This window comes from Faecalitalea cylindroides (genome assembly GCF_028321995.1).
Taxonomy (GTDB): domain Bacteria; phylum Bacillota_I; class Bacilli_A; order Erysipelotrichales; family Erysipelotrichaceae; genus Faecalitalea; species Faecalitalea cylindroides.
The window spans coordinates 1-56,822 of the sequence record NZ_JAQLXG010000001.1 but is presented as its reverse complement, the minus strand read 5'-3'; the positions used below and the strand labels follow the sequence as shown (position 1 = coordinate 56,822).

The window sequence follows — 56,822 nt, the reverse complement described above, 5'->3', positions numbered from 1 at the left end:
CTTATATTTTGTATAATCGATCATTATTCGTAAATGATCCCTTCAGCTTCATCAATTTTTACATTTGTATTATAGAAAGCTGTCAAAGATTCAACTGCATACCCTGTATCTTTGATACCAGCTGTTTCATAACATGAATGCATAGCCAACTGAGGAAGACCAAAGTCAACAGCATGCACACTTACCTGTGTATTTGACAAGTTGCCAAGAGTAGATCCACCCACTACATCTGAGCGGTTTGCAAATGTCTGTACCGGCACACCTGCTTTATTACAGATACCTGTGAACAAGGCACGGCTGAAAGCATCTGTTGTATATTTCTGGTTTGCACTTTCTTTGATGACGATACCCTTATTCATATATGAGCAGTTTACCTGGTCTGTCTTTTCTGGATGGTTTGGATGAACAGCATGTGCATTATCGCAGCTTACCAGGAATGATCTTGCGACTGCCTGATAATATTCATCCGCTGTTTTTCCTAGACAACCATTTACTCTTTGAAGAACATCATACAAGAATGTAGACATTGCACCTTGTTTTGTATTTGAACCAACTTCTTCATTATCGAAACAAGCATATACATTAACGGCATGATCATTATTTGAATCTAAGAAAGCTTTCAAAGATACGAATGCACACTGCAAGTCATCTAATTTAGGTGTTGATACAAATTCATCCTTCAATCCCCAGATAACTGGTTTTTGACGGTTTACCAAGAATAGGTCTTTTGCAAGGATCTGAGATACTTCTACCCCTAACTCATCAGCAACCATTTGATCAAAAGCACCTTTTTTCAATTCACCTGTAGAGAATAATGGGCAAAGATCAATCTGGCGATTATAAGAATAACCATTGTTGATTTCACGATTGAAGTGAATTGCGACATTTGGAATGATCAAGATATCTTTATCAATATAAAGAAGTTTACTTTCAACTTTATTTCCTGTCTGCACCAATACACGACCTGCTACAGTCAATGGGCGATCAAACCATGTTGAATCGATCATGCCACCGTAAGCTTCTACATCTAAACGTAGATATTCACCCTGTCCTGTTAATTCAGGAACGCTTTTTACTTTATATGTAGGTGAATCAGAATGTGATGCAGTCATCTGGAAATGATAATCATCCAATTCTTTTCCTACTTTAAAAGCAACAACACTTGAATGATTGCGGATCGTATAATACTTTCCACCTTTTTCAACTGTCCATGTTTTTCCTTCTGGTAAATAAGTAAATCCATCCTTATCTAAATATGTACGAATTGTTTTGATTGAATGAAACATACTTGGGCTGTCTTGAATAAATGACAGTAATTCTTTTGTAATTTCAATATTGTTCATTTTGTGAATCCTCCCTTTTTCAAGAATACCATTATTCTTCATAAAAGAAAAGAAACCAGCTCAAAAACCGGTTTCTTTTTATCGATGATCTTAAGCTTCTTTTGCGTCCTGAGCTTTACGAATAGCTGGCAAGATCAATCCTAATGCTGTTAACACGAATGGAGTAACAACGTTAAGGATCATTGTGAACATATCATCAGAATACATACCTAAGATACAGCAAGCCAATGTTACGATAAAACACCAAGCACCGAATACCATACCTACAGTTCTATTCTTAACAAACTTATATTCACGTTTAAATTTTTCTCCAGCTTTAACAAGCATAAAGTACGCGAAGAATGTCCATAAGTAACGAAGAGGCATACATACAGAGTTCAATTTATTCAACTGAGCCAATACTTCTGCAGCACCTGAACCCATCATTTGAACTACGATGATTGCTCCTGAAAGAATAACTACCATCCAAATACCATTGATATAAGCACCAACATCGTTCTGTTTCAATAATTGTTTTGGAACATACTGACGAGTATTTGGATCATCAAGCAACATACGTAATGGAGCATCGATACTTACTACCAATGTAGAGAACTGTCCGATAGCATTACATGCAGCATAAATAATCATTAACAAGTTACCAACACCATAGTATTCTCCAAGTTTTTCAAATGCCCAATATGCACCATTAGCGATATAAGCAGTTTGAGATTCTGCAGATGCGAATACAACTTCAGGATCAAACATCATACCCATAGCAATAGTACCGAAAATTGCACAAATGATAACCATGATAGCAGCGAAGATCATACTCTTAGGGAACTGTTTACCAGGGTTCCCTTCAACTTTATTGATATAAGGAGAAATCTTTTCGATACCACCAACAGCAAATACCAAGATAGATAAGTTTGTAAAATAGCTTACATCGAATGTTGGAATCAAGTTATCCAAGCTGAAGTCCATATTAACAAATCCACCATTAGGGTTGATAACTGGAGCAGCAAACATCAATAAGATGTAAAGAATACTCATAACAAACATACTAGAACCTGCTAAAGTAGCAAGTTTTTTCAATGGGTTCAAACCACGGCTTGCAACCCAGCAGAAGAACAAGAATACTGCCAAAGTAGCTAACTGTACGTACAATGTAGGGAATGTATCGTAAGTTTCTGCATTTTGGAATACCATCCAGCTCAACGCTTTCAAACCACCAGAACCTTTTGATGCGATATAAGTTACATGGCATGCCCAATAAGTCCATCCTGCATAATACGCAACTTTTGAACCAGTAGTTTCACGGACCCAAGAAGTAACACCACCACCTAGATCTTTAAATGCTGAACCTAACTCACCAACCATTAACGCATTTGGCACGAAGTAAAGAGCAAACATCAAGATCCAAGAGAAGATTACCTGGATTCCATTGAAGTACATAAATCCATTTACGACATTTCCAAATCCCCATAGAGTTGAGAAACACATAAATGAAAGCATGTACCATTTGATTTTCTTTTGAGAATTATCCATTATATAGTTCTCTCCTTTCAATACGTACACATATAATCACATATTATTGATAAAATGTCAAAGAAACGTTGAAAAAAAGTTAAAGATATTTGCACAAATGTTAAATATCCTTGAACTTTTTGACAATTTTTTATGTTTTTTTCAATGATTTACTTTTTCTAAACCCTCATTTTCATTTTCAAGATATGCCAACCCTATTTCAATATCTGTTGAAAAATCAATAGGAAGACATTTTACCTTTCCTTGCCAGACTTTTGCGGTCAAGCTATGCTCAACACTAATCCCCAATCCGGCTTCTACCATCGTATATGTAACAAACACATCTTTTGTTGCCAGCCTGGTGTTTGGAACTATGTGATATTTTTTAAAGATTCTAGCATAATCTGTATCCTCACCAACATGGGTTGCGATAAAAGGCTTTTTTTTAACTGTTCAATCGAAATTGAATTCTTTTTTGCAAGTTTATGATTTTCGGATACCCATGCAACAAGCTCATCCTTATATAAAGGAATCCACTTATGATTACCTTCTCGTTTAGAAATAATACAAGCATCTATTTCATGATTTTCAACAGATTTTAATAGATTTGAACTATAATCGTGAATCAACTCTATTTCAATTTTAGAATAAACTTTTTGAAATTCTTTTGTAATATCTCCTAACCAACTAAGATACGCATGGTGTGCACATCCTATCTTAATTCTTCCTTGTGGTTGTTCTGATATCGTTTCTACTAATTTATCACACATCTCATTTTGTTCTACCAATTGACGAATCGAAGGAAGGATATCAAGACATTTTTTTGTAGGAATTACTCCTCCCCGATTTCGATATAATAACTCAAAACCTATTTCATGTTCAAAAGTTGACATCATTTTGCTGATTCCTGAAGTTGTGATATTTAGCTTTCCCGCTGCGGCGGAAAGACTTCCAGTATCTATCGCATAAATCAATGCCCTACACCTATCGATATCCATATCTGATCCTCCTGACTAAGAAATACTACCTAAAAATGAGAAAAAGAAGGAACGTTCCTTCTTCTATCTCTTACATTTTGCATAAGCCTCTTCCAAGAATCTAGTGTCAAGATCATTATCTCGAAATCCTTGTTCAACTCTTCTATAATACGATTCAGATGGAGTTGAAATCTCATATGACGGATCCATTTCATAAAAGAAAGCTTGTTTAATGCTTCCATCATCCATGAAAACATCACATTTACTACGTCCATACAATTTGGGATATTCTTCATATTCATCTAAAGATTTTAAATCATTTTCCGAAATTTTAAACAAACATACGTTTACTTTTTTTGCAGAGTTAGGTCGAACATTCAAATATGCTCTTCCTGCTTCACCACAAAATAAAAGTTCATATCCTTCAATGGTTCCTGTTCCTTCATGCTTAGCATCAGGACAACGTTTTTTCATTTCTTCTAAATTCATATTACTGCCATATGCAGCATAATAAAGATCTAAATACTTTATATTACTCATCATCTACACCTTATCTTTCTGTATCGGCTTTATGCAAAACCAAAGTTCCATAACCATTTTTGTCGCCTTTCGAAAACGCCTCTTACGATAATGATACACTTCCAGATCTTGCCATGCATCATCTTGATCAAAGTCCTGATATGGAAGCCAATCTTGATAAAACTTCTTTCTTAATTCTGCGACTTTAGCTGGCAACAAGGCTTGAGTATGATATTTGACTGGAACTTTTACAATCCACTGCCCTTTTTCAATTTTTAAAGAAGCCATCTGTTTGTTTGCTTTTTCAGTCATATCTCCCATAAATAACTTTTTGCTTGATGTCGCAACCACTGTATAAACAGGTTTTTTCAAATGTTTGATTTGAGGTTTGATTTTTGCATATTTTTTACTGATAGTTTTTAAATCTTCAAACAATGTATCTGAATTTGTTTCCATCATTACCCCTGAAAGATAGATAGTCTCATCCAATTGTTGAGGATCAAACATTAATGCGTTGTTCCTCCTTGTGCCATGATATCTGTTGGATTTTCTATAATGGCTTCAATACTTAACTCTATACCTCTAGCAATATCATTTAGATTCATGCCTGGTGTTCCAGCTGGCTGATTGACAGTTTGACTTGTAGCATATGGTACATGCATAAAACCACCTTTTATATTTGGATATTTTGTATTTAAGGCATGCAGTACACAATACAACATGGCATTACATACATAGGTACCAGCTGTATAACTAACGGATGCAGGAATACCATTTTCTTTCATTTTTTCAACCATAGCATATACTGGTAATTGAGTAAAATATGCTGCAGGTCCACCCTCAACTAAAGGTTGATTGAAAGGCTGATCTCCATCATTATCTGGTATTCTTGCCTGTGCGTAATTGATTCCTACAAATTCTGGAGTTATTTGTGAGCGCCCTCCAGCTTGACCGATACAGAATACATAATCTGGATGATATTTTTCAATCGCATCAATTGTTGCCTGAGGCCCTTTCTTAAATACTGTAGGAACTTCTAGTTTAATAATTTCGGCTCCTTCAATACAATCTGGAATTAATTTTACTGCTTCAAAAGCAGGGTTTATTTTTTCTCCTCCAAATGGATCGAAACCTGTAACTAATATCTTCATGTCAAACCTCCTAAGATAAAACGATCATCATAACAGTTTGGATAACCAGCATGATTACTGCAATCAAAATCTGATTCTTAATAACTCCGTTATTATCCTTCATCTCCAACACCGCGACTGGAACCATATTAAAGTTAGCAGCCATCGGTGTACATAAAGTACCACAATAACCACAAGTTAGAGCTAGAGAGCCTACAATTACCGGGTCAGCGCCATAAGCTAGTACAAAAGGCGCACCAATTCCAACGGTCATGACCGTGATAGCTGCAAATGCATTTCCCATAATCATTGTAAATAAAGCCATACCAACACAATAAACGATCATACCAATAACGATATTACCTTCTGGAATTACGTTAGCAACCAAACCTGAAAGAACATCGCCTACTCCAGCAGCAGTAAATACCGATCCTAAAGCAGCCAGCAATGTAGGTAACATGCTCAATGGGCCAACAATATCCATCATCCTGCGACAATCATGCATGATAATAGACGGTGTATTGTCTTTAGAATAAGCCAATAGCATAATAAAGGCTACTAATACACCAACACCCATACCTACTAAAGGAGAAATTGGAGTTACCAAAGCAAAGGCTAGAGCACATACACCTATTGATAATGCAGGTATAAAAATTTTCATACCAATTTTTTTGTAATTTTTCTCTGTTTCCTCGTTAGATGGTGCCGGTTCAGAACCTACCCCAACTTGTTTTAATATTGGACTCAATACCATCAAAACCATTAATATACCCGTATACAAAGGTGGAATCCATGGTCCAATCACAAACATTAATCCAAGCAAAAACCAGAAAATAAACGAACCATATCGTTTCTTATTCTCTTTATCCTGTAAATTTCTAAAAGCTACATATAAAGTAACTAAACCTATCACAAAATATAATACTTCAAGAAGCTTATCTGACATTGTGATATCTACACTCATAAAATATTCAATAGGATTTGTCATGACTAGGCTCCTTTCTTATATTGTTTCATTAATCGTTTATCTTTTATATAGTAGTAAACAATTGCACAACCAACTGCCATTATAGCTACTGGGATCTGAACAGAAGCTAGATCAATTAATTCCACCTCATATCCAAGATCTGCTAAAGTAGACTGTACAAGTAACATACCACTCGTACCAACAAACAACACCTGTCCAAAGAACCAGGCAACATTATCCATACCAGCAGACATTCCTTTTAACTGTTCTAGATGGTCTTCATTGATCTCATAACCTTCTTTTTCAACAGCCGCTTCAGCCATTGGCATTACAATTGGTCGAATAAATCCAGCCGATCCACCAAAACTGATATTAAACGCTGCAAAAATAAGACGGAAAACGCCATAAATGCCTACCACCATACCAGCTGAAGCCCCTTTAAACTTTTTCATCAATGCTGCAGCAGCTTGTTTCAAGCCATTTCTCTCTAATGTACCTGTAACTACCAATACAATAATAAAAGTACACATACTTCGATTCGAAACAAAACTAGAACCTAGTGTTTCCAAAAAAGTTACCAAGTCCATTCCACCAACTAGGGCCGTAACAACTGCAGCAACCATTATGATCAAGATTGAATCCATTTTTAATACGAACCCTATGATTACAATTAAAATTCCTAATAGTTTAAGTAATTCCATATTCAGCATCCTTTCTGCACTGAATTATATAAAAAATGTAATTTTTTTCAATGTAATGTGATTTATTTTCATTATTTTTCCATAAATTTATTGCATTTTAATCAAGAAAAAAAAGAGAGTCAACGCTCTCTTAAAGATATTGTGATATCTATTAAGTATTTGACTCTCTTAAACTAACTTAAAATAAATTAAGCAATGATTTCGATAACGTTTCCGGCACCAACTGTACGTCCACCTTCACGGATAGAGAATTTAGTACCGTTTTCGATAGCGATTGGGTGAATCAATTCAACATTCATTTCAATGTTGTCACCAGGCATAACCATGTCAGTTCCTTCTGGTAATGTGATTACACCAGTTACGTCAGTTGTACGGAAATAGAACTGAGGACGGTAGTTAGATACGAATGGAGTGTGACGTCCACCTTCTTCTTTAGTTAATACGTAAACCTGAGCTTTGAAAGTTGTGTGTGGGTGTACACTTCCAGGTTTAGCAAGAACCTGTCCACGCTGAATATCAGTACGAGCAACACCACGTAACAATGCACCGATGTTGTCACCAGCCTGAGCTTCATCCAACTGTTTGTGGAACATTTCAAGTCCTGTCAATACTGATTTAGAAGTTTCACGGATACCAACGATTTCAACTTCATCACCTAAGTGAGCAGTACCACGTTCAACACGTCCAGTAGCAACTGTACCACGTCCAGAAATTGTCATAACATCTTCAATTGCCATCAAGAATGGTTTGTCGATATCACGTTCTGGATCTGGAATCCAGCTATCTACAGCATCCATCAATTCATCGATAGCTGCTTCGTATTTAGGATCGCCTTCAAGAGCTTTCAATGCAGATCCACGAATGATTGGAGTTTCATCTCCATCGAATCCATATTCGTTAAGAAGTTCACGAACTTCCATTTCTACAAGGTCGATCAATTCTTCGTCATCAACCATATCACATTTGTTCAAGAATACAACGATGTAAGGTACACCTACCTGACGAGCAAGCAAGATGTGTTCACGAGTCTGAGGCATAGGACCATCAGATGCAGCAACTACAAGGATAGCACCATCCATCTGTGCAGCACCAGTGATCATGTTTTTTACGTAGTCAGCATGACCTGGGCAGTCTACGTGTGCATAGTGACGTTTTTCAGTCTCGTATTCAACGTGAGCAGTGTTAATTGTGATTCCACGTTCTTTTTCTTCTGGAGCACCATCGATTTCATCGTATGCTTCTGCTTTAGCCATACCTTTCTTAGCTAATACGCTAGTAATAGCAGCTGTTAATGTTGTTTTACCGTGGTCAACGTGACCGATAGTACCAATATTAACATGGGTTTTACTTCTGTCAAATTTTTCCTTAGCCATTTAAATTTCCTCCTAAATATGCTATACATGCAAAATTATTGTAATTCAATAATCCTTTAAAAGCAACTAGTTTTCTTTTGAATTCTCTTTAATGATCTTTTCTGCAATGCTCTTTGGCACTTCTGCATAATGATCAAACTTCATAGAGTAAGTTCCACGTCCCTGAGTGAAGCTACGCAAGTCAGTTACATAACCAAACATTTCTGACAATGGAACGTGTGCACGTACGATAACGGCATTTCCACGTTCTTCCTGTTCAGTGATCTGTCCACGACGACTTGATACGTCACCCATAACGCTACCTAAGTATTCATTAGGTGCAGTTACTTCAACAAACATGATTGGTTCCAAGATAACTGGTTTACATTTTTTAGCAGCTTCACGTAAAGCCATGCTAGCAGCAATCTTGTATGCCATTTCACTTGAATCGACATCATGGTAAGAACCATCAAATAATGTAGCTTTGATATCGATTACTGGATAACCAGCGATGATACCATTTTCAAGTGCAGCTTCCAAACCTTCCATTGTAGGTTTGATATATTCTCTTGGCACTGTACCACCAACGATTGCATCAACGAATTCAAATCCTTTACCTTCTTCATTAGGTTCAAATTTGATCCATACGTGACCATACTGTCCACGACCACCTGACTGACGGATATATTTACCTTCACATTCAGCAGCCTGACGAATTGTTTCACGATAAGCAACCTGTGGTTTACCAATGTTTGCTTCTACTTTAAACTCACGACGAAGACGATCAACGATGATATCAAGGTGAAGTTCACCTACACCAGCGATAATTGTCTGTCCTGTTTCTTCATTTGTATATGTTTTGAAAGTAGGGTCTTCTTCTGCCAATTTAGCCAAAGCCAATCCCATCTTATCCTGGTCAGCTTTTGTTTTTGGTTCCAAAGACAATTCGATAACTGGTTCAGGGAATTCCATAGATTCAAGGATGATTGGATCCTTTTCATCACATAAAGTATCACCTGTAGTAGTTACCTTTAGACCAACAGCAGCAGCGATATCCCCTGCCCATACCTGGTCAATTTCTTTACGGCTGTTAGCATGCATCTGCACGATACGACCGAAACGTTCTTTTTTACCTTTTGAAGAGTTCAATACATAGCTTCCTGCTGTAGCTGTACCTGAGTACACACGGAAGAATGAAAGCTTACCAACAAATGGGTCTGTCATGATCTTGAACGCAAGAGCTGAGAAAGGTTCTTCATCACTAGAATGACGAACAGCATCTTCCCCATCCAATGTTGTACCTTTGATTGATGGTACATCTGTTGGAGCTGGCAAGTAATCAACAACAGCATCCAATACTAACTGAACACCTTTGTTCTTGTAAGCAGATCCACAAAGTACTGGGAAGAAATCACCAGCACAAACGGCAATACGTAAAACACGTTTGATTTCGTCAATTGATGGTTCTTCGCCTTCCAATACCTGCATCATGAAATCTTCATCATAATCAGCAAGATATTCTAATAATTTAGTACGATATTCTTCTACCTGATCAACCATATCTTCAGGGACTTCACTAGTCGTAATATTACGTCCATAGTCTCCACTGAAATGGTATGTTTTTCTTTCAATAATATCGATAATTGCTTCAAAATCGCTTTCAGCACCGATTGGCAACTGAATTGGGCATGATTTTGCACCTAAACGATCAATGATCGTGTTGCAAGACATAATGAAGTCAGCACCCGTAGCATCCATTTTGTTAACGAAAACAATACGAGGAACTCCATAAGTCGTAGCCTGACGCCAAACTGTTTCAGTCTGAGGTTCAACACCTGCTTTAGCATCAAGTACTGTAACCGCACCATCCAATACACGCAAAGAACGTTCTACTTCGACAGTGAAGTCTACGTGGCCCGGTGTATCGATGATATTGATACGGCATTCTTCACCTGTACCATCTAGTTTTTTCCAATGGCAAGTTGTAGCAGCTGAAGTGATTGTAATACCACGTTCTTGTTCCTGCTCCATCCAGTCCATTGTACTAGCACCATCGTGTGTTTCACCGATTTTGTGATTTACACCTGAATAATAAAGGATACGTTCAGTTGTTGTAGTTTTTCCAGCATCGATGTGCGCCATGATACCGATGTTACGAGTATTCTGTAAACTATATTCTCTAGGCATTCAACTGACTCTCCTTTCTTACCAACGGTAATGAGCAAATGCTTTATTTGCTTCTGCCATTTTATGTGTATCCTCACGTTTTTTAACACTAGCACCTGTTCCGTTAGATGCATCGATGATTTCAGCAGCTAAACGCTGTTCCATCGTCTTTTCATTACGTAAACGTGCATAATTTACGATCCAACGAAGACCTAAAGTTAAACGACGTTCATCGCTTACTTCAACTGGTACCTGATAGTTAGCACCACCTACACGTCTAACTTTTAATTCAAGCTGAGGCATAACATTTTCCAATGCTTGTTCGAAAACTTCCATTGGCTGTTTACCTGTTTTTACTTCTACAATTTCAAACGCGTTGTACAAAATAGTTTGTGCAACCCCTTTTTTACCATCAATCATGATTTTGTTGATCAAACGAGTAACCAACTTGGAGTTATACATTGGGTCTACTAATACGTCACGTTTGGCAATGTGTCCTTTTCTAGGCATTTAATTTCCTCCTTTCACGATTGATTTATTTCTTAGGTTTTTTAGTTCCATATAAAGAACGAGATTGTTTACGGTCGTTTACACCTGCACAGTCAAGTGTACCACGTACGATATGGTAACGAACACCTGGCAAGTCTTTAACACGTCCACCACGAATCAAAACAACACTATGCTCCTGTAAGTTGTGTCCGATTCCTGGAATATAAGCAGTAACTTCCATTCCATTGCTCAAACGAACACGGGCATATTTACGAAGTGCTGAGTTCGGTTTCTTTGGTGTCATTGTACCAACACGAGTACAAACTCCACGTTTCTGAGGGCTTGACAAGTTTGTTGGCTTAGACTGCAATGAGTTGTAACCACGATTCAAAGCTGGTGACTTTGAAACGTTTTGACTGGCCTTACGACCTTTACGAATCAACTGGTTGATTGTAGGCATAAGATCCTCCTTTCAAAATCTTCTAAACACACGCTTCCAGGTGTGTCTTTTTCATCCGTTTAATAAAGGCTCTTAAAAAGAACCTAATTTACGCATGCACGTTAAGATTACACTTTTGATACTTAAATGTCAAATCTTTTTTTATTTTTTTTTTGCACAAAAAGAGCATAGTTAAAAAACTATGCTTTATAAACCTATTAACCTGCAAAACGCACATCAATATTTCCATTTGATGATTCTAAACTTAATTTTTTATTTGCTCCATGATTGCCTTCTGTTTCTATCGAATGTGAAGTAGAAATATCACCAACATTTGTAGTTCCATTCTCATTTTCTAACTCATATCTATAGTCTTCAAATTTGCCACTTAGCTCTGCATCAATATTACCGTTAGAACTATCTAAAGAAACTATATTGAAGTTTATTGTTTTGGCTTCGATATTACCATTTTCACAACTTACTTCTATATTGTTACCGACCATATTTTCTACAGTAACATTTCCTGAATCACATTCAATATCGAAATTTGCATTTTCATCTGCTACTTCAATAATAACCTTTTTATTCGTCTCATCACGAGTCGAATTTACTTTAACCTCAACCTTATTCCCATTATTGTTGACATTTACTTCCCTATCATACAATTCGTTAAACATGATTTTGTTTGAATTTCCTTGTCGTATCAACACAGAACAATTTGTTTCTAACTCTATATTATTAATTTGAGGGAATGTATAGTCTGCCGCCAGCATTTCTTCACTTGAAGTTTTCGATATTTCATTTGATACATTTTTCATTTGATACTTAAACTCTGGTGGCGTTATTTTTTGTTTAAGCGATTCATCACTTTTTAATTGTTCGGCGAATTCTTCTGGAGTACCTAACTCTTTTATAATTTGTTCAACATCTTTATCTTGAGCATCTTCAAAATATTCTCGGCAATACGCAAGTGCTTCTTCTTTTTCCTTTGGATCCATGCCCTCGAGAAGTTTTTCTAGTCTTTCTAAATATGTTTCTTTTGTCATTTTAATTCCCCTTTCCGCAACAATGAATCTACATTCTGACTAAAATGTGTCCATTCCTTTATATTATCCAAGTGTTTTAGCTTTCCTTTAGCACTTAAATGATAATACCGACGATTTCTTCCCATGTATTCTTGATCATATGTTTCAAGATATCCTTCCTTCATCAAACGTCTTAATACGGGATATAAAGTTGATTCACTAACACTCATCACATTACGAACTTCTTGTGTAAGCTTATAGCCATAGGTATCTTCATCTGCCAAGACACCTAATACACAAGCTTCTAAAAGTCCTGCTCCTAATTGAAATGCCATAATATCACCTCTTTAATAATATTATATTTCATATAGTATTATATTTCAATCATATTGCTAATATAAAAGACACAAAATGTATTTTATTTTGTATAATAGTATCAAGTAAGAAAAGAGGTTTTAAGATGAAACATAAAATTGCTTTTTTTGATATGGACGGGACACTTTATCAAACTGAAAATGATATTATCCAGGATTCTGCTCTAGAAGCTATCGATATGCTTCGAAAAGAAGGCTATACCGTATGTGCTGCAACCGGAAGACCTTTAAATCAAATGAAACTTATATTAGAAAGAGTTCATTTTGATTATTATGTACTTATCAATGGCAGCTATATCCTTGATAAAGATTTTAATGAGATTTCTGCTTATCCGATTAAAAAAGAAAACGTTGAAAAACTCGTTAAACTTTGTGCAGATGAAAAATATGGATTAATGTTCCATTTTGGAGATGCTACATATATTTATAATGATTTCTACCCTATGTATTATTTCTGTAAATACTGTAATGTGTTAGATTCATTGTTCTATGATCCAAATCAAGCATTCCACAAACGCCATCGTGTATTTAATGCCGTAGTATTGACCAAAGATGATCAAAAACTAAAACATTTTATGGAAGATCATCCTGAGCTTAGAAAAGATTTAATCAATGTAAAGACCGATGGTTTCTGTTACGATATTTTCAATGCTGACAATGATAAAGCTAAAGGAATCGAAGCTATTCTGGAAAAAGAAGGTCTAACATGGAAAGATACTATTTGTTTTGGTGACAGCACCAATGATATTCATATGTTAGAAAAAGCTGACATTGGCGTTGCCATGGGAAATGCTAGTGATTATGTTAAGAGCTTTGCTAACTTCTCGACAACTACGACCTATGATAATGGTATCTATAATGCAGTAAAGAAAATCTTAGAAGAAGAAAAAGACTAAATTATGTTTCTTTTTCCTTGGATTTTTAAAGAAAATAAATTAAAATATATCTCGTATTAGGCAATAGCCTTGATCCACGTTTGTTAGGGAAAATCATTTCTCCTGCCAAACGTGTTTTTTTGTGAAATTGGAGGAAGAATTATGTCAGTATTAAAATCAATTATTCCTGTCGTGATAGGAAACATCATTTACGCCTTGGTCGTAAAGCTTTTTATTCTACCAACAAATTTAATGAGTTCAGGTACTACCGGTATCGCCTTATTGGCAAATCACTTTTTAGGAATTCCTGTCTCATTTTTTATCTTAATATTTAATGTCTGCATGTTGATCCTTGGATTAATCGTCTTGGGAAAGAAATTTGCAATGACAACAATTGTCAGTACTTTAATGTATCCAATTGCTCTTGAATTCTTTAATCAGACATTGGGAGAATTTGTAATTACGAACAATGAACTATTGAACACGATCTTTGCCGGACTAGGCATTGGTCTAGCTTTAGGCATTGTATTAAGAAGTGGAGCCAGCACCGGCGGTATGGATATTCCTCCACTTGTGTTAAATCATTTTTTCAGAATTCCAGTATCCGTAAGCCTATATGTCTTTGACTTTATCATCCTTTCAAGTCAGTCTTTATACAACCCGCTTGAAAGATTGTTGTATGGTATTATCTTGATCCTGCTTACATCCATTGTATTAGATAAAGTCTTATTAATGGGTACAACAAAAACCGAAGTAAAGATCATTAGCCCTAAATTTGAAAAAATTGCTGAAGAGATCTTATCCGAAATGGATCGTGGTGTTACGCTATTAAACGCCAGAGGTGGATATCTAAAAAATGAACATAGCGTTGTCTTAAGTGTTGTATCCAATCGTGAACTTCCAAAAATCGAAAAACTAGTTAGAGCCTTAGATCCAGATGCATTCATGATCGTTAGTCGTGTCAGTGAAGTTTGGGGACGTGGTTTTTCTACTAAGAAAAAATATCAATAAAAAAAGATCAAACATCTTAAAGATATTTGACCATAATTAAGCCTTTATCGACCTAAGATAGAGGCTTATTTATTAAATATTGAATCTTATCAAGATATTTTTGACAACGATCATAATCCTTTTGACTTGGATTTTTGATACGGGTAATATCTGAATTGTGCTTCATATCCGCCAACTTAACCTTTTTGGCAATAGGATTTTTTATCACTCGATCAATATAAACATCGTAAGACTCGTTTTTTTGTTTAGTCAAGGCTTTTAGAGCTTCTATGATTTGATTAGGAAACCCATATTCTTTTAAATCATCAAAGCTAATCTTAGTATCTTCTACAACATCATGCAAATAGGCCACTGCTTTTTCTATATCTGTATCCATCATAGAAGCTACCGCTTTAGGATGTTCAATATAGTCGTTTCCACCTTTATCTTTTTGGCCTAGATGTGCTTTTTTCGCTAATGCATATGCTCTTTGTGCATACATAACTTACCTATAGATATGAAATTACTAGAGCCACAAGCCCGCACGCAACCATGACTTTAATCGGCCCTGTTTTATATTTTCTCAATACTATAAAAGCTCCAATAAATAAAATCAGGCTTTCTATATTAAGAGCACTCAACGAAACAGCACCTTCTGGCCAAAAACATGCTATGATCATTGATACTCCGCTAGCCGCAATTAGAGCTGTAACCGCAGGACGAAGACCTTTTAAGATTGCTTTAACACTTCTTAATTGTCGATACTTATAATAAAACCAAGCCAGAAACAAAACAATCACAAAACTAGGCAATACTGTTCCTAATGTACTTACAATTGCTCCTGGCACTCCAGCAATTTTCGTCCCTACAAAAGTTGCAGCATTAATTGCTATGGGTCCCGGTGTCATTTGTGAAATCGTTACAATATCTCCAAACTCTCGTACTGTAAGCCAATGATTTAAATCTACAACTTGATTTTGAATGATAGGTAAAGCCGCATACCCTCCACCAATACTTAATAATCCGACTTGAAGGAAGCTTAACAATAATTGTATCAATATCATTTTACTTCCCCTCTTTTCTTTTCAAATATATATCCTGCAATGCCACATCCAAGTATGATCAATAATAAATGTACATTAAAGACAACACTTAACAAGAAAGCAACAAGCATCAATACAATATATATCGCCTCGCCTTGTGAGACGATATCTTTTGCCATTTTATAAACCACATCACAGATTACAGCACAGACTCCAGCTTGCATTCCAAATAAGATTGTTTGAATCGCTTCAACTTGAATAAACCAGTCGTAGCATAAAGTAATAATAGAAATCACTAAAAAAGGTGGAAGAACAGTCCCAAACACCGAGACGATTGCCCCAACAACTCCTTGTATGCGATATCCAATTATGATTGAAGCATTGATTGCAATTGCTCCTGGAGATGATTGCGCTATAGCCACAAGATCCATCATTTCATATTTATCGATCCATTCATACTCTTCCACAAACTTCTTCTGCATCAAAGGAACGATCACATATCCTCCACCAAAAGTAAATGCACTTAATGAAAATGTGGATCGAAATAGTTGAAATAACACTTTATAATCTATCTTCATAATCCTATTCCTTCCTAAAAGAAAATACAAAAATAAAAATGGCCCAAATGTATTTTCTTTTTCCGTACATAGTATACCTAATGTTATCTTAAGATAAAAGAAAGATTTATTTAATATAACATCACACAAAAGAAAAAAGCCTTCATCATACGATAAAGGCTTAAAAAATCTTTAAAATCGATTTTACTTAACTTCTACAGAAGCACCAGCATCCATCAATTTCTTTTTGATTTCTTCTGCTTCTTCTGGAGAGATGTTTTCTTTGATTGCAGCAGGAGCACCGTCTACTAATTTCTTAGCATCAACTAGTCCTAAACCTGTGATTTCACGTACTGCTTTGATTACAGCAACTTTTGTTCCACCAACATCAGTTAATGTAACAGTTACTTCTGTAGGTCCTGCAGCTTCTTCAGCAGCACCTGCAGCAGGAGCAGCAACAGCAGCAGCTGCAACTACACCGAATTTTTCTTCGATTGCGCTTACCAAGTCGTTTAGTTCAAGAATTGTAGCTTCTTCTAAGTAAGCAAGAATATCTTCATGAGTTAATTTAGCCATTTTTCTTTTCCTCCTATAAATTATTCAGCAGCTGCCTCAACAGCTGGTTCAGCAGTTTCTTCTGCCGGTTTTACTTCTTCAGCCTTTACAGTTCCATTTTCTTTAGCTTCAGCTAATGCCTTAATAGTCATAGCGAACTTAATTACTGGAGCATTCAAGCAAGAAGCGAATTTAGCCAACATACCTTCTTTGTTCGGTAATGATGACAATTTTTTAATTGTATCAGTGTCAACCATTGACCCATCAACAATACCAGTTTTTAACACCAAGTTTTCGTGGTTTTTAGCAAATTTAGCTAATACACGAGCTGGAGCAACTGGATCCTTACCAAACGCTAATGCGTTAGGACCAACCAATCCTTCGCTGAAATCGTTGTATCCAAGTTTTTCACTTGCGCGGCGAGCGATTGCATTTTTGTATACCTTAAGTTCAACATCTTCTTCACGTAATGCGCGACGAAGTTCTGTTACTTCAGCAACAGTCAAACCACGGTATTCAACAAGTACAACTGAACTTGCTGCTTCCATTTTTTCAGCTAAGGCGTTAACGTCAGCTTCCTTTTTTGCAAGGATATCTTTGTTCATTCGTTCCACCTCTTCTTTCTTTTATTGCAACAATATTCGAAAGAAAAGCCCATACCAAAGTACGGGCTTTACAATGCAAAAACAATACTTACTGCATCAACCCTCGGTAACATGATTAAGCTTTCGCCGTTACTGTCTTTGGAATATTGATAACAATCAAATTCTAAATGTTCTTTACTGCTTTGTCAAACTATTTTTCAATAGTGACTTTAATTCCAGGACCCATTGTAGTAGAAAGAACTAAATTTTTCATATAAGCTCCTTTTACTGTAGTTGGGCGTGCTTTTGCAATCGTGTTGTAGATTGCACGGAAGTTTTCAACAAGCTTGTCTTCTTCAAAGCTCACTTTACCGATCATAACATTGATGTTTCCTTCTTTGTCAACACGGTAAGTAACTTTACCTTTCTTGATTTCATCAACAGCTTTTGCAACATCCATTGTTACAGTTCCTGTTTTAGGGTTTGGCATTAAACCTTTAGGTCCTAAAACACGTCCTAATTTACCTAACTGACCCATCATATCTGGAGTAGCTACCAATACATCAAAATCGAACCAACCTTTTTGGATTTTTTCGATGATGTCAGCTCCACCTACAAAGTCAGCACCTGCTTCTTTAGCAGCTTTTTCTTTGTCACCTTGAGCGACTACACATACACGCTGTGTTTTACCAGTTCCATTTGGCAATACCATTGCACCACGAATCTGCTGATCAGCATGACGTGGGTCAACATTTAAACGGAAACTTACTTCAACACTTGCGTCAAATTTAACTGTACTTGATTTTTTTGCTAATGCTACTGCTTCTTCGATTGAATAAGTTTTTTCAGAATCAACCAATTTAGCAGCTTCAGCATATCTCTTACTTACTTTTGCCATTTCGATTCCTCCTATTCAAATCCTTCAATTTTAATACCCATGTTACGAGCAGTACCAGCTACGATCTTCATAGCTGCTTCAATGTCATTAGCATTCAAATCTGGCATCTTGTATTCAGCGATTTCTTTTAACTGATCTACTGTGATAGTACCAGCGATTTGTTTCTGGTCTCCACTAGCCTTCTGAATGTTTGCTGCTTTCTTTAACAAGTTTGCAGCTGGAGTCGTTTTCAATACGAAATCAAAGCTTTTGTCTTCGTAAGCTGTAATGATTACAGGAACGATATCTCCTTTACGATCTTTTGTTGCGTCGTTAAATGCTGTACAGAACTGTGGCATATTGATACCAGCACTTGCCAATGCAGGACCTGGTTTAGCTCCGCCAGCCATAAATTGCAACTTACAAACTTTTGCAACTTTCTTTTTAGCCATAAGACACACCTCCTATTTTGGTCTTATGCAGTGGTCTTAACGAGTGGGTTGCGCACTCTGCCACGCATGCCAATATATAATACAAAATTAAATAACCGATTTCAAGGCTTTTTTTGTAAATATAAGCATAAAATTAAAACATTTATCATTTTATCCTTTTCATCACGCTTAATATATTCTATACTTGTCTTGTAGCAGAGTAAAAATATGAGCGTTAAGTGTTCTAAACACGGGGAGTTGGTTTAGAAACGAAAAGATTTTCTTGCGGTTCATATTTTGCATCCCGCTGTTGTGATGAAAAAAAGAACCTCCTTTTTTCCATTCACAATATGGAAAAGGAGGTATTTTTATATGAAACAATACTTTGTTATGTTAAACGAGAATGCACGCTCAATTAAAAATGTGCACGTGATCGTTGGTGTCAGCTTATTTTTCGCATTAAACGTTATCATGAACCTGTTTGTATCGGTATATATTACACCGGAAATCAAAGTTGGTTTTGCCAGCATTGCCACAGCTGCAAGTTGTTATTTCTATGGACCAATTCCAAATCTAATCGTTGCCCCACTTTTAGACTTTGTTAACTTCATTGTTAAACCAAGTGGAACTTACTTTCCAATCTTTATGATCAGCACTTTTGCTACGGCAGCTATTTTCTCTTTCTTCTTTTATGGACAAGACAAAGTTTCTTTAAAGCGAGTAATATTGGCACGACTTAGCTATGACATCATCGTTAGTTTATTCTTAAACTCACTCTTTACTTCAATGCTTTGGGGAACTCCATTCTGGGCAATTGTTTCACCAAAGATTGTAAAAAATCTTATCTGTCTGCCAATTCAAGTAGTCGTTCTATACCTAACAATGAAAACTTGTACGCAGCTAAAGCCTAGACTTAAAGCTTAATTTTTAAGACATCTCCTACAAAATAAAGAGATCCACACAAAAGAATATTTTCTTTTGTGTTTTTTATTATTGTTTCCAGTTCATCAAATTCAATAATAGGCAATCCAAGATGCTCTAATGGATAAAGTCGATCTGTATCGAAACGAACCAATACGATATCTTTTGTAAGCTTTTTTAATTCTTCGATCATATCCGATGCATCTTTTTCTTTTAATACAGAAAAATAAATCGTCCCATCAAATGATTGAAGTTCATTTACCAAAGCTTTGATACCTGGAACATTGTGCGCTCCATCCACTAAAACATATGGATCCTCTCTTAGCACACTAAATCGTCCTAACCAGTTAAAATTATCCAGCACTTCCTGAATATGCTTGCTGCTAATGGAGTAACCTAGCACAAATAAAGTTTCCAAGGCTAAAATCATATTGTCAATTTGATATGTTGGAATATTCGCAAAATAATCAACACCGTTGTATACGATCTTATATCCATCTTTTGCCTTGGAGATATCAGACAAAGACACAAATCCTAACATGACATTTAAATAATCGGCAACAAGTTCCATTACTTTCTGGCAATTTGGATTTTTCTCTGTCGTTAATGCAATCGCATTAGGTTTAAAAATGCCGGATTTTTCATAAGCTATTTGTTCTAAGGTATCCCCTAAGAACTCTTGATGATCTAAACCTACATTCGTAATCAAAGTGGCCATATAGTCTAGTGAAGTTGTCGCATCAAGCCTTCCACCAAGCCCAACTTCTATGATGGCAACATCTACATTTTGTTCAATAAAGTATACTAAAGCCATCCATAAATCCATCTCAAACATCGTTAACTGTTTTTCTTCAAAGAATGTATCCCAAGTATCATAAATCCTTTCCCAATCCTCTAATGAGATATCCTTTGAATCAATTTGTATCCTCTCCGTATGCGAGATTAAATGAGGTGAAGTAAACATACCCGTTTTATAGTCTTCGCTTTGTAAAAACATAGAAAGCCACTTACAAGTGCTTCCTTTCCCATTTGTCCCTGCAACTTGAATCTTTTTTAAACTTTTGTGTTCCGGTAGATATTCATCCAGCCATTTTCTAAAAAGAACCAAATCGTGATTCTTCCCTTTTTTGTTTTCCATTTTTTTAATTTTATCTTGTACATTCATAGTGGTATTATATCATTAGTCAAACAGAAATGAGGAATAATTATGATCATGAATAACGATTGGGACGCTCTATTTGATCAGGAGATCCAAAAAGAATATCTATTGAACCTTCGATATTTCTTAGCTCGTGAATATAAGACAAAACAAATCTTCCCGGCAAAAGAAAATATCTTTGCGGCATTTAAGACAACTTCTCTAAAAGACACAAAAGTTGTCATTTTAGGACAAGATCCCTATCACAATGTTGGACAGGCACAAGGATATGCCTTCTCTGTGCCATCCGATTTTCCTTTACCACCATCATTAAAAAATATTTATAAAGAATTGGAAAACGAATATCATGTACCGGTTCATAGAAGCGGTGATCTTACCGACTGGGCAAGACAAGGCGTGCTATTGATGAATACAGTATTGACCGTTGAAGCTCATAAAGCTTTTTCTCATAGTAAGATGGGATGGCAAAACTTTACAAACGAAGCTTTGCGATGGATCAATAAAAAAGATGGACCTGTAGTCTTCATGCTATGGGGAAACAGCGCGATCAATGCTAAAAAGTTTCTAGACAACCCAAAACATCTTGTACTAACATGTGCCCATCCATCTCCATTAAGCGCTTCAAGAGGATTCTTTGGTTGTAACCACTTTAGATTGGCCAACGAATACTTAAAAAGTTATGGAGAAACCCCAATCAAATGGATCTAAACCAACTTTAATCAATATTTTTATAAAACAGATTATTTATCACAAACAAGAACCCAAACACAAGATTGATCAAACCATATCCCATCCATGACCATTGCTGTTTGGAAAATCTGGAGGCATATGTCAACATCGGATTGGTATCTTGTAAATAACCAATATATTGGATCAATCCAAATAACATTAATGCACTTACAAAGATCAGGATTAGTTTTAAGATCATTTCTACGACCTGCATATTCATCATTATATTGAACCTGGCCATAGACGCTCATTTTACCAATCGTATCTAACATCTGATGATCATACAACATATTCTCATTTTCTTTTGTCACATCATAAACAGATGCATACCAGGAACCATAGAGATCTTCATTATGTTCTTTTTTGGTTTCAAACACCCTTATCTGCATGAACAATGAAAAAAGGATCAACATCAAAGATGAAAACAACACAACACTAAAACGTATAAACAGCTTTCTATTTTTGGCATAGTATGCAAACTTATGATGTTTCATATCGCTTCACCTGCCCATCTTCCATATAGATCAAGGCATCGGCTCTTTTTGCTAGATCGATATCATGAGTAACCATGATAATCGTTTGTGAATACATGGCCTGGCATTCCTTTAACAGATTCATGACCTGCTTCGTGTTTTCTCTATCTAGATTGCCGGTTGGCTCATCTGCCAGGATAATATCCGGTTTACGAATCACAGCTCTTGCGATCGATACTCTTTGCTGCTCTCCACCAGATAATTCAAAAGGAAATTTATCCACCAATTTATTTAGATCAAGATACTGGATCACTTCATTGACAAATGCTTGATCCACTCTTTCACCATTTAAATCAAATGGCAACATCAGATTTTCCATAACGGTCTGTTCCTGTAAAAGATTAAAGAATTGAAAAATAAAACCAATATGTTCTCTTCGAAAACGAGAAAGTTCTCTTTGATCAAGTTTGGTCAATTCATGATCTTTGACAAGAATGGATCCAGAATCTACCGAAATCAATCCTCCAATCGCATTCAATAAGGTTGACTTTCCGCAACCGCTCTTTCCAATGATACAACTAAAAGTAGATGGCATAATTTTTAAAGAGCAATTCTGCAGTGCTTTTGTTGGCGTACTAAGACCATGATACGTCTTATTTACTTCAGTTAATGTTACGATAGGTTTCATGATATCCCTTCTTTCCATCTACATTGTATGCATTAAAAATTACAAAAAGATTACAATCCTATCTTTCGCTTTAATTATATAAGACTTTTATTTAAGAATATATGAATCGACCATAAAAAAATGCTGTCATGATGACAGCACTATTTATGTACAAAATATTCCAACACTTTATATCCGTGTTCTTCTAAAGCTTCACAAATCTCTTTTGGATCCAAAGTATCACAGCGAATCACTAGATTTGCCACTCCGTTTTCAAAAGAATAAACACCGATATGGGAAATATTGATACCTTTTTCCACGAAAATAGCGGAAAGTTTACCAATCGCTCCTACTTCATCTTTGACAGAAACAGTAATACGTGCACCAACTTCATCCCAGCCCAAGACATTCAAGAAACAACTAAACACATCGTTTTGAGTAAGAATTCCTACAACATCCCCTGTCTGATCCACAACTGGCAAACATCCAATATCACTTTTCAACATTTTAGATGTTGCATATTCCATTAATTCATCTTGATCAACCGATACCACATTTTTGATCATGACTGTTTCCACTGTTGTTTTAGATAAAAGATAATTTAATTCATAAATGCTAAGGCTTGTTGCCTGACTAGTTCCTGAGTTTGAGATCATCCCTTCTGTGATCAATCCTACAAGCTTGCCATTTTCTGTAACTGGAACACGATGAATCTTATTTTGATTCATTAAATCAATAATTTCTGAAATCGTTGTATCCTTTTCTGTACAAATGACATCTTTGGTCATAAAATCTTTAACTTTAAACATTATCTTATCCTCCTAAATAGGCTTTTTGAATCTCTGGTGAATTGATCAATTCTTCACCGGTACCGCTTAATACGATTTTTCCTGTTTCAAGAACATACGCACGATGGGCAATCGATAAAGCCATCTTCGCATTTTGTTCAACCAGTAAAACCGTTGTTCCCTGAGCATTGATTTCTTTAATAATTGAAAAAATTTCTTTTACTAGAATTGGGGCTAAACCCATACTTGGTTCATCCAGTAACATTAACTTTGGCTTGGCCATTAAAGCCCTTCCCATGGCTAACATCTGCTGTTCACCACCAGATAAAGTTGAAGCATCCTGATTGATACGCTGCTCCAAAATAGGGAACTGCTTATACACTTTTTGAAGATCTTCTTCGATGCCTTTTTTATCTTTTCTTAGAAAAGCACCCATCATTAAATTTTCATAAACACTTAATCCAGTAAAGATTCGCCTTCCTTCAGGAACTTGAGTCAAACCAGCTGCTACAATATTTTTAGGATTGGTTTTATAGATAGATTGACCTAGGAATTCAACATCTCCGGAGCTTTTCTTGACGATTCCACTGATCGCCTGCAACATCGTTGTCTTTCCGGCACCATTTGCACCGATCAATGAAACAATTTCTCCTTCGTTGACATCAATGCTAACACCTTTTAAAGCTTCGATTACACCATAGTGTACATGGAGATCTTTAACTGATAACATTGCCATAATTAAATTTCCTCCCCTAAGTACGCCTTGATTACAAATTCATTGTTCTTGATTTCTTCTGGAGATCCATTGGCGATCATCTTTCCATAATCAAGTACATAAATTCTTTCACAAATGTTCATGACCAAAGACATATCGTGTTCAATCAAGATAACAGTTAATTTATATTTTTCACGAATATGATGAATTAGCTTTGTTAAATCGGCTGTTTCCTGTGGGTTCATACCAGCAGCCGGCTCATCCAAGAATAAGATTTTTGGCTGAATTGCCAGAGCACGGGCAATTTCAAGTCGCCTTTGTTCACCATAAGGTAAATTGGTTGCCATCTCATTGCGTTTTGAATACAAGCCAACTTCCTTTAACAATTCACAGGCTTTTTCTTCGACCCATTTTTCTTCTGAGTAATAAGAAGGAAGTCTTAAGATTGCCGCAATTGTTCCATATCGAACATTTTTGTGCATCGCAACTTTAACGTTTTCTAATACCGTCATTGCCTTGAACAAACGAATGTTCTGGAATGTACGAGAAATCCCATAGCTTGTGATCTTATATGGTTTTAAACCACCAAGCTGGATTTTCTGTCCATCTTCATTTAATTCAATCAAGCCACTACTTGGTTCATATACACCTGTTAAAAGGTTAAACAATGTTGTTTTTCCTGCACCATTTGGCCCAATCAATCCAATCAATTCACCTTGGTTAATAGTCATGGACACATTAGAAACTGCACAAAGACCACCAAAGTTTTTTGTCAAATTCTTCACTTCTAGAATTGGTTCCATTATTTATCCCCCTTTCTAGATGCAAAGAGCTTTTTGAAAGACAACTCACGCTGTCCCAAAAGTCCTGTTGGCTTAAAGATCATGATTGCAACTAAGGCAAGACCGTAGATGATCATACGGATTTCAGAGAAGTTCGCAAGGACCATATTGATGATACCAATTACAATGGCCGCAATGACACTTGAAGTCATAGAACCCATGCCACCAAATACTACCATAACTAGAATATCAATCGATTTATTGAATGTAAACTGGTTAGGTTTGATTACATAGAAATTACATGCATATAAAGCGCCTGCCAAGCTGGCTAATAAAGCACCAATTACAAAAGCGATTACTTTATATTTTGTCGTGTTGATTCCCATAGCTTCACTGGCAATCTCATCTTCACGAATTGAAATACACGCACGACCTGGAGCACTATGCGTAAAATTACAAACGATCATAATTGAAATTACGACACCAATCATCAACAATGGCCAGCTTGTTAACTGAGGAATTCCATTCAATCCTGCTGCTCCATTGGTAATCTTCATATTCTGCACCAAGATACGAATAATTTCGGCAAATCCTAGTGTTGCGATTGCAAGATAGTCACCACGAAGTCTTAAAGTAGGAATGGAAACGATCAACGCAATAAGTGCAGAAATCGCAAATCCAACCAAGATACCAATCATGAATCCCCCAAAATTAGGCATCATCTTAGTAATAATACCAGCAGCATATGCTCCAATGCACATAAAACCGGCATGTCCCAATGAGAATTGTCCACAAATTCCAATAACCAAATTCAAAGATACAGCTAGAATAATATTGATACAAATATTATAAAGGGTAATCTGATAATAAGAATTGATGATACCCAAATTCATCAACAAAGAACAAAGCACAAAAGCACCAACCGCCAAAAGCAGCCATGCAATATTTTCTTTTGATAAATATTCTTTTCGCATATCTTACACCTTCTCTTTCACGTTTTTTCCTAAAAGTCCATCTGGCTTTAAGATCAAAACTAAAATCAAGATTACATATACGATCGCATCTTTATATAATGAACTTCCATATGCTGTAACCAGTGTTTCGGCAATACCGATAAATAATCCACCAATCATGGCACCAGGAATGTTTCCAATACCGCCAAATACAGCTGCGATAAAGGCTTTTAGACCTGGTGTCATTCCCATCAATGGGTTAATTGAATTGTAATAAACACCAACCAATACACCTGCAACACCAGCTAGGCAGGATCCTAAAAAGAATGTAAAAGAAATCGTTGTATCGACATTGATACCCATCAATTTAGCCGCATCCTCATCTACACTAACAGCGCGCATTGCACGTCCCATCTTTGTCTTATTTACGATATAAGTCAATAACACCATCAAAATGATCGTAATCACAAAGATATAGATCTGCATCATCGTAATACGAACACCACCCAACGAAAATGCGGTATTCTCTAACAAATCTGTTGGAAAGGTTTTAACATCACTTCCAGCAAAATACTGCATTGTATACTCTAATACATAAGAAACACCCATAGCTGTGATCAAAGCCGTGATCCTTGTCGCATGACGTAAAGGTTTGTAGGCAATACGCTCAATTACAACGCCTAACACACCACACAATAACATTGCGATGATCAAAGCAACAAAGAAGTTTAAATGGAAAAACGTTGTTGCATAAAAAGCCGTAAAAGCACCTAACATGTAGATATCACCATGCGCAAAGTTGATCAATTTAATAATTCCATATACCATCGTATACCCTAATGCAATCAAGGCATAGATGCTTCCTAGCGATAATCCATTGATCATCTGCTGTAGAAACTGAATCATAGTCATTCTCCTTCCTTAGCTAAAAAAGTGGAGAAAGTTTGCTTTCTCCACATCATTGTTCCATATACCTTATTCAGCGTTTGGATCAACTTCTACAGGGTTAACCTGTTCACCATTCTGAAGTTCAACAACAAGAACTTTCTTCAAAGGTGTGTGTTCTTCATCAAATGTAAAGCTACCTGTCAAACCAGTAAATTCCATATTTTTGATCGCTTCATTGAAGGCTTCACCTGTTTTTCCAGCCTCTTCCAATGCCTGCAAACCTAAGTTTGTTGCATCATAAGCAAGTACTGAGAACATATCTGGTTCTTCATTATATTCAGCCTTGTAAGCTTCGATAAATGAAGTTAATTCTTCAGAAGCATCAACCGTTGTATAAGCTGTTGTGAAATATACATCATTCAAGTTTTCTTCACCTGCAAGTTCTGCAAGTTTAGGTGAATCCATTCCATCTGGTCCTAAGATTGTCTGTGAAATACCAGCATCTCTAGCCTGTTTGATGATCAAACCAGATTCACTATAGTATCCTGGAACATAAAGTACATCAAAATCTTCTTCACTAATTTTTGATAATGCTGCATTGAAATCTGTATCTCCTGAAGAATAACTTTCCTGAGCAACGACTTCACCGCCTAATGCTTCAAATTTACTTACAAAGTCTTCCGCAAGACCTTTTGCGTAATCACTAGTTGCATCTGAATAAACAACCGCTTTTGCCTTACCTAAATTTTCACGGGCAAATACAGCCATCGCACTAGCCTGTGCACTGTCTTCAAAACATACACGCCAAGCATATTCATAAGCGGAACCATCTTCTTTTAACATACCGCCATTTTGTGTAACAGCTGGACTCAATACTGGTGTCTGATTTTCGTCAGCTGCTGGATATGTTGCGATAGAATCACCAGATGTAGCTGGACCTAGCTGCATAACAACTTGATCTTCTGTCATCAATTTTGTCGCAATAGAGTAAGCTTCTCCTGAATCACTCTTATTGTCCATTGATACAGCTTCAGCTTTGTATTTTGCATCTTCGCTTTCGTTATATTGTTTAATTGCTAATTCTGTAGCTTTATTCATAGCCTGACCATAAGTTGCTACATTTCCACTCAACTCATAGTTAAGGCCAATTTTTACTGTATCTCCCTCAGATAATGTGACCGCTTCATTGGCTGCACCACCAGAGCTGCATCCTACTAGCATACTGGCTGCGATCGTACCAGACGCTAAGACTTTCCAAAAGTTTCCTTTCATATTTCATCCCTCCGTAATATGTGTATATCATACTCTTTGTTTGTTTTCTTTGCAAGGATTTTCGAAGATTTTTTGAAAATTTACAGATAAAATGTAAAAGTTTTTCATAAGCATTTCATTACATTATCGTATATAATGTCGGTGTAGAAAAAGGGGTCAACATTACTATGCAAAGTATCAAAAATATATACAAGATCGGGCCAGGGCCAAGCAGCTCCCATACCTTTGGTCCAATGAAGGCATCTTCTTATATGCTGGAAAAATATCCAGAAGCAGATCGTTTCGATGTCATCTTATATGGTTCATTAGCTTTGACCGGAAAAGGTCATTTAACCGATATGATCATCAAAAAGACATTAAACCCAAAAGAAACAAATATCGAATTCAATCTCAAAGACACATGTAAACATCCAAATACGATGACCATTGAAGCATTCAAGGAAAATCAATCTTTAGGTAAACATCAGTTTGTATCTGTCGGTGGAGGAAAAATCGAAATTGATGGGCAAAAAAATGATGAAGTTGATGATGTATATCCTCATTCCACGATGGATGATATCCAAAACTATTGTAAACAAAGACATCTTCGTCTAGATCAATACATCGATATCTTTGAAGGGCCAGAATTTGATGCCTATATGAAAAACATCTTCAAGGCAATGTTAAAATGCGTAAAAACAGGATTAAACAAAACCGGTGTCCTACCAGGAAGCCTGAAATTAGACCGTGTAGCACACGCCTTATTTCAATCAGCCAACAGCTGTGAAGATATTACAGATAAAAACAATCTGTTAGTTTGCAGCTATGCCTATGCAGCCAGTGAACAAAACGCCAGCGGAGGAACGGTCGTGACCGCTCCTACGATGGGAAGCTGTGGTGTGCTTCCAAGTCTTGTCTACCACTTTTATCACGATCTGCATTATCCAAAAGTCACTTTGATCCAAGGCCTTAAAGTTGCTGGATTAATCGGTAATCTAATCCAGACAAATGCTACGATCTCTGGAGCCAAGGCAGGATGCCAGGCTGAAGTCGGTGCTGCCTGCGCTATGGGAAGTGCCATGGTTGCCTATTGTCAGATGCAAGCTAATGAGCAGATCGAATGTGCTGCTGAAATTGGTTTAGAACATCATCTAGGTCTAACCTGTGATCCAGTTGGCGGATATGTCATGATTCCATGTATCGAAAGAAATGCCGTTGCCGCAACAAGATGTATTGATGCTGCAAGACTTGCTAAATACATCCGAAACGTAAAGAAAAACCGTGTCAGCTTTGACATGGTCGTTAAAACAATGAATCTAACCGGTAAAAAACTTCCAATCGAGCTTAAAGAAAGTGCTCTTGGCGGTTTGGCTGTTGTTGTCCCGGATAAAGTATAAAAGCGCTCCAGAAGCGCTTTTTTTTATGAATAAATTATAGTGGAACTATCGCAGAAGCGACATTCCAGAATACTTCAAAGATACTGTTTCTTAACATATACAAAGGAACATCCAAAATTCCCGAGAATAAGACTGCGATAAAAATGAAATAGAAGATCTGTGATCCCTGGATAAAACGATAATATTGATCATCTGGCAAAAAGGAGAACAAGATCTTTGAACCATCCAGCGGTGGTATTGGAATCAAGTTAAAGATCCCAAACGCAATAGAGATACTTGATGTACCAATTAAACATGAGGCAACAAAGTCACCTATTGTAGTTCCTAATAAAAAACCAGGAGCAAATTTTACCAGCAGCATATAGATAACCAAAACCAAAAAAGCTAAGATAAAGTTTGCCAAAGGGCCGGCAAAGCTTGTCCAAATAATTCCCGTTTTTTGATCTTTATAATATCTTGAATCAATAGGTACCGGTTTGGCCCAACCAAACCCGAAAAACATCAAACAAAGCACCCCTAACCAGTCAATATGCCTAAAAGGATTTAAACTTAAACGTCCTTCTAACTTCGCTGTTGGATCACCCATCCAATATGATACAAGAGCATGTGCCATTTCATGCACTGACATAGCCAGGACAACCGCAACGATACGAACAAGGATCGAAGTTATATCAAATCTAAGCATACTATACGTTAAATCTGAAGTGCATTACATCGCCATCCTGCACGACATAATCCTTTCCTTCTAAACGAAGTCTACCGGCTTCTTTGATGGCATGTTCACTTTCTAATTCATCAATATCTTCAAATCGGTATACTTCTGCACGAATAAATCCTTTTTTGAAATCGGTATGAATAACTCCCGCACAATCTGGAGCTTTCATGCCTTTTTTAAATGTCCAGGCACGACATTCATCTTCTCCAGCCGTTAAGAATGTACAAAGATTTAATACAGAATAGGCTTTTTGGATCAATAGATCAAGACCACTTGAATCCACACCAAGTTCATTTAAGAATGCGGTCTTTTCCTCTTTATCCAATTCCGATAATTCTTCTTCCATTTTGGCACATAACGCAACAACTTCATTATTCTGTGAACTTGCATATTCTACCAACTGGTTATAATACGCATTGGCTGATGGATCCATGACACCTTCTTCATCCAAATTGGCAACATAGATCATCGGTTTTGCCGTTAACAAATTATACCCTTTCAAAATGATGGCTTCATCTTCATCCACTTCTAATACACGTGCTGGTTTTCCTTCTTCCAACAACGGTTTTAAACGATTCAATAAAGCCATCTCGGCAACTGCATCTTTATCTTTCGTTGTTTTCGATTTCTTTTCAATCTTTCCAATACGATTTTCAACTGTCTGTAAGTCCGCTAAATTCAATTCAAGATTGATGATTTCCGCATCACGAACAGGATCCACACTGTTTTCAACATGAGTGATATTCGCATCATCAAAACAACGAACCACATGACAGATCGCATCTGTTAATCGAATATTTGATAAGAACTGGTTCCCCAATCCTTCTCCTTTGCTGGCACCTTTTACAAGACCGGCAATATCTGTAAATTCAAATGTAGTATAAATCGTTTTTTTAGGATGAAAGATCTCAACAAGACGATCGATCCTTGCATCCGGCACTTCTACGACACCTACATTGGGTTGAATTGTCGCAAAGGGATAATTTGCGGCTTCTACCTGACTTTTTGTAATAGCGTTAAACAGAGTAGATTTCCCAACGTTAGGAAGACCTACGATTCCAGCAGTTAATGGCATATTTCTAACTTCCTTTCACTTCTTCATGAACGATTACTTTTTTCAGCTTCTTTTCAAACTTTTGCCTAGGCATCAAAACACTTGCTCCACAACCTAAACATTTGATTCGAATATCCGCACCCATACGAATGATCTTCCATTGTTTTGATTTATGGCAAGGATGTTCTTTTTTCATCTCAACGATGTCATTTAGACCATATTCTTTTTCGTTCATCCATTTTTCCTTTCTTTATTGTGATATGACTCCAATGTATTTTCTAACAACATACATACAGTCATTGGACCTACTCCTTTAGGAACAGGCGAGATAGCTTTCACTTTATCACAAACGTCATCAAAGTCAACATCTCCACAAAGTTTTCCATTCTCCATTCGATTGATTCCAACATCGATTACAACGGCTCCGTCCTTGACCCAATCAGATTTGACCATTTTTGGCTGTCCAATAGCTGCAACTAGTATGTCCGCTTTCGATGTGATGGTTTTAACATCTTTTGTCTTTGAATGCACTATTGTCACCGTTGCATTTTTATTTTGCAATAACAAAGCCAGCGGTTTTCCTACAAGGTTGCTTCGTCCTAATACAACAGCATTCATACCAGAAAGATCATCTAAACCAATGCTTTCTAACATCGCCATTACTCCTTTAGGCGTACATGGAATAAAACCACTTCGATTTGTCAATAAAGCACCTGCATTTACCGGGTGTAAACCATCCACATCTTTTAAAGGACTGATCTTATCAATAACAGCCTGCTCATTTAAATGTTTTGGCAAAGGAAGCTGAACAAGGATCCCATCTACCGTATCATCTTCATTTTGCTGCTGCACGACATTCTCTAATTCCTGCTGTGAAATATCTTCTGGCAGCACGATCGTCTTGTTTTCCATTCCAATGGATAGACAAGCTTTTTCTTTGGAATGCACATAAGACTGGCTTGCCGGGTTGTTTCCTACTAAAATTACCGTCAGCAAAGGAAGTCGTTTATTTTCCTTTTTTAATGTTTCGATTTCTGCTTTCATCTTCTCTTTAAAAGAAGCTGCAAGTTCATTACCATAAATAATCATCCAAATAACTCCTTACTATCCAAAACGATCGTAACCGGTCCATCATTTAACAATTCAATTTTCATATCTGCACCAAAAACACCCGTTTCAACGTGTACTTCTTTTTTTAGCTCTTGATTAAAATAATCATATAAAGGTATCGCAACATCTGGTTTTGCTGCATCAATAAAGCTTGGGCGATTTCCTTTCTTCGCATTTGCATATAAAGTAAATTGACTAATTGATAAAACAGAACCAGAAATATCTTTTAGAGATAAGTTCATCTTTCCTTGTTCATCCGAGAAAACACGAAGCTTGACGATCTTTTGGACCATCTTATCCACAATTTCAGATGTATCTTCCTGACAAAAGCCAACCAATGCTAAATAACCATCTTCGATCTTTCCTGTAACAGTTCCATCAATTGTACAAGATGCATGACGTACTCTTTGTAAAACAACTCGCATTATTTTTCCTCCAATAGGCAAACAGCCATAGAGAGAATTCCTTCTTCATTTCCTACAAAGCCAAGTTTTTCTCCACGAGTTGCCTTAATTGATATCTTATCTACATTACAATGCAGAATCGATGCGATATTTTCCCGCATTTTTTGAATATAAGGTGCCATCTTAGGCTTTTCAGCCAATATAGTTGAATCAATATTACCAATCTTATAGCCCTTTTCATCCATTAAGTGATATACATGTTCCAACAATACCATGCTTGAAACACCTTTATACTTTGGATCTGTATCTGGAAAATGTTTTCCCAGATCACCTAAAGCTAAAGCACCTAGGACACTTTCCATGATCGCATGGGTCAAAACATCCGCATCGGAATGACCCAACAAACCTTTTTCATGTTCGATCTTAACTCCACCTAGTATTAAATCTCTTCCATTACATAGCTGGTGGATATCCACTGCCTGCCCTATACGCATATCTTTACTCCCAAACGACTTTAGATGTACGTGGTTTTCTTGGTGCTATTTCACTATCAGAATAGCCTAGAATACAATTACCAATTCCTTCATATTCTTCCAAGCCCCATTTTTTCAACAACTCTTTTCCCTCTTCGGTTTCAAACACTTCTTTAGCACGATGAATCCAACAACTGGACACTCCCAAAGAATTGGCTGCCAACATCAAATTCTCCATAGCCAAAGAACCATCGTAAACATGTGTACGCACATCTTTTTTCCCGAATACAATAATCACACAATCCGCATGATAAAAAGGATCTGTATCCGCCTGCATAATAGATGCATTTAATTTAGAGATCGTATTCATCATTTTCTTATCTTGAACAACGACAAAAGCATATGCCTGACGATTCATACCACTCGGCGCCATTTGTCCTGCCGCTACGATTTTTTCTAATACGTCTTTGGGAACTCTTTGTTCCTTGTAGGATTTACAACTTCTTCTTTCTATGATATTTTCATATGCTTGATTCATAACTTCTCTCCTTTAAAAAAAGCCTGACTATAAAAGTCAAGCTTAACGACATACTTGGATAAACTGTGGAGCACCACCTGGAATGTATACAGACTCAATTACTGTACGTCCATTGTAGTTTCCATGCACGGCTAAACCGTTTCCAATATAGATAGCGATATGATCGACACCACGTCCTCCGTTATTATAGTAAATCAAGTTACCTGGCTGAGGATCATTTGTATAATATCCATACATACCAGCATATTCATCTGGCCATAACTGGTAGGCATCTGATACACCAGCTAATGCAAGAGCCTGTTGAACAACCTGTGTACACCATTGTCCATCTGTAACCCCTACTAACGTCTGCGCTGCAGCAGCAATACGTGCGTTTAAATCGGCATAAGGATTTGTTGGTGTAGTTGGTTCCGTTGGTGTTTCTGGAACAGTTGGTTCAACTGGTGTAGTAGGAGTTTCTGGAGTACTTGGAGTCTCAGGTTCAACTGGTGTAGTTGGTTCAGCTGGAGTTTCCGGCGTACTAGGTTCTTCTACTGGAGTTGATGGTTCTGCAGGAGTTTCTGGTTCAACTGGTGTTGTCGGTTCTTCTGCTGGAACTTCCTCAACTGGTGTTGTAGGCTCTGCTGGAACTTCTTCAGCAGGAGTCTGTGTTTCTGTAGTATTATCCACTGGAGTTTCAACAACTTCCTGTGTATTCTTCTCTTCTTCTTGTTTCTGTACTTCTTTTACAACGGCTTCTTTTGCAACATTAGCTACTGTTTCCTGAACATCCCCCGAAATGTTAGAAGAAACACTAGCAACTACCGCTTTCTGTGTAGTTTCTTTTTCAATTGTTCCGTCATCTTCAGAGAAATAATAACTCTTTCCTTCGATTTCTTCCCAACCTTTTGCTACGGTAGCGTCTTCTTTAATATACTTATCGCCATGCCATCCTGGTTCTGTTTCCATTGCATATACAGTTGCAACAACTGGGAAACAAGATGCTACACAAAGTACGGCTGCTACTTTTTTACCATTGTTTTCAACATAATTCATAGCTATTCCCCCTATTTATATCCGATGATTCAAAAATACTTTAACACAAAAAAAAAGTACATTCAACCTTTAAAAGAAAGATTGTTTGTACTTTTTAGGAAAATCTTTTTAAAAACTATTTAGTTTTTTCAATAATATCGATAAAGCTTGCTTCCTTTAAACTAGCTCCGCCAATCAATGCACCATCGATATCTGGGCAAGCCATGTATTCAACGATGTTTTCTGGTTTAACACTTCCACCATACTGAACACGTACGTTTTCAGCAGCTTCTTCACCATACATAACTTTTACCTGATCACGAACGATAGCACAGCATTTCTGAGCATCTTCTTTTGTAGCTGATTTACCAGTACCAATAGCCCAGATTGGTTCATAAGCAATAACCATGCTTCCTACGCATTTAGCGCAAAGGTCTGCCAATGATCCAGTTAACTGATCACGGATAACTTTTTCTGTTTCACCTGCATCGTACTGAGCTTCTGTTTCACCGATACAAAGAATTGGTGTGATACCAGCCTTTAATAGGCGTTTAGCTTTTTTGTTAACTGTTTCATCAGTATCACCAAACATCTGACGACGTTCAGAATGACCGATAATGCAGTATTTAATTCCGATTTCTTCTAGCATAGGAACGCTTACTTCACCCGTGAATGCTCCTGAATCTTCCCAGTGGCAGTTTTCAGCAGCAACGATCAAGTTTTTAGCATTGTCCTGAGCTGTTCTTAAATCTGTAAATGGACATCCAATTCCATAAGTAGCATTTTCGCTTGCAGCAACTGCATCAACAGCTTCAAAGAAAGCTTTTGTTTCTGCGTTGTTTTTATTCATTTTCCAGTTTCCAACAATAATTGGTTTTCTCATAATTCGTTATCTCCTTATTTCTCGCTGATGATTGCGATACCAGGTAATGTCTTACCTTCCATATATTCTAATGAAGCTCCTCCACCAGTTGATACGTGAGAGAACTTATCAGCATATCCTAATTGTTTAGCAGCAGCAGCTGAATCACCACCACCGATTACAGTGATTGCATCAGGAAGTTCTGAAATAGCCTGGCAAACCAATTCAGTACCTTTTGCGAATTTCTTCATTTCGAATACACCCATTGGGCCATTCCATACAACTGTTTTAGCACCAGCTAATGTTTCTTTGAACAATTCAACAGAAGCAGGACCGATATCTAGACCCATCCATCCTTCAGGGATTTCACCAGATTTGCAAACCTGAGTGTTAGCTTCTTCGCTGAATGCATCTGCGCAAACATTGTCTACAGGCAATACTAATTTATCGCCAGCTTTTTCTAAGTATTCTTTTGCAAGATCTAATTTGTCATCTTCTACCAATGATGTACCGATTGATCCGCCTTTAGCTTTCATGAATGTATAAGCCATTCCACCACCAATGATAACTTTATCAGCTTTCTTCAACAAGTTATCGATAACATCGATCTTGCTGGAAACTTTTGAACCACCAATGATCGCAACAAATGGATGAGCTGGTTCATCAACAGCTTTTCCTAACATTGTTACTTCTTTTTCTACCAAGAAACCAAGACCGTTTTCTTTGATATTTGTTGGGATACCAACTGTAGAAGCATGAGCACGGTGTACTGAACCAAATGCATCTTCTACGAATACTTCACCAAGGCTAGCCCAGTAAGCACCTAATTCAGGATCGTTTTTGCTTTCACCTTTTTCATAACGTGTATTCTGCATTAAAACGATTTCACCTTCATTTAATGCGTTAACTGCTTCTTCCAATTCTGGTCCACGTGTAACAGGGCAGAAAGAAACTTTTGTTTCAGGAAGTAATTCCTGTAAACGTACAGCTACACATTCCAAGTTGTTTTTAGCTTTGTCTTCTTCTGTCTTTACTTTTCCAAGGTGAGACATAAGAACAACTTTCGCCTTATTTTCAACCAAGTATTTAATTGTTGGCAACGCCATAACAATACGGTTGTCATCTGTAATTACTCCGTCTTTTCTAGGTACGTTAAAATCGCAACGTACAATGACCTTTTTACCGGCAACATCAAGGTCTTTTACAGTTCTTTTAGCCATTTAAATTCCTCCTATTGTTTTTTTACGCACATTTATTATAACACTACACATTTTTATTGACTAGTTTTTCACAAGCAATTTTATCAAAGTTTAACACTTATCTTCGTATATTTTATCAATATTAAAACGAGCATCCATCAATGCTCGCCAAGAGTTGTATGATTTGATTTTTTAAACTGAACCCATTCTCTTCTCGAAACATGAAAACTATGACCATTTATCAGTTTTATTTCATGTCTAGCATGATCGATCGCAATGATCTTATCTTTATTTACGATACAGTTACGATTGATACGCCAAAATCGAGAAGATAGAATATTTTTAAGTTCAATCAAAGTACGATAAGAAAGTCGAATTCTGTTTTCATGATCTAATTCAAGATACATAAATCCATCCTCCAAATAACAATACATCATCTTATATTCAGGAACTCGCACCAACTGACGCTCGCTCTTTAACTCATAAATCTTATGTATCTGCATTAAATTCCTTATTTTTTGTAACTTTATATAGATCTTGTCTTCAATTTGATTCTTTAATACATATCCAAGAACATTCACACCATAAGCATCTTCCATATAATTACGGTTCATTGCCAGATAAATGATATACGTAAAAGGCTGTGGATGTGAATTTATACATTTTAGACCTTTTAAACCTATCGTATCAATATCGGCCAATAAAGCATCATGATAACGACCACAATTTTGATATCCATTTAAATCTTCATATACATCTATATCGGCAATCGAATACTCTTTCTCAATAACTCGTAACAGTTTTTTCAAAAATACAAAATGATCACACACAATAGCTAACTTCATATTTTCCCCTTAGTTGTTTTTAAATACTGTAGTGAAAATATTATATAGCCGCAAACGCTTTTTCACAAGAACATTATTTCATAGTACTGTGAAGTTTTTTTATATTAAAAAACAGGCAATGCCTGTTATTTATGATAGTTACGATTATTATTGATCATAAAAGCTCGATAAATCTGTTCCAAGATCAAAACACGAGTCATTAGATGCGTAAATGTTAGATCCGATAGCTTCCATCTTAGATTAGCTCTTTGTACCAGACTTGTCGAAGGACCTAAAGATCCCGCAATTACAAACACGATGTTTGACTGCGTGCTCATCAAAGAATCCAGTTTTTGTGCAAAGCTTTCACTTGTGAACATTTCACCATGTAAATCTAATAAAACAACAAAATCATTGACCTTAATTTTTTCCAGCACTCTGGAAGCTTCTTTATCTTTTATGATCTGCATCTCTTTTTCGCGCTCAGCATGTTCATTGGATTCGTCTTTTACTTCGATCACTTCACATTTACAAAAAGCTGACAATCTTTTTAAATATTCAGCTTCCTGTAATTTCAGGGCTTTATCCTTGTTCTTGCCAATGGCAATGATCTTGATCAAAATGTTGCCTCCGCTGGATGATCCTGAGTAAGTTTTAATACTTCTTCTCTTATCTTTTTAGCAAACTCTTCATCTTTTGATTTTAAGACTTGTATCATAAGATCTGTCACTTTTTCAAATTCTTTTTCTTTAAATCCTCTTGTAGTCATAGCCGCCGCACCTAAACGAATTCCAGATGTGACAAATGGTTTTTGTGTATCATATGGAATCGTGTTTTTGTTGCAGGTGATTCCAGCAAGATCTAACAATCTTTCCGCTTCTTTTCCTGTCATGCCAATACTGCCTAATACATCCACCAGTAACAAGTGATTATCACTGCCACCTGAAACTAGACGGAAACCAGCTTCTTTAAATCCTTTGCACATCACCTGCACATTTTTTAGAGTCTGTTCCATATATGATTTGAATTCAGGTTGGCTTGCCTCATATAAACAGACACCTTTAGCTGCGATCACATGTTCTAAAGGACCTCCCTGCATTCCCGGAAATACTTTTGAATCCAATTTTTTGGCAAACTCTTCTTTGCAGAAGACCATACCTCCACGCGGACCTCGAAGAGTCTTATGGGTCGTTGTTGTCACAAAATCAGCATATGGAATTGGGCTTGGATGAAGACCTGTTGCCACCAAACCTGCAATATGCGCCATATCCACCATTAAATAAGCATTCACTTTCTTGGCAATCTCACTAAACCTTTTAAAATCGATGATTCTAGGATAAGCACTTGCCCCAGCCACGATTAACTTAGGTTGTGTTTTAATTGCCAATTCTTCAAGCGCGTCATAATCGATCAATTCTGTTTCAGGATCTACATTATATGCGACAAACTTATAAAGCGTTCCTGAAAAGTTCAAAGGATGTCCATGTGTTAAATGCCCACCGGCAGCCAGATCCATCCCCAGCACAACATCCCCTGGTTGCAACAAGGTATTATAAACAGCCATATTAGCCTGTGAACCTGAATGAGGCTGTACATTGGCATGCTCTGCCTTAAATAGTTCTTTAGCACGCTGGCGTGTCAAATCTTCAGCCTGATCCACATAAACACATCCACCATAATATCTTTTGCCTGGATACCCTTCTGCGTATTTGTTGGTCAAAACACTTCCCTGTGCTTCTCTTACTTCTTTTGAAACAAAATTTTCACTGGCAATCAGCTCTACATTTTGTTTTTGTCTTTTTGCTTCCTTATCTATAATAGAAAACATTGCTGTATCTCTCATGCTTTTTCCTCCTGTTTTCTAGTATTCTATCACTTCAAGGTCATTTGACAAAGAAGGATCTTCTGCAAGTTGTTCAAGAACATTACCCTGCAGATCACTTAAATACCATGTTCCATCTTGATTCAGCCCTAAATAATACGTTGTTGTCTCTTCTTTTCTTTGAACCAATACAACATCATTGTATTCTAGATTTACACTGGTCTTTGTTTTAGTATCATAAGATAGATATCCTTGATCATTATGAATAATTATATAATTAGACATTGTATAGATCACATCATCAATATTCTCAATAACCACATTATCATTTTCATCAATCAGTGATCCATCTTTGATCGTAAATCCATTTAAGAATGGTTCATTCAACTGATTCATGGTTTTATCTGTGTCGATATCCAATGGCTCTACTTGTTTTGTATCATCTGGCTCACTATCCCCTTCAATATTTTGCATAAAAAGTGTTAAAGCACCAGATACCGCAATAACTACAATAATAAAGATTGCTCGATAAACTTTTGATTGTTTTGAAGATACAAGATATGCATTTTGAAACTTCTGCACTTTCTTTTTAGCCTGAATAAATCCATGCTCATCCAGCAGTTTCAACATAACTTGAAACTCTTCATAAGTTCCAATGAATGTTTTTTTGATCAAGGCCTTCTCTAATTTTCCACAAAATATCGGATCGCTTTTATATGTTTGTACCAGTGAATTTTCAAATAAATCTTTCAACGTTGTTGCATCGATCTTTTTTGGCAGGCTTGAAACGATGTTTTCCACGACATATTGATTATTATCAGTCTTGTTTGTTTCTTTGGTTTCCTGAAATAATTCCTTGCTTCTTGGAATTGGAGGAACATTTGATTCAATTGGATCTACATCAAACTCTAAATGTGTTTCCGGCTTGGTTTCAGGTTCAACCTTTACGGGTTCTTCTTGATGAACCGGATTGCCTTTAGCGTATTCCAAAGCTTTTTGATACGCTTCCTGTAATTGTTCGAACTGTTCTGGGTGGGTTTCTGGATGATATACTTTTGCCATTTTCGCATAGGCTTTTTTGATTTCTTTCTTGTTTTGTGTTGGTTCAATTCCTAAAATTGTCCAAATCGTCATGATAACATACCTTCATTTTCATCTTCTTCATTCTTAAAAATGTCCATGTTTTCATAAATACGATTTAGATCATAACGATCCAGCAAATGATCCATTTCTTCTATCAATAAAGCCTTCTTTTTGATATTATTCGTATTTCTTTCATACAATTTGATAAAGCGCAAAACCATATCACGAAGCCAGTCCTGACCTTGGGCATCCATTTCCATATATATACGTTTAGCTTTTTCTAAGACCATTTCGTATTCTGAATTTTTATTCAGCTGTAAAGATACATTCTTGATTGAATCTAACTGTTTGGTTGAAGTTACCTTCTCAAAATCACTGCTCTGCCCAACTTGAAAAATATATATTTCATTTGTGGACAAGATATGGATCTCCACATACAACATCGAATTGATATCATAAGTATACGTTAGAGCAAACTGTTCATGTACCTGATGATTTATTGGAATATCAATGCTTGTTTTTCCTAACTGCAAATTATCCTTGGCATACATGGATTCTCCCTGAAACACTTCAACGTCCAGCTTCTTTTGACCAAGCCTAGCTGTCTGCAGCATGACCGTTTTACTACAAGGAAGCACACTGTTTCTTTCAATGATTACTTTCGATAACAGTTTGTCAGGCTCAACATCATTGATCACTGCCGTAGATAACGAGAATGGACAAATATCGGTCACGACCATATCTTTGATGCTCTCGCTGCGTTGTTTGATTCCTATATATTTGCCTAACCCCATTGCGACAAGCTGATCAAAGTCACGTGTCTGTTCAATAGGAATGCTCAACAAATCAGATAAATACTCCTGCACCAGTGGCATTTTAGAAGAACCGCCAACCAAGATCAAGCTATCTAGTTCATCCGCTGTAAAGCCACTGTCCTTTACTGCTTTTGCGATCACGATCTTGGCATTTTCTAGAATCGGCAAACATATTTCTTTTAGTTTTTCCTTAGTAAAAGTATATTCATACATTTTATCTTTTATTGATAATTTCATTATGGCTTGATCATGATCTGATAAATAAATCTTGCAACGCTCAGCTGCCATCATCAAGCTTGCCTTGATAGAATCATTCAATTTTTCAAAAACAAGATTATTTTTGGCACAGAAATAATATGCGATTGCACGATCAAAATCACTGCCCCCTAGATGATTATTGCCACAAATTGAAGTGATGCTGACGACATTTTCAAAACAATCAACAACCGATACATCCAAAGTTCCACCACCAAAATCATATACAACAAAGGTTTCATAGTCCGGCATATCATGACAGGCTATAGCGGCAGCACTTGGTTCATTGATCAAACGATCCAATTTGATTCCTAAAATACTTCCAATTTCTTTTGTCGCCTTTCTTTGGCGCGCATTGAAATACGCTGGAACACTGACTATAACTTCTTCCACTTTCTCATTTAAATATACTTCAGCATCATATATCAATTGTTTTACCACAAAGCTTGAAAGTTGTGATGGAGTAAATTTTTTATTATCTAATTCATAAAGCTTATTAGTACCCATCGCACGTTTAAAAAGACTGGCTGTATGTGCAGGATCACTGACAAGTCTCTGTCTAGCAATTTTCCCTACGATTACTTCATCATCTTTGATCCATACAGCACTTGGTGTCAAATATTCATTAAAGGCATTAGGAATTAGTTCCACTTTATTATTTCTATACGTTACACAAAGACTGTTCGTTGTTCCTAAATCAATTCCTATTACGGCCATAATATTCACTTCCCTTCTTGTTTACGATATAACTTATGATCAAGGCAATTAAAAAGCCGCCTAAAACATCACTTGGATAATGAACGCCTAAATATAGTCTTGAAAACCCAATCAAAGCCGCAATCAACACAAAGATCCAGCTGTATTTTTTATCCAACTGCCAAAAACAGATCAAAGCAACCGAAAATGCAGCTGACGTATGACCCGATGGAAAAGAATAATCCCAAGGTTTATGTCCTATATAAATCAAAAAATCCACTAAATCATAGGGTCTGGTTCGCATAAAAAGAGGTTTCATAAACACATTAACAACTAACGCACATGCGCAAAATGATACGAACGCTATGATACCGACCTTTCTTGTTTTCTTATTGATCAATAAAACGATGATAAGCAATATCCAAAACCATCCATAATTTGATAAAGAAGTAATAAATGTAAAAAATCTTGTCAGAAAATCATTTCTTAAGTTTTCCTGGATCCAATGGTTGATCGCTAGATCAAGATTTGTTATCCAATTTAATATATTCATATCTCAACTATACGAAAGATTAATTAAAAAGGCAAAGAAATATTACATTGATTGACGAAACCAAAAAAATTAGCTAGGATTTAGCTATGCCAAAGATACAATTTGATATTGAAAACACTATAGAAATTAAAAAAAGCAAATTCATAACCTATCTTCATCGTACAAGCGATGAAGAAGAGGCAAAAGAATATATTCGTCAAATCAAAAAAATGCATCCTAATGCCACACACCACTGTACCGCAATGATCATCGGTTCTATCATGCGCTCTAACGATGATGGTGAACCAAGTCAAACTGCTGGTCATCCTATGTTAAATGTTTTGATGCAAAAAGAGATGCAAGATATCCTTGTTGTAGTAGTTCGCTATTTTGGTGGCATCAAATTAGGTACTGGCGGATTAGTTAGAGCCTACTCTTCCAGTGTCAGCGAAGCATTGGATAAAAGCGTACTAGTTGAAGAAACAATGTTTGATGAATACGAAATTGAATTCAATTATTCACTTATAGGTAAATTAGATCACTATTTTGCCACACATGGTATCCACATTAGTTTAAAAGATTATGCCGAAAATGTGATTTATCATTATTTAAGTACAGAAGATATTTCCAAAGATTTAAAAGAAATCTCGGGTGGAGTGATTGAACCTAAATGGATCAACAAACAATCTATGGAAAAAGTCATTTAGCCAAGATATTCCTATGTTATACTTTAAGAGGTGATCAACATGAATCTATTCTTTTATTTTATTGTCATATTGATAATTTTTATCTTGATTGGATATATTCTGCCTTTTTTGGCACCAATCTTACTTTTCTTCTTGGTTTTAGGTGTATTAAGAAGTTTTTTTCAAGGACGCAAACATTATGATGATTATGAAGATAATACATATTATGAAGACATTCACAATCAATCGGACTACACCTATACAAATCCACCAAAACACGATGCAATTGATGTCGAATACACTGAACATGAAGATAATGGAGATGCGCAATGATTTGTCAAAACGCAATCGGCTACCATAATGAAATTCAAGAGCTGTTAAAAAAATCAATGTTAAATATGAATGATGCGCAGATTCGGGCATGGATGGAACATGAATTCAAACCCGAAACTATGTTCTGTTATTGGCAGGATGGTCGTTTGACTTCTTGTCTTCAGACCAAACGAAGAATCCTATCTTTCAAACACCAGAAGATTGCCGTTGCAACCATATCCCTTGCAGCTACACTTCCCGATTATCGTCAACGCGATCAGTTTGGACAGTTGTTAGAGGCTTTTTTGGAACAATCCAGTCATAATGAACTCTTAACAATGGTATATACAAATTTTCCTAAACTTTTTGAAAACCGAAGTTTTTCTTGTATATCAAAAACAAAATACTATTGGATCCCTGCCGATAAATGCAATCAGGGAAATGATAAAAACATTCGTTTTTACCATCCTAATATCGATCTCTATCCATTGTATCTTGAATTCATGTCCCACTTTGATGGAAGCATCATTCTTTCAAAAAAAGACTTTGAAGACCAAATACACTATGCAATTGACTGCAAGAAAAAAGTAGCCCTCATGATGCATGGTGAAAAGCCCCATGGTTTTGCGATCTATAAAGTTTTAAACAATCATGTTAAAATTGATGTCCTGGTTTATCTAGATTCCAACGCAATCTTAGATTTATTACGATATTTGGCAATTCGAAACGATGCCATTTCCTTTGTTGTTTCAATGGATGAAAGAATCGAAAAATTATTCCCATTTGATATTCCTCGTAATCAAGGAACAATCTTAGCCCGATTGAACAACTACAAACTATTTTCCAAGTGGACCAAAGAAGATGTTCGTAACGCAAACCAGGCCTTTGAACTTATTCAAGAACCTATGTGGAATCATTTTATCGAATAGTCTTGACTACTATACCCCCCCCCCGAGCTAAAATGAAATCATATCATATTTATTTTCATATAAATATGATATGATTTCTTCAAAAGTGTCTGTTGTTTTACAGACAGGGAGGTTTTTTTTATGATTGAAATCAATCACGTATCAAAAACATTTGGAACTAAAAAAGCAGTTGATGACATCACTGTCACAATTCCTACTGGATGTATAACCGGCTTCATAGGTCCAAATGGGGCTGGCAAAACGACTTCTATCCACATGATGACAGGAGTTTTACAACCTGATACAGGATCAATAAAACTAAATGGAAAAGATATAACTAAGGATCCAATTGAAGCTAAAAGGGAATTCGGTTTGGTTCCTGACAGTCCAGATTTATTTTTGCGTTTATCCGGCCTTGAATATATTAACTTTATGGCCGATCTTTACCATATCGATACAGCAACAAGAAATGCTCGCATAAAAGCTTTAGCCGAACAATTTGAAATTCAAGATGCTTTAAATGATCGTATGTCAAGTTATTCACATGGTATGCGACAAAAAGCTATCTTGATCGCAACTTTGGTCACAGATCCTAATATTTGGATCCTAGATGAACCAATGACTGGTCTAGATCCTGCCAGTTCATACTTGTTAAAAGAAAAAATGAAAGAACACGCCCGCCAGGGAAATACTGTTATTTTTTCAACACATGTCTTAGAAGTTGCAGAAAAATTATGCGACAAAATCATCATTATTGATCACGGAAAGATTCGCTATGATGGTACATTGGAAGCTTTAAAGGCTCAGTATCCTGAAAAAGAAAGTTTGGAAGATGTTTTCTTAGAGGTTACAAGACATGCATGATTTTATTACTTTAAGCAAGCTATTATTCAAATCAAATTATAAGCTTGATCTACATTCTAAAAAAGGAAAGCAATCATTAATCGTAGGTTTTGTGGTTTTTCTATGCCTTCTTCCTTCTCTAGGAATGTTTTACATGCTGTTTCATTCTGCATTTTCCACTTTAAATTTAGATCTTTTGATATTACAACTTGGTTTTAGTGTTATTGGATTTTTAGTTTTGTGGATTGCATTGTTCATGTTTCCATCTGTATTTTATTTTTCCAATGACCTTACTCATCTTTTAGTACTACCTGTTTCTCCAACGATGATCATATTTTCCAAATTTATCATCGTTTATATCTCATTATTTTTAACCAGCTTATTAGTTACTGCTCCTATGTTAGCAGCATACATCATGGCCGGAGCAAAGATTTCACAGATATTTATGTTTATATTACAATTACCTTTAATTTCTTTAGCTCCTGCATTTATGGTTGGAATATTCTGGATCATTGTGCTTCGTTTTATACCTTTTTTCCAGAACAAAGATCGTTTTAATCTAATCACAGGTGTAATATCTATCGTTATTGCCGTTGGGATTGGTGCTGCTTCAGGACTTATCAGTGGAACATCTGTCGAAGATCCTGCCGCCTTGATCTCAATGCTTCAAAACAATCCAGAAACTTTATCTTTATTGACCCAGATTTTCTTTAATGTTCCTTTTGCCTCAAAAGCAATTGTTAACTTATCTATTATAGATTTGTTTATTCATATCATTATAGTTATCATTACAGGCGGATTGTTCTACCTATGCTCAAAATACTTATATCTGATTTCTGCAACCAGTGTAAAAGGATCTCCTTCCAAGAAAAAAGCTAAATTAAAAGTCAATCATCAAGCGAATCCTTTTTTCAGTTATTTTAAAACCGACTTCTATAAACTAGTTCGTACGCCTGCCTACTTTTCAAACTGCGTATTATCCGGCTTAGTAGCTCCGATTATCATGGTTGTTGTATTTATGGCATTACCTGATATAGAAGAGGCCAAAGCCGCCTTAGCCCAAATAGATATCGCAAAGCTGATTAACCTACCTCTATATTTATATTTAGGCGGTATGATCGTTGGATTCTTTTTCGGCTCTTTAAATGGAATAAGTGCTACATCATTTTCACATGAAGGAAAAAACATTCCATTTATGTTGTACATACCTTTAGATTTTTCTAAACAACTGGCTGCTAAAGTATCCTTAGGCATCTTCTTTTCACTCTTATCATGTATCTTATTATTGATACCAGTGCACATGTTGTTACCTTATCCAATCTATTATGATGCTGCCTTTGTGATTGGAGCTTTATTGGCAAGTTTAGTCGTTAATTTTTTAGCACTTTTGATTGATGGAATTCATCCAAAAATCAACTGGGAAGATGAAACAAGTGCTATCAAGAACAACTTAAATGTTGTATTCGAGTTTCTAGCAAGCTGGGCCATCGTGGTCATCCTTTGTGTTCCATTCTTCTTATTTGATATATTTAGTTGTTTAATTTATTATACAATTTTTGTTTCCATCGTCTTTGTGATCTTGATCGCAATCATGTATATCTTTGGTCCAAAGATTATCCTACGATCTTTAAAGAAAGGTTCATAGACAAAAAGCATGTCTTTTAATTGAGACATGCCTTTTTAATGTGTTTCTTTATACTCTTTATAAGTTGTGATTTCAATTGTATTGATCACAGCGGTGATATCTGTATCTTCTAAATCAGCAATTGCATCTACAACATCCATACCGGAAATCACTTGACCAAACACTGTATGAACTTGATCCAGCCATGGTGTTCCGCCTACTTCATGATATTTTTCTTCTGCCAAAGTTGGCCATCCATTCAATTCCTGATCCATTGTACTGGCTTGAACGATAAAGAACTGACTGCCATTGGTATCTTCACCGGAATTTGCCATTGAGACAGCTCCTCTAAAATTATATAATTCATAACTGAATTCATCTTCAAAAGGTTCTCCCCAAATACTTTCACCACCGGAACCAGTCCCTGTTGGATCACCAGTCTGGATCATAAAATCATCAATCACGCGATGAAATGTCACACCATTATAATATCCCTCTTTGGCATGTGTCACAAAATTTTCAACAGCCTTTGGAGCCTGATCTGCGAATAATACAAAATCAATTTCTCCCTGATCTGTATTCATGATTGCGACCTGCATATCATCTGGATATGAATCTTGGAACTGTATCAAAGAATCTAGTTCAGGAATTTGTGTTGTTTCATCGGTTGTATCTTCTGTTTGTGGTTCGCTCTGTGTACTTGAGCAGCCCACTAAAGCTAAGCTCAATACTAGAGCACTGGCGATTTTTGTATATAATTTCATTTTAATTTCCTTTCTTTGTCTTCGATATTTTATCATAGATTGAAAAGATAAAAAAATTATGTTTATATATTTTTTAGACTAGGAGGTTTTATATGTATACAGATAGTCATTGTCATATCACAGAAGATCGATTATATGAAAGAATCGATGAAGTTTTAAAAAACATGCACGAAGTTTCCAACTGCATGATCATGTGTACAAACGAAACAGAATTCAAAAGAGCATTAGCACTTAAAGAAACACACTCTCATTTTAAAATCGCCTTTGGATGGTTCCCTCAAGATGCCAAAGACATTACTGAAAAACATATACAGATCTTACAAAAGGCAATTGATTCAAATCAGATAGATTGTCTAGGTGAAATAGGTTTGGATTATTATTGGGATAAATCATTTATCAATGAACAAAAAGAGCTTTTTATCAAACAAATTCAAATGGCCAATCACGCCAATCTTCCTATATCCATCCATATGCGAGAAGCAACTAAAGACTGCCTGGATATCTTAAGAGAACACGCAAAGACCAAGGTCATCTTCCATTGTTTTTCCGGAAGCAAGGAAACTATGAATGAATGTTTAAAAATGGGCGCTTATATATCTTTTGCAGGCCCAATCACTTTTAAAAACAATCGTCAAGGTGTCGAATGCGCAACGCTTTGTCCTCTAGACAGAATCTTAACTGAAACCGACTCCCCTTATTTAACACCGGTTCCTTATCGTGGTAAAACAAATGAACCAAAGTATGTTGAGTTCACGACAAAAAAAATCTGCGAGCTAAAAGAGATCGATGTCGAAACTCTCTGCGCACAGATTTCTAATAATTTTCAATCTTTATTCAAAGAAGCATAATCATTTGGCTTATTACCAATGATGATCTTATCCTCTTGAATGACGATCGGACGCTTGACTAACATCCCATCTGAAGCCAGCAAATCAATTAACTGCTCCTGGGTGTAAGTCTTGCGTTTTTCTTTTACATTTAATTCACGATAAAGCATACCGCTGGTATTGAATAACTTATCGATAGAAATACCTTTATCGATCCAGCCTTGAATTTCTTCTTTTGTTGGATTTTCTTCTTTGATATTTCTATATTCTGCTTCGATTCCTAGATCACAAAGCGCGGCATATGCTTTCTTGCACGTCGTGCATTTTGGATATCCAATAAATAGTGTTTTCATATGATCTTATTCAAAAGCATGTGATAACGCATCAGACATAGAGGAATTATGTTCTACCGCACTAATTACAGCTGCAATCAATGGTGCTACTGAAAGAACAACCATTTCTGGGTATTCCTTTTGTTTTTCTGTCTGATCAATCGTATTCGTACAAATAAATCCAGCAAGTCCGGCATTTTTCAAACGTTCAATTGCAGGACCTGAAAGAATACCATGAGTACAACAAGCGTATACTGCTGTAGCTCCTTTAGCCTTTAACATATCAATACCAGATACCAAAGTACCTGCTGTATCAACCATATCATCAATAATAACTGCTACTTTCCCATTTACATCTCCAAGCAAATTCATCGCAACCGCTACATTTGGTTTAGGACGACGCTTATCAATGATCGCAACTGGTACATTTAAGCTTTCTGCCAAGTTACGAGCACGTACTGTTCCTCCATGATCTGGAGATACAACAACGATATCTTTTACATCTAGGCCTTCTTTATGTTTAAAGTAATCTGCAATCAATCCTAAAGAAGTAATATCATCGGTAGGAATATCAAAATATCCCTGAATCTGTGTTGCGTGAAGATCCATTGTTACAACGCGATTTGCTCCTGCGCTTTCCAATAAATTTGCGACCAATTTAGACGTAATAGGCTGACGAGGTTTTGCCTTACGGTCCTGGCGAGCATATCCATAATAAGGAATAATACAGTTAACGGTTGCAGCACTGGCACGTTTACATGCATCGATACCAATTAACAATTCCATTAAGTTTTCATTTACTGGTTTGTTTGTACTCTGCACAAAATATACATGCTTTCCTCGTACAGATTCTCCTAATTCAACTAAGATTTCACCATCGGCAAAATGTTTTACTTCACACTTTCCCAATGGTAAATTCAATTCCTTACAAATTTCTTTTGCGAGTCCTACGCTTGATGATAATGCGAATACAATTGTGTTGTTCATGTTTTGTCCTTCCCTCTACTTGTTTTTATATTGTGTACCATAACCTTCTTTGTTGGATTGACGATTTCTTGCGATTCCCATATCGCCATCTTCAACATCATCCGTTATCGTACTGCCGGCTGCTAACAGAGCATTTTCTCCGATCGTAACCGGTGCAATCAAGTTTACATTAGATCCGATGAAAGCCCCATCTTTGATCGTTGTTCTAAACTTGTTCTTGCCATCATAATTTACTGTGACAACGCCACAACCAAAATTAACATTTTTACCAACATCACTATCTCCAACATATGTTAAATGAGCACATTTTGAGCCATCACCAAAATTTGTGTTCTTGAATTCAACAAAGTTACCTATACGACAGTGTTTCCCTACATGAGTATTATTTCTTAAATGAGACATTGGTCCAATTGTGGTATATTCATCCACGCTTGAATCTTGAATCTTGCTGGAATCAATCGTTACATGATCTTTGATAACAGAATTATTTAAATAAGAACCACCTAAAATTTCAACATGATCTCCAATTACCGTTTTACCTAAAATTTCTACATTTGGATGAATGATTACATCATGTCCAATCTTTACATCTTTACCAATCACTGTGCGCTCTGGATCAACAATCTGAACACCATTGGCCATCCAGCAACGGTTGATCTTATTTCTCATCCATATATATGCTTTATTTAATTCCAGACAGTCATTGATTCCCATTACTTCATCTCGATCTTCAATTGGAAGTCCTTTGATCTTCATTCCTTTTGAGGAAAGAATGGAGACTATATCTGTCAAATAATACTCGTGCTGAGCATTATTTGTTTTTAATTCATTGATGTTTTCAAACAATACATCATTCTTGAAGCAATACATACCTGCATTGATTTCACGAATATTCTTTTGTTCTTCTGTACAATCTTTTGCCTCTACAATAGAGATAACATCATTATTTTCATTACGAACGATACGTCCATAATGAGCTCCGTCTTCAAGTACAGCTGTTAATAATGTTCCAGCTGCATCTTCATTTTCTTTAAACAGCCTTTCTAAAGTTTCCGGTTGGATACATGGACCATCTCCATTAATGATCAATGTATCTCCTTTAGCATCTTTCAAACATTGGCATTGCATGACTGCATGTCCTGTTCCTAATTGAGTTTCCTGCATTGCAAATTCTACATCTGGATATGCATCCTTGATCGTCTGTGCCTGATATCCAACCACAACAACGATACGGTCAACATGCACTGCTTTCAATGCATCGATAATATACCCTAACATCGGACGGTCAATGATCGTATGCATCACCTTACTGGCATCTGATTTCATACGAGTTCCTTTGCCCGCCGCTAGTATGATAGCGTTACGCATTTTTTCACCTGGCTTTCTTATACCCTATACTATTCTAACAAAAAATAGCAGTCATTAAAATAACAATCCAAAGAAAATCTTAAACCTAGTCCTCTCCATAATCAGTTATTCCTTCTCCTACATTTGGTACATAATGTGAGTACACCATATCTATACCAAACAACATAAGCAAGAAGACACACATGACGCGTAACATCATTGGTTTTATCTTGGCAATCATATTATCAAATACTGGAGCCAAAACATAAATAAAAGCCATACCGCCTATACCAAATACACAAAGCCCCTCAGCACATATTCTTCCATCTAGATTCAAGAAATATCCACTATAATCCCACCATTTCAACCCGGTATTCATTTCCATGACATAAGAAGTAGTGTATTCCAAAAAACCACATAACACAAAAATCAAAATAAAACAAAGGTATGGTTTATCTCGAAACTTCTTCAATAAAGTTAAAATAAGAATTCCTCCAGAACCATATATTGGAAGCCAAGGGCCATGCATAGCTCCACGATTAACAAACACTCCATCTGTTATCAAATGTAAACTAACTTCCCATAACCATCCGATGCAGGAAAAAATAAAAAACATCAAAATCAACGACCAAATTGTATAATCTCTAGCTGGATCCAGTCGAGAAAGAATAACTCGTTTATTTTCTTCAGGAATAGTAAATAAGCGTGTAGGATATTGATTCCCTTCTGCCTCTTCCTTGATTGATGCATATTCCAAAGCTTTGTGACTTTCTTTTTGATATTCTCGTTCTGCTTTTCCTTCTTTAAAAAGAATTCCAAAATAATTTGCGAAAAATCCTCTGATTCCCGGTAGCGGTTTAACATTCAGATCCTTATTTTTAATTTCTGGATATGCTTCTTTTAAAGTTTTTTCACTAGCTTTAGCATATAAATACATATCGTTTAAACATTCAGAATAAACTAGATTTTCTGCTTTAGCTTTTTCTCTTAAATGAACATATACTTCACAAAATATCATCATTTTATACGGATTGCTAAAGAATGCTGCCGACAATCCAAGCGTACAAGAAGAAAGAATGGTCCAACCCAACATTGAAACATCTATTTTAAAGCACTCCCATTTATGGCCATTCATCATTTTTCTTGATAGCGTGATTGCCTCTAAAGCTTTTATATTTGGATTCTCAGCCACAATAAACGGTACCATCAAGTAGGAATAATGTTTGACAAAAGCACCTACGATTGTCAGCGACCATAAGGTATATAATGCATATCGAACAAACATAATAAAACTTGCTCTTGTCCACCGTTTTACCCTGCTTAAAAACATAAAACGTTCAAATGGTATTTTTTGATATGTTCTAGATTCCAAAAACATTCTTCTTAACACGACAGCATATGTATTTTGAACATAAAACCAAAACATTAAAAAAACAAACAAGCCTAATAGAATCAATAGTAAAACAGCCAAACTTTCTGAACCGACCATTGAATTGACTGCAGCCACCATAGACAAAAAAATAGACCCTGACGTTATAGAGTTTATCAAAGCTGCAAACACGCCTCTTGATCTTCCAAATGCAGGATTTTTAACAGATGATATTTCTTTTTGTTTTATTTCATCTGCCATTTTTTCACCCGCATCTAAATTGTCATCGAAAATGTCTTGTAATACTTTTGAAGTACTCAAATCTGATGGTAAAGCTGTCATTTCTTCATTAATTGCTTCATTATTTTGCGAAAAGATCCAGCTAAGCGTGCCACCAAATTCTGAAGTTATCATTGCTGAAACGAGACATATAGCTACCAAAAATCCAAAATGCTTTTTCATCAGCATTTTAGCTTGTTTTTTAATTTTCTTTCTATCCATGTTCTTCCCTCTCTTATATCTGTCTTTAGATAATAACATAGAGTCGTCCAAATAAGAAAAAATCTTTCCGGTTATCCAGAAAGATTTTATTAATCATCTAAATTATCTAATTGTTTTTGAAGCTGCTGCAACTGTGAATTAATAGAATCATATTTACTTTGTGCATCATTCACCGCACTTTGTGCACTGTCTACTTCACTACTTGCCTGCGTTTGCTGAGAAACTAGATCATCATATGTTGCCTGTGCGCTTTCTACTGCAGACTGTGCTGCGCTTTGTTCTTCTAATAAACCTGGGCGTTTGTTATAAAGTTCTTGAAGTTTTTGATAATCTTCATTTGTTAATTCAGAATTATCTTTGCTTTCTATTGCTTCTCTTTCAGCCTCTAAATCTGCCAAAGCCTGATCTGCTGATGCTTTTCGAGATTGTGCAGTCTGTAAAGTTGAATTAGCCGAAGAAGCTTTAGATTGAATCGAACTTAAATTACTCTTAGCTGTATTTAGCTTCGAATTGGCATCATCTAAAGCTTGTTTCGCATCAGCCAGATCATCTTTTAAATTACTGATTTGCTCTTTTAACTTTGCTTTTTGTTGAGCTACTTCAGTATTGTTATTAGAAGCGTCCGCTTTATCCTTAGCGTCTGATTTGGCCTGTGCCAACAGCTCATCAAATGTTTTTCTTGTTTTTGATTTCAACACTTTATTGATTTCACTTTGTTGTTCATCGCTCAATCGATTAAACATTGTTTCAAAATCAATGATATCGGCTTTTTCATCATCCGTTAAGAAATCATAATCGTTAGCCCACGCCAGAATTTCTTCATAGTTTTGTTTTTGTTCTTCTTCTGAAATCTGGTCATCGCTTCCTAAACCACCAATCAAATTAATAACGCCAAAAATAGCTACTCCCGCTAAAATGACCGCAATGACTCCTGCAACGATAATTGCAATTTTCTTTGTATCCTGATTTGATTTTCTGGCACTCCCTCGATGAACTTCACGTTTTAATCTAGGACCTTTATCTTCCTCCAACAAAGACTGGATCTCATCATCATTGATGACAACGGTCTTATTGGTATCTGTGGTTTCCGGATCAATTTGATCTTTATCCCACATCATGGTCTTTGTTTGTGAACCATCTTCCTCATATTCTTCATCTTCAAATTCAGAATCATCGATTGGATCAATGATCTGTGTAAGATCCATTTCTTCGGTATTTCTTCTATTAAAATCTTGAGAGTTCTTTCTAGCTCTTTCGATACGTGACTGTCTTTCTTTCTCCTGTGTGAAATTCTCCATCTTTTCTTCCAAAGTATCTTCTACTTCAAAAGAATCTAATAATTGAGATATTTCATCTTGACTCTTTGAATGCTTTTGACTCATAAGAATCCCCCTTTGGCCTAATTTTACCAAAATGTATGCTTTTTTTCTACCTGTTCATAGGGCTTATTTTCTTTGATCCATAAAGAATGTGCCGCAATCACAAAAACTGCAGATGGTTTTAACAATTCACAAGACCTATGTAATGTTGCTCCCGTGGTAAGAACATCATCGACCAAAAGAATATTTTTTAAGGCTATGGGATATATATTTTTTCTTTGAATGATTTTTTCTATCTGTGCCCTTTCCTTTTTTGAATGCTTGCTTTGTTTAAAGTCAAGTGCTTTATATAAAGGAAAATATATCTTTATATTTATGCTGTTGAAGATTTCTTCCAAAGGTAAAAAGCCTCTCTGGAAGTATTTTTCATCCGAGCTGCAGACTCCGCACACCATATATTTCTTCATTGTTTTTTGAAATTGATCTTTATAAAGATGTAAAAAGGATGGAGCTAAGACAATATCTCTTTGTTCCTTATAGCGAAAAAAGAAACTTTCTAAATTTTCATCATATTCATATAAAACATGATAGTTTATACCATTAATATTATATATTTTCTTATGTTCTAACCACTTAGATCGACAACTGCTGCACAACACATCATCATTTAAAAACATACGAGTAAATGTGGTTTCTTCATCAAGGGGTCTTAAACAGTCGAGGCAGAAGCATTCATCTGGCAAAGCTGATCGACACATTCTTTGATTGCCTGATTTTTTTGAAAACATAAGCACACTCCCTTTCCTGTCGGATCATCAAAACTTCTTCCTACTCTACCAAATATTTGAATCAAGCTTGCACTGGTAAATACCGCATGATCTGCCTGGCATACAATTACCTGCACGCTTGGTACTGTGATACCTCTTTCTAAAAGCGTCGTACAAACCAGTACATCTAATCCTTTTTGTCGAAATTGATCTAAGATCTCATCTTTTTCTTTCGTTTGCGAATGTATCATAGAAGATCGAAAAAAGAGCTTTAAGATCGTATTTAACCATATGCAATCTTGTCTTCTAGGCACAAAGACCAACACTTGTTTTGACTGCCTTATCCAACTGTAACAACAACCTATGATCATGAGCACCTGAAAAAATAAATTACACTCATACACTTTTGGTACCACCAGAGGATGTTTATGAGGCCTTTCAAATAACGTGACCATCTCCATTTCTTTTTGTTTGATCTTTTGTAGACTTTCTTCATCTGGCGTAGCGCTCAACAAAACTCTTTGACCCTTACAGGCTCTTCTAGTAATTGTCTGCAGCACATCATTTCCAACATAAGGAAACGCATCAACTTCATCCATGATCAAAAGATCAAAGCCATCTGGATAGCGATATAGTTGATGCATGGTACAAACAATAATATCCCCGTCTGTAATCGTTGTATATCCTTGTGTTACCTCTACAACATGTAACGTTGGAAATGCCTGACGTAATCTTTGGGCAATTTCTAGAACTACCTGTCTTCGACTAATCGCAAATCCCACTTTCTTTCCTTGCGATAAGTAAAAACAAATACATTCAAAAACTGATTCGGTCTTACCGGCTCCAGTTGCCGCATATACAAATACATCTTTCTTTTGTTTCAGATATCCTACGATCTTGCGTGAGATTGCCTTTTGTTTATCCGTCAGTTCATATTTTAACTGCGGGCTTACTTCAATAACTCGTGTAGATAAATGACAGCTCTCCTTTCTTACATATGCATCCATTCTTCCAAAGGCAACACATTTACGACAATAGTACACACCTTTATCATAGGCAAAATATCGTTTGTCTTCATTTCCACATTGATAACATTTCATATTTTCTATTACACTCGATTTTGATGAAATGACAAAAAAAGAGGGTCTAACAGTTGAGTAGTTTTTGAACTACTTTGGACTATTAGTCCCTTTTTATATGTGTATGAACCCCTAAAT

67 protein-coding genes, 1 riboswitch and 1 other annotated feature (1 of these 69 running past the window's edge) are annotated in these 56,822 nt (G+C 36.2%); of the genes, 11 read left to right on the top strand and 56 right to left on the bottom strand.

Annotated elements, in window-relative coordinates:
• The 16 genes from PND65_RS00335 to PND65_RS00260 form a co-directional block, all read right to left on the bottom strand.
• Positions 1 to 24 carry the beginning of a hypothetical protein gene (locus PND65_RS00335; protein WP_271990059.1) on the bottom strand. Its footprint begins 621 nt before the window's first position, so 24 of the gene's 645 nt are visible here — the first part of the coding sequence; its start codon is at positions 22 to 24; its stop codon lies beyond the left edge, outside the window.
• Entirely contained in the window at positions 24 to 1,343 is a 1,320-nt protein-coding gene (locus PND65_RS00330) for a M18 family aminopeptidase (RefSeq protein WP_035403296.1), read from the bottom strand. Before PND65_RS00330 ends, PND65_RS00335 begins: the two co-directional genes overlap by 1 nt.
• 90 nt (positions 1,344 to 1,433) lie before the next feature.
• Positions 1,434 to 2,870, bottom strand: coding sequence for an amino acid permease (locus PND65_RS00325; RefSeq protein WP_035403298.1), 1,437 nt, complete (start codon positions 2,868 to 2,870; stop codon positions 1,434 to 1,436).
• A 141-nt stretch (positions 2,871 to 3,011) separates the two neighbouring features.
• On the bottom strand, positions 3,012 to 3,191 hold the full coding sequence (locus PND65_RS00320; RefSeq protein ID WP_271990061.1) for a hypothetical protein: 180 nt from the start codon (positions 3,189 to 3,191) through the stop codon (positions 3,012 to 3,014).
• A 29-nt stretch (positions 3,192 to 3,220) separates the two neighbouring features.
• The gene (locus PND65_RS00315) at positions 3,221 to 3,847 is read right to left on the bottom strand and encodes a LysR family transcriptional regulator (RefSeq protein WP_271990063.1); all 627 of its coding nucleotides are present in this window, start codon (positions 3,845 to 3,847) and stop codon (positions 3,221 to 3,223) included.
• A 63-nt stretch (positions 3,848 to 3,910) separates the two neighbouring features.
• Positions 3,911 to 4,366, bottom strand: a complete 456-nt coding sequence (locus PND65_RS00310; RefSeq protein ID WP_035403384.1) for a gamma-glutamylcyclotransferase family protein — start codon at positions 4,364 to 4,366, stop codon at positions 3,911 to 3,913.
• 3 nt (positions 4,367 to 4,369) lie between these two features.
• Positions 4,370 to 4,852 (bottom strand): hypothetical protein, encoded by a 483-nt coding sequence (locus tag PND65_RS00305; protein ID WP_015535572.1) that lies wholly within the window; start codon positions 4,850 to 4,852, stop codon positions 4,370 to 4,372.
• On the bottom strand, positions 4,852 to 5,496 hold the full coding sequence (gene pcp / locus PND65_RS00300; protein WP_015535573.1) for a pyroglutamyl-peptidase I: 645 nt from the start codon (positions 5,494 to 5,496) through the stop codon (positions 4,852 to 4,854). Before pcp ends, PND65_RS00305 begins: the two co-directional genes overlap by 1 nt.
• A gap of 10 nt (positions 5,497 to 5,506) precedes the next feature.
• Positions 5,507 to 6,463, bottom strand: a complete 957-nt coding sequence (locus PND65_RS00295) for a DUF979 domain-containing protein (protein ID WP_271990066.1) — start codon at positions 6,461 to 6,463, stop codon at positions 5,507 to 5,509.
• Between the two features lie 2 nt (positions 6,464 to 6,465).
• Positions 6,466 to 7,143: a DUF969 domain-containing protein gene (locus PND65_RS00290; RefSeq protein ID WP_035403308.1), complete on the bottom strand. Its 678-nt coding sequence runs from the start codon at positions 7,141 to 7,143 to the stop codon at positions 6,466 to 6,468.
• Positions 7,144 to 7,331: 188 nt separating this feature from the next.
• Complete coding sequence (tuf, locus tag PND65_RS00285) at positions 7,332 to 8,516, bottom strand: elongation factor Tu (RefSeq protein WP_087319371.1); 1,185 nt, start codon at positions 8,514 to 8,516, stop codon at positions 7,332 to 7,334.
• A 66-nt stretch (positions 8,517 to 8,582) separates the two neighbouring features.
• A complete protein-coding gene (gene fusA, locus PND65_RS00280) occupies positions 8,583 to 10,682 on the bottom strand; it encodes an elongation factor G (RefSeq protein ID WP_087319370.1) in 2,100 nt (699 codons plus the stop codon).
• An 18-nt stretch (positions 10,683 to 10,700) separates the two neighbouring features.
• Positions 10,701 to 11,171, bottom strand: coding sequence for a 30S ribosomal protein S7 (rpsG, locus tag PND65_RS00275; RefSeq protein WP_015535579.1), 471 nt, complete (start codon positions 11,169 to 11,171; stop codon positions 10,701 to 10,703).
• 25 nt (positions 11,172 to 11,196) lie between these two features.
• The gene (rpsL, locus tag PND65_RS00270; protein WP_015535580.1) at positions 11,197 to 11,610 is read right to left on the bottom strand and encodes a 30S ribosomal protein S12; all 414 of its coding nucleotides are present in this window, start codon (positions 11,608 to 11,610) and stop codon (positions 11,197 to 11,199) included.
• Positions 11,611 to 11,807: 197 nt separating this feature from the next.
• On the bottom strand, positions 11,808 to 12,635 hold the full coding sequence (locus PND65_RS00265; RefSeq protein WP_271990069.1) for an HAAS signaling domain-containing protein: 828 nt from the start codon (positions 12,633 to 12,635) through the stop codon (positions 11,808 to 11,810).
• On the bottom strand, positions 12,632 to 12,949 hold the full coding sequence (locus tag PND65_RS00260) for a PadR family transcriptional regulator (RefSeq protein ID WP_015535582.1): 318 nt from the start codon (positions 12,947 to 12,949) through the stop codon (positions 12,632 to 12,634). The genes PND65_RS00265 and PND65_RS00260 overlap by 4 nt, the downstream gene beginning before the upstream one ends.
• A gap of 125 nt (positions 12,950 to 13,074) precedes the next feature.
• Between PND65_RS00260 and PND65_RS00255 the strand changes: the two genes are divergently transcribed.
• Both PND65_RS00255 and PND65_RS00250 read left to right on the top strand, forming a co-directional pair.
• Positions 13,075 to 13,884: a Cof-type HAD-IIB family hydrolase gene (locus PND65_RS00255; RefSeq protein ID WP_035403310.1), complete on the top strand. Its 810-nt coding sequence runs from the start codon at positions 13,075 to 13,077 to the stop codon at positions 13,882 to 13,884.
• A gap of 141 nt (positions 13,885 to 14,025) precedes the next feature.
• Positions 14,026 to 14,874 (top strand): YitT family protein, encoded by an 849-nt coding sequence (locus PND65_RS00250; RefSeq protein ID WP_015535584.1) that lies wholly within the window; start codon positions 14,026 to 14,028, stop codon positions 14,872 to 14,874.
• A 52-nt stretch (positions 14,875 to 14,926) separates the two neighbouring features.
• On the opposite strand, the gene PND65_RS00245 is transcribed toward PND65_RS00250, so the two are convergent.
• The 7 genes from PND65_RS00245 to rplK all read right to left on the bottom strand — a co-directional run bounded on the left by PND65_RS00245 (position 14,927) and on the right by rplK (position 18,921).
• Positions 14,927 to 15,355, bottom strand: coding sequence for an HD domain-containing protein (locus PND65_RS00245; protein ID WP_087158568.1), 429 nt, complete (start codon positions 15,353 to 15,355; stop codon positions 14,927 to 14,929).
• 7 nt (positions 15,356 to 15,362) lie between these two features.
• The gene (locus tag PND65_RS00240) at positions 15,363 to 15,917 is read right to left on the bottom strand and encodes a chromate transporter (RefSeq protein WP_271990071.1); all 555 of its coding nucleotides are present in this window, start codon (positions 15,915 to 15,917) and stop codon (positions 15,363 to 15,365) included.
• Complete coding sequence (locus tag PND65_RS00235) at positions 15,914 to 16,474, bottom strand: chromate transporter (RefSeq protein ID WP_022355622.1); 561 nt, start codon at positions 16,472 to 16,474, stop codon at positions 15,914 to 15,916. The genes PND65_RS00240 and PND65_RS00235 overlap by 4 nt, the downstream gene beginning before the upstream one ends.
• 183 nt (positions 16,475 to 16,657) lie before the next feature.
• Complete coding sequence (gene rplL / locus PND65_RS00230) at positions 16,658 to 17,029, bottom strand: 50S ribosomal protein L7/L12 (RefSeq protein ID WP_015535588.1); 372 nt, start codon at positions 17,027 to 17,029, stop codon at positions 16,658 to 16,660.
• Positions 17,030 to 17,049: 20 nt separating this feature from the next.
• On the bottom strand, positions 17,050 to 17,613 hold the full coding sequence (gene rplJ, locus PND65_RS00225) for a 50S ribosomal protein L10 (protein WP_015535589.1): 564 nt from the start codon (positions 17,611 to 17,613) through the stop codon (positions 17,050 to 17,052).
• A 32-nt stretch (positions 17,614 to 17,645) separates the two neighbouring features.
• Positions 17,646 to 17,773 (bottom strand) — a sequence feature (ribosomal protein L10 leader region).
• A 30-nt stretch (positions 17,774 to 17,803) separates the two neighbouring features.
• Complete coding sequence (gene rplA, locus PND65_RS00220; RefSeq protein WP_015535590.1) at positions 17,804 to 18,490, bottom strand: 50S ribosomal protein L1; 687 nt, start codon at positions 18,488 to 18,490, stop codon at positions 17,804 to 17,806.
• A gap of 11 nt (positions 18,491 to 18,501) precedes the next feature.
• Positions 18,502 to 18,921, bottom strand: a complete 420-nt coding sequence (gene rplK / locus PND65_RS00215; RefSeq protein ID WP_015535591.1) for a 50S ribosomal protein L11 — start codon at positions 18,919 to 18,921, stop codon at positions 18,502 to 18,504.
• A 193-nt stretch (positions 18,922 to 19,114) separates the two neighbouring features.
• A riboswitch (THF riboswitch) is annotated at positions 19,115 to 19,212 on the top strand.
• Positions 19,213 to 19,272: 60 nt separating this feature from the next.
• Here rplK and PND65_RS00210 point away from each other — a divergent pair.
• Positions 19,273 to 19,824 carry a folate family ECF transporter S component gene (locus PND65_RS00210; protein WP_015535592.1) on the top strand — a complete coding sequence of 184 codons (552 nt, stop codon included), beginning with the start codon at positions 19,273 to 19,275 and terminating at the stop codon, positions 19,822 to 19,824.
• Here PND65_RS00210 and PND65_RS00205 read toward each other — a convergent pair.
• Positions 19,814 to 20,986, bottom strand: coding sequence for a bifunctional folylpolyglutamate synthase/dihydrofolate synthase (locus tag PND65_RS00205; RefSeq protein ID WP_271990073.1), 1,173 nt, complete (start codon positions 20,984 to 20,986; stop codon positions 19,814 to 19,816). The two genes, PND65_RS00210 and PND65_RS00205, sit on opposite strands and share 11 nt — an antisense overlap.
• A 42-nt stretch (positions 20,987 to 21,028) precedes the next feature.
• Here PND65_RS00205 and PND65_RS00200 point away from each other — a divergent pair, with 42 nt between their 5' ends.
• A complete protein-coding gene (locus PND65_RS00200; protein ID WP_195294781.1) occupies positions 21,029 to 21,688 on the top strand; it encodes a uracil-DNA glycosylase in 660 nt (219 codons plus the stop codon).
• A 32-nt stretch (positions 21,689 to 21,720) separates the two neighbouring features.
• Here PND65_RS00200 and PND65_RS00195 read toward each other — a convergent pair whose 3' ends face one another.
• From PND65_RS00195 to PND65_RS00160, 8 genes are all read right to left on the bottom strand, one after another.
• Complete coding sequence (locus PND65_RS00195; protein ID WP_271990075.1) at positions 21,721 to 22,203, bottom strand: hypothetical protein; 483 nt, start codon at positions 22,201 to 22,203, stop codon at positions 21,721 to 21,723.
• Entirely contained in the window at positions 22,190 to 22,870 is a 681-nt protein-coding gene (locus tag PND65_RS00190; protein ID WP_022355626.1) for an ABC transporter ATP-binding protein, read from the bottom strand. The genes PND65_RS00195 and PND65_RS00190 overlap by 14 nt, the downstream gene beginning before the upstream one ends.
• A gap of 140 nt (positions 22,871 to 23,010) precedes the next feature.
• On the bottom strand, positions 23,011 to 23,658 hold the full coding sequence (locus PND65_RS00185; protein WP_035403320.1) for a CBS and ACT domain-containing protein: 648 nt from the start codon (positions 23,656 to 23,658) through the stop codon (positions 23,011 to 23,013).
• A 4-nt stretch (positions 23,659 to 23,662) separates the two neighbouring features.
• Positions 23,663 to 24,367 (bottom strand): ABC transporter ATP-binding protein, encoded by a 705-nt coding sequence (locus tag PND65_RS00180; RefSeq protein ID WP_044933382.1) that lies wholly within the window; start codon positions 24,365 to 24,367, stop codon positions 23,663 to 23,665.
• An 8-nt stretch (positions 24,368 to 24,375) separates the two neighbouring features.
• Positions 24,376 to 25,155: an ABC transporter ATP-binding protein gene (locus tag PND65_RS00175; protein WP_015535599.1), complete on the bottom strand. Its 780-nt coding sequence runs from the start codon at positions 25,153 to 25,155 to the stop codon at positions 24,376 to 24,378.
• On the bottom strand, positions 25,155 to 26,108 hold the full coding sequence (locus PND65_RS00170; RefSeq protein ID WP_022355628.1) for a branched-chain amino acid ABC transporter permease: 954 nt from the start codon (positions 26,106 to 26,108) through the stop codon (positions 25,155 to 25,157). The genes PND65_RS00175 and PND65_RS00170 overlap by 1 nt, the downstream gene beginning before the upstream one ends.
• 3 nt (positions 26,109 to 26,111) lie before the next feature.
• Positions 26,112 to 26,993, bottom strand: coding sequence for a branched-chain amino acid ABC transporter permease (locus tag PND65_RS00165; protein ID WP_015535601.1), 882 nt, complete (start codon positions 26,991 to 26,993; stop codon positions 26,112 to 26,114).
• 69 nt (positions 26,994 to 27,062) lie between these two features.
• On the bottom strand, positions 27,063 to 28,247 hold the full coding sequence (locus PND65_RS00160; protein ID WP_271990076.1) for an ABC transporter substrate-binding protein: 1,185 nt from the start codon (positions 28,245 to 28,247) through the stop codon (positions 27,063 to 27,065).
• Between the two features lie 167 nt (positions 28,248 to 28,414).
• Between PND65_RS00160 and PND65_RS00155 the strand changes: the two genes are divergently transcribed.
• Positions 28,415 to 29,623 carry an L-serine ammonia-lyase, iron-sulfur-dependent, subunit alpha gene (locus PND65_RS00155; RefSeq protein ID WP_022355630.1) on the top strand — a complete coding sequence of 403 codons (1,209 nt, stop codon included), beginning with the start codon at positions 28,415 to 28,417 and terminating at the stop codon, positions 29,621 to 29,623.
• Positions 29,624 to 29,657: 34 nt separating this feature from the next.
• On the opposite strand, the gene PND65_RS00150 is transcribed toward PND65_RS00155, so the two are convergent.
• The 16 genes from PND65_RS00150 to PND65_RS00075 form a co-directional block, all read right to left on the bottom strand.
• Positions 29,658 to 30,308 carry a site-2 protease family protein gene (locus PND65_RS00150; protein ID WP_087158559.1) on the bottom strand — a complete coding sequence of 217 codons (651 nt, stop codon included), beginning with the start codon at positions 30,306 to 30,308 and terminating at the stop codon, positions 29,658 to 29,660.
• Position 30,309: 1 nt separating this feature from the next.
• Positions 30,310 to 31,413 (bottom strand): redox-regulated ATPase YchF, encoded by a 1,104-nt coding sequence (gene ychF / locus PND65_RS00145; protein ID WP_022355635.1) that lies wholly within the window; start codon positions 31,411 to 31,413, stop codon positions 30,310 to 30,312.
• A gap of 4 nt (positions 31,414 to 31,417) precedes the next feature.
• Positions 31,418 to 31,627 (bottom strand): DUF951 domain-containing protein, encoded by a 210-nt coding sequence (locus PND65_RS00140; RefSeq protein ID WP_271990078.1) that lies wholly within the window; start codon positions 31,625 to 31,627, stop codon positions 31,418 to 31,420.
• Complete coding sequence (folD, locus tag PND65_RS00135; RefSeq protein ID WP_271990080.1) at positions 31,624 to 32,481, bottom strand: bifunctional methylenetetrahydrofolate dehydrogenase/methenyltetrahydrofolate cyclohydrolase FolD; 858 nt, start codon at positions 32,479 to 32,481, stop codon at positions 31,624 to 31,626. The genes PND65_RS00140 and folD overlap by 4 nt, the downstream gene beginning before the upstream one ends.
• Positions 32,478 to 32,927 carry a D-aminoacyl-tRNA deacylase gene (gene dtd / locus PND65_RS00130; protein WP_035403340.1) on the bottom strand — a complete coding sequence of 150 codons (450 nt, stop codon included), beginning with the start codon at positions 32,925 to 32,927 and terminating at the stop codon, positions 32,478 to 32,480. The genes folD and dtd overlap by 4 nt, the downstream gene beginning before the upstream one ends.
• Positions 32,927 to 33,400: a 2-C-methyl-D-erythritol 2,4-cyclodiphosphate synthase gene (ispF, locus tag PND65_RS00125; protein ID WP_271990082.1), complete on the bottom strand. Its 474-nt coding sequence runs from the start codon at positions 33,398 to 33,400 to the stop codon at positions 32,927 to 32,929. The genes dtd and ispF overlap by 1 nt, the downstream gene beginning before the upstream one ends.
• Before the next feature lie 4 nt (positions 33,401 to 33,404).
• Positions 33,405 to 33,917 carry a nitroreductase gene (locus PND65_RS00120; protein ID WP_271990084.1) on the bottom strand — a complete coding sequence of 171 codons (513 nt, stop codon included), beginning with the start codon at positions 33,915 to 33,917 and terminating at the stop codon, positions 33,405 to 33,407.
• Between the two features lie 42 nt (positions 33,918 to 33,959).
• Positions 33,960 to 34,952: an NlpC/P60 family protein gene (locus PND65_RS00115; RefSeq protein WP_015535606.1), complete on the bottom strand. Its 993-nt coding sequence runs from the start codon at positions 34,950 to 34,952 to the stop codon at positions 33,960 to 33,962.
• A gap of 115 nt (positions 34,953 to 35,067) precedes the next feature.
• Entirely contained in the window at positions 35,068 to 35,814 is a 747-nt protein-coding gene (gene tpiA / locus PND65_RS00110; RefSeq protein ID WP_015535607.1) for a triose-phosphate isomerase, read from the bottom strand.
• 14 nt (positions 35,815 to 35,828) lie between these two features.
• A complete protein-coding gene (locus tag PND65_RS00105; protein WP_015535608.1) occupies positions 35,829 to 37,013 on the bottom strand; it encodes a phosphoglycerate kinase in 1,185 nt (394 codons plus the stop codon).
• A gap of 137 nt (positions 37,014 to 37,150) precedes the next feature.
• Positions 37,151 to 37,837: a LytR/AlgR family response regulator transcription factor gene (locus PND65_RS00100; protein ID WP_195190990.1), complete on the bottom strand. Its 687-nt coding sequence runs from the start codon at positions 37,835 to 37,837 to the stop codon at positions 37,151 to 37,153.
• Positions 37,838 to 37,962: 125 nt separating this feature from the next.
• Positions 37,963 to 38,436, bottom strand: coding sequence for a 23S rRNA (pseudouridine(1915)-N(3))-methyltransferase RlmH (locus PND65_RS00095; protein ID WP_022355641.1), 474 nt, complete (start codon positions 38,434 to 38,436; stop codon positions 37,963 to 37,965).
• Positions 38,433 to 39,659, bottom strand: a complete 1,227-nt coding sequence (locus PND65_RS00090; protein WP_022355642.1) for a serine hydroxymethyltransferase — start codon at positions 39,657 to 39,659, stop codon at positions 38,433 to 38,435. The genes PND65_RS00095 and PND65_RS00090 overlap by 4 nt, the downstream gene beginning before the upstream one ends.
• An 18-nt stretch (positions 39,660 to 39,677) precedes the next feature.
• Entirely contained in the window at positions 39,678 to 40,772 is a 1,095-nt protein-coding gene (locus PND65_RS00085; protein ID WP_271990086.1) for a DnaJ domain-containing protein, read from the bottom strand.
• Positions 40,769 to 42,508, bottom strand: coding sequence for an Hsp70 family protein (locus PND65_RS00080; protein ID WP_035403355.1), 1,740 nt, complete (start codon positions 42,506 to 42,508; stop codon positions 40,769 to 40,771). Before PND65_RS00080 ends, PND65_RS00085 begins: the two co-directional genes overlap by 4 nt.
• Positions 42,489 to 43,040 (bottom strand): phosphatase PAP2 family protein, encoded by a 552-nt coding sequence (locus PND65_RS00075; RefSeq protein WP_022355645.1) that lies wholly within the window; start codon positions 43,038 to 43,040, stop codon positions 42,489 to 42,491. Before PND65_RS00075 ends, PND65_RS00080 begins: the two co-directional genes overlap by 20 nt.
• Positions 43,041 to 43,126: 86 nt before the next feature.
• Here PND65_RS00075 and PND65_RS00070 point away from each other — a divergent pair, with 86 nt between their 5' ends.
• The 5 genes from PND65_RS00070 (at position 43,127) to PND65_RS00050 (ending at position 47,413) form a co-directional block, all read left to right on the top strand.
• Positions 43,127 to 43,726, top strand: a complete 600-nt coding sequence (locus tag PND65_RS00070) for a YigZ family protein (RefSeq protein ID WP_022355646.1) — start codon at positions 43,127 to 43,129, stop codon at positions 43,724 to 43,726.
• 39 nt (positions 43,727 to 43,765) lie between these two features.
• Positions 43,766 to 44,038, top strand: a complete 273-nt coding sequence (locus tag PND65_RS00065; RefSeq protein WP_015535616.1) for a hypothetical protein — start codon at positions 43,766 to 43,768, stop codon at positions 44,036 to 44,038.
• Positions 44,035 to 44,946, top strand: coding sequence for a GNAT family N-acetyltransferase (locus PND65_RS00060; protein ID WP_015535617.1), 912 nt, complete (start codon positions 44,035 to 44,037; stop codon positions 44,944 to 44,946). Before PND65_RS00065 ends, PND65_RS00060 begins: the two co-directional genes overlap by 4 nt.
• A gap of 120 nt (positions 44,947 to 45,066) precedes the next feature.
• Positions 45,067 to 45,789, top strand: coding sequence for an ABC transporter ATP-binding protein (locus PND65_RS00055; RefSeq protein ID WP_015535618.1), 723 nt, complete (start codon positions 45,067 to 45,069; stop codon positions 45,787 to 45,789).
• Positions 45,782 to 47,413 carry a hypothetical protein gene (locus PND65_RS00050; protein ID WP_271990089.1) on the top strand — a complete coding sequence of 544 codons (1,632 nt, stop codon included), beginning with the start codon at positions 45,782 to 45,784 and terminating at the stop codon, positions 47,411 to 47,413. The genes PND65_RS00055 and PND65_RS00050 overlap by 8 nt, the downstream gene beginning before the upstream one ends.
• 35 nt (positions 47,414 to 47,448) lie before the next feature.
• On the opposite strand, the gene PND65_RS00045 is transcribed toward PND65_RS00050, so the two are convergent.
• The gene (locus PND65_RS00045) at positions 47,449 to 48,156 is read right to left on the bottom strand and encodes a peptidylprolyl isomerase (protein WP_087319357.1); all 708 of its coding nucleotides are present in this window, start codon (positions 48,154 to 48,156) and stop codon (positions 47,449 to 47,451) included.
• A 92-nt stretch (positions 48,157 to 48,248) separates the two neighbouring features.
• Here PND65_RS00045 and PND65_RS00040 point away from each other — a divergent pair, with 92 nt between their 5' ends.
• Positions 48,249 to 49,004 (top strand): TatD family hydrolase, encoded by a 756-nt coding sequence (locus tag PND65_RS00040; protein ID WP_271990091.1) that lies wholly within the window; start codon positions 48,249 to 48,251, stop codon positions 49,002 to 49,004.
• Here the strand turns inward: PND65_RS00040 and PND65_RS00035 are convergent.
• The 7 genes from PND65_RS00035 to PND65_RS00005 form a co-directional block, all read right to left on the bottom strand.
• Positions 48,980 to 49,336, bottom strand: coding sequence for a Spx/MgsR family RNA polymerase-binding regulatory protein (locus tag PND65_RS00035; protein ID WP_087158544.1), 357 nt, complete (start codon positions 49,334 to 49,336; stop codon positions 48,980 to 48,982). The two genes, PND65_RS00040 and PND65_RS00035, sit on opposite strands and share 25 nt — an antisense overlap.
• A 6-nt stretch (positions 49,337 to 49,342) precedes the next feature.
• Entirely contained in the window at positions 49,343 to 50,302 is a 960-nt protein-coding gene (locus PND65_RS00030) for a ribose-phosphate diphosphokinase (protein WP_271990093.1), read from the bottom strand.
• A 15-nt stretch (positions 50,303 to 50,317) separates the two neighbouring features.
• Positions 50,318 to 51,670, bottom strand: coding sequence for a bifunctional UDP-N-acetylglucosamine diphosphorylase/glucosamine-1-phosphate N-acetyltransferase GlmU (glmU, locus tag PND65_RS00025; protein ID WP_271990096.1), 1,353 nt, complete (start codon positions 51,668 to 51,670; stop codon positions 50,318 to 50,320).
• Positions 51,671 to 51,755: 85 nt separating this feature from the next.
• Positions 51,756 to 53,519 carry a DUF975 family protein gene (locus PND65_RS00020; RefSeq protein ID WP_271990098.1) on the bottom strand — a complete coding sequence of 588 codons (1,764 nt, stop codon included), beginning with the start codon at positions 53,517 to 53,519 and terminating at the stop codon, positions 51,756 to 51,758.
• Positions 53,520 to 53,608: 89 nt separating this feature from the next.
• On the bottom strand, positions 53,609 to 54,901 hold the full coding sequence (locus PND65_RS00015) for a hypothetical protein (protein ID WP_271990100.1): 1,293 nt from the start codon (positions 54,899 to 54,901) through the stop codon (positions 53,609 to 53,611).
• A gap of 23 nt (positions 54,902 to 54,924) precedes the next feature.
• Positions 54,925 to 55,626 carry a phosphoribosyltransferase family protein gene (locus PND65_RS00010; protein WP_143395310.1) on the bottom strand — a complete coding sequence of 234 codons (702 nt, stop codon included), beginning with the start codon at positions 55,624 to 55,626 and terminating at the stop codon, positions 54,925 to 54,927.
• A complete protein-coding gene (locus PND65_RS00005; protein WP_271990102.1) occupies positions 55,548 to 56,705 on the bottom strand; it encodes a helicase-related protein in 1,158 nt (385 codons plus the stop codon). The genes PND65_RS00010 and PND65_RS00005 overlap by 79 nt, the downstream gene beginning before the upstream one ends.
• Positions 56,706 to 56,822: the final 117 nt, after the last annotated feature.

Bases quoted from the DNA above. Each gene is read 5' to 3' on its own strand.
- PND65_RS00045 (WP_087319357.1), bottom strand. From the start codon at position 48,156: ATGAAATTATATACAAAAATCGCCAGTGCTCTAGTATTGAGCTTAGCT.
- PND65_RS00295 (WP_271990066.1), bottom strand. From the start codon at position 6,463: ATGACAAATCCTATTGAATATTTTATGAGTGTAGATATCACAATGTCA.
- rpsL (WP_015535580.1), bottom strand. From the start codon at position 11,610: ATGCCTACAATCAACCAGTTGATTCGTAAAGGTCGTAAGGCCAGTCAA.
- PND65_RS00260 (WP_015535582.1), bottom strand. From the start codon at position 12,949: ATGGCATTTCAATTAGGAGCAGGACTTTTAGAAGCTTGTGTATTAGGT.
- PND65_RS00190 (WP_022355626.1), bottom strand. From the start codon at position 22,870: ATGAAACCTATCGTAACATTAACTGAAGTAAATAAGACGTATCATGGT.
- PND65_RS00200 (WP_195294781.1), top strand. From the start codon at position 21,029: ATGATCATGAATAACGATTGGGACGCTCTATTTGATCAGGAGATCCAA.
- PND65_RS00020 (WP_271990098.1), bottom strand. From the start codon at position 53,519: ATGGATAGAAAGAAAATTAAAAAACAAGCTAAAATGCTGATGAAAAAG.
- PND65_RS00255 (WP_035403310.1), top strand. From the start codon at position 13,075: ATGAAACATAAAATTGCTTTTTTTGATATGGACGGGACACTTTATCAA.
- PND65_RS00015 (WP_271990100.1), bottom strand. From the start codon at position 54,901: ATGAGTCAAAAGCATTCAAAGAGTCAAGATGAAATATCTCAATTATTA.
- PND65_RS00315 (WP_271990063.1), bottom strand. From the start codon at position 3,847: ATGGATATCGATAGGTGTAGGGCATTGATTTATGCGATAGATACTGGA.
- PND65_RS00310 (WP_035403384.1), bottom strand. From the start codon at position 4,366: ATGAGTAATATAAAGTATTTAGATCTTTATTATGCTGCATATGGCAGT.
- PND65_RS00160 (WP_271990076.1), bottom strand. From the start codon at position 28,247: ATGAAAGGAAACTTTTGGAAAGTCTTAGCGTCTGGTACGATCGCAGCC.
- PND65_RS00060 (WP_015535617.1), top strand. From the start codon at position 44,035: ATGATTTGTCAAAACGCAATCGGCTACCATAATGAAATTCAAGAGCTG.
- PND65_RS00165 (WP_015535601.1), bottom strand. From the start codon at position 26,993: ATGATTCAGTTTCTACAGCAGATGATCAATGGATTATCGCTAGGAAGC.
- PND65_RS00240 (WP_271990071.1), bottom strand. From the start codon at position 15,917: ATGATATTGATACAATTATTGTTAAGCTTCCTTCAAGTCGGATTATTA.
- glmU (WP_271990096.1), bottom strand. From the start codon at position 51,670: ATGCGTAACGCTATCATACTAGCGGCGGGCAAAGGAACTCGTATGAAA.
- PND65_RS00080 (WP_035403355.1), bottom strand. From the start codon at position 42,508: ATGGCCGTAATAGGAATTGATTTAGGAACAACGAACAGTCTTTGTGTA.
- fusA (WP_087319370.1), bottom strand. From the start codon at position 10,682: ATGCCTAGAGAATATAGTTTACAGAATACTCGTAACATCGGTATCATG.
- PND65_RS00330 (WP_035403296.1), bottom strand. From the start codon at position 1,343: ATGAACAATATTGAAATTACAAAAGAATTACTGTCATTTATTCAAGAC.
- PND65_RS00075 (WP_022355645.1), bottom strand. From the start codon at position 43,040: ATGAATATATTAAATTGGATAACAAATCTTGATCTAGCGATCAACCAT.
- pcp (WP_015535573.1), bottom strand. From the start codon at position 5,496: ATGAAGATATTAGTTACAGGTTTCGATCCATTTGGAGGAGAAAAAATA.
- PND65_RS00205 (WP_271990073.1), bottom strand. From the start codon at position 20,986: ATGAATGTACAAGATAAAATTAAAAAAATGGAAAACAAAAAAGGGAAG.
- PND65_RS00115 (WP_015535606.1), bottom strand. From the start codon at position 34,952: ATGAATTATGTTGAAAACAATGGTAAAAAAGTAGCAGCCGTACTTTGT.
- PND65_RS00035 (WP_087158544.1), bottom strand. From the start codon at position 49,336: ATGAAAACACTATTTATTGGATATCCAAAATGCACGACGTGCAAGAAA.
- PND65_RS00090 (WP_022355642.1), bottom strand. From the start codon at position 39,659: ATGAGAGATACAGCAATGTTTTCTATTATAGATAAGGAAGCAAAAAGA.
- PND65_RS00185 (WP_035403320.1), bottom strand. From the start codon at position 23,658: ATGTTTAAAGTTAAAGATTTTATGACCAAAGATGTCATTTGTACAGAA.
- PND65_RS00290 (WP_035403308.1), bottom strand. From the start codon at position 7,143: ATGGAATTACTTAAACTATTAGGAATTTTAATTGTAATCATAGGGTTC.
- rplL (WP_015535588.1), bottom strand. From the start codon at position 17,029: ATGGCTAAATTAACTCATGAAGATATTCTTGCTTACTTAGAAGAAGCT.
- tuf (WP_087319371.1), bottom strand. From the start codon at position 8,516: ATGGCTAAGGAAAAATTTGACAGAAGTAAAACCCATGTTAATATTGGT.
- PND65_RS00155 (WP_022355630.1), top strand. From the start codon at position 28,415: ATGCAAAGTATCAAAAATATATACAAGATCGGGCCAGGGCCAAGCAGC.
- PND65_RS00150 (WP_087158559.1), bottom strand. From the start codon at position 30,308: ATGCTTAGATTTGATATAACTTCGATCCTTGTTCGTATCGTTGCGGTT.
- PND65_RS00005 (WP_271990102.1), bottom strand. From the start codon at position 56,705: ATGAAATGTTATCAATGTGGAAATGAAGACAAACGATATTTTGCCTAT.
- PND65_RS00030 (WP_271990093.1), bottom strand. From the start codon at position 50,302: ATGAACAACACAATTGTATTCGCATTATCATCAAGCGTAGGACTCGCA.
- PND65_RS00180 (WP_044933382.1), bottom strand. From the start codon at position 24,367: ATGTTATCAGTTAAAGATCTCCATGTACACTATGGTGTAATCGAAGCT.
- dtd (WP_035403340.1), bottom strand. From the start codon at position 32,927: ATGCGAGTTGTTTTACAAAGAGTACGTCATGCATCTTGTACAATTGAT.
- PND65_RS00140 (WP_271990078.1), bottom strand. From the start codon at position 31,627: ATGAACGAAAAAGAATATGGTCTAAATGACATCGTTGAGATGAAAAAA.
- PND65_RS00195 (WP_271990075.1), bottom strand. From the start codon at position 22,203: ATGAAACATCATAAGTTTGCATACTATGCCAAAAATAGAAAGCTGTTT.
- PND65_RS00170 (WP_022355628.1), bottom strand. From the start codon at position 26,108: ATGCGAAAAGAATATTTATCAAAAGAAAATATTGCATGGCTGCTTTTG.
- PND65_RS00250 (WP_015535584.1), top strand. From the start codon at position 14,026: ATGTCAGTATTAAAATCAATTATTCCTGTCGTGATAGGAAACATCATT.
- PND65_RS00235 (WP_022355622.1), bottom strand. From the start codon at position 16,474: ATGAAGATAGATTATAAAGTGTTATTTCAACTATTTCGATCCACATTT.
- PND65_RS00050 (WP_271990089.1), top strand. From the start codon at position 45,782: ATGCATGATTTTATTACTTTAAGCAAGCTATTATTCAAATCAAATTAT.
- PND65_RS00245 (WP_087158568.1), bottom strand. From the start codon at position 15,355: ATGTATGCACAAAGAGCATATGCATTAGCGAAAAAAGCACATCTAGGC.
- PND65_RS00105 (WP_015535608.1), bottom strand. From the start codon at position 37,013: ATGGCTAAAAGAACTGTAAAAGACCTTGATGTTGCCGGTAAAAAGGTC.
- rpsG (WP_015535579.1), bottom strand. From the start codon at position 11,171: ATGCCTAGAAAAGGACACATTGCCAAACGTGACGTATTAGTAGACCCA.
- ispF (WP_271990082.1), bottom strand. From the start codon at position 33,400: ATGCGTATAGGGCAGGCAGTGGATATCCACCAGCTATGTAATGGAAGA.
- PND65_RS00120 (WP_271990084.1), bottom strand. From the start codon at position 33,917: ATGAATCAAGCATATGAAAATATCATAGAAAGAAGAAGTTGTAAATCC.
- PND65_RS00040 (WP_271990091.1), top strand. From the start codon at position 48,249: ATGTATACAGATAGTCATTGTCATATCACAGAAGATCGATTATATGAA.
- PND65_RS00175 (WP_015535599.1), bottom strand. From the start codon at position 25,155: ATGGAACCAATTCTAGAAGTGAAGAATTTGACAAAAAACTTTGGTGGT.
- PND65_RS00055 (WP_015535618.1), top strand. From the start codon at position 45,067: ATGATTGAAATCAATCACGTATCAAAAACATTTGGAACTAAAAAAGCA.
- PND65_RS00010 (WP_143395310.1), bottom strand. From the start codon at position 55,626: ATGTTTTCAAAAAAATCAGGCAATCAAAGAATGTGTCGATCAGCTTTG.
- PND65_RS00085 (WP_271990086.1), bottom strand. From the start codon at position 40,772: ATGACGATTTGGACAATTTTAGGAATTGAACCAACACAAAACAAGAAA.
- PND65_RS00070 (WP_022355646.1), top strand. From the start codon at position 43,127: ATGCCAAAGATACAATTTGATATTGAAAACACTATAGAAATTAAAAAA.
- rplK (WP_015535591.1), bottom strand. From the start codon at position 18,921: ATGGCTAAAAAGAAAGTTGCAAAAGTTTGTAAGTTGCAATTTATGGCT.
- PND65_RS00065 (WP_015535616.1), top strand. From the start codon at position 43,766: ATGAATCTATTCTTTTATTTTATTGTCATATTGATAATTTTTATCTTG.
- rplJ (WP_015535589.1), bottom strand. From the start codon at position 17,613: ATGAACAAAGATATCCTTGCAAAAAAGGAAGCTGACGTTAACGCCTTA.
- PND65_RS00305 (WP_015535572.1), bottom strand. From the start codon at position 4,852: ATGTTTGATCCTCAACAATTGGATGAGACTATCTATCTTTCAGGGGTA.
- PND65_RS00265 (WP_271990069.1), bottom strand. From the start codon at position 12,635: ATGACAAAAGAAACATATTTAGAAAGACTAGAAAAACTTCTCGAGGGC.
- ychF (WP_022355635.1), bottom strand. From the start codon at position 31,413: ATGCCATTAACTGCTGGAATCGTAGGTCTTCCTAACGTTGGGAAATCT.
- PND65_RS00210 (WP_015535592.1), top strand. From the start codon at position 19,273: ATGAAACAATACTTTGTTATGTTAAACGAGAATGCACGCTCAATTAAA.
- tpiA (WP_015535607.1), bottom strand. From the start codon at position 35,814: ATGAGAAAACCAATTATTGTTGGAAACTGGAAAATGAATAAAAACAAC.
- PND65_RS00100 (WP_195190990.1), bottom strand. From the start codon at position 37,837: ATGAAGTTAGCTATTGTGTGTGATCATTTTGTATTTTTGAAAAAACTG.
- folD (WP_271990080.1), bottom strand. From the start codon at position 32,481: ATGATTATTTATGGTAATGAACTTGCAGCTTCTTTTAAAGAGAAGATG.
- rplA (WP_015535590.1), bottom strand. From the start codon at position 18,490: ATGGCAAAAGTAAGTAAGAGATATGCTGAAGCTGCTAAATTGGTTGAT.
- PND65_RS00325 (WP_035403298.1), bottom strand. From the start codon at position 2,870: ATGGATAATTCTCAAAAGAAAATCAAATGGTACATGCTTTCATTTATG.